The 55,377-nt window shown below is 55.3% G+C and carries 62 protein-coding genes (2 of these 62 only partly in view); 22 read left to right on the forward strand and 40 right to left on the reverse strand.

What is annotated here, in order from left to right; translation table 11 throughout:
• The 10 genes from C7476_RS13300 to lgt form a co-directional block, all read right to left on the reverse strand.
• Window positions 1-76, reverse strand: the start of a protein-coding gene (locus C7476_RS13300) for a MaoC family dehydratase (protein ID WP_114430382.1). Its footprint begins 392 nt before the window's first position; only the first 76 of its 468 coding nucleotides appear in the window; it begins with the start codon at window positions 74-76; the stop codon falls past the left edge of the window.
• 14 nt (window positions 77-90) lie between these two features.
• Window positions 91-1,194 carry a redox-regulated ATPase YchF gene (gene ychF / locus C7476_RS13305; RefSeq protein ID WP_114430383.1) on the reverse strand — a complete coding sequence of 368 codons (1,104 nt, stop codon included), beginning with the start codon at window positions 1,192-1,194 and terminating at the stop codon, window positions 91-93.
• Window positions 1,195-1,206: 12 nt separating this feature from the next.
• Entirely contained in the window at window positions 1,207-1,932 is a 726-nt protein-coding gene (pth, locus tag C7476_RS13310) for an aminoacyl-tRNA hydrolase (protein ID WP_114430384.1), read from the reverse strand.
• Between the two features lie 27 nt (window positions 1,933-1,959).
• Window positions 1,960-2,601: a 50S ribosomal protein L25/general stress protein Ctc gene (locus C7476_RS13315; RefSeq protein WP_114430385.1), complete on the reverse strand. Its 642-nt coding sequence runs from the start codon at window positions 2,599-2,601 to the stop codon at window positions 1,960-1,962.
• A 219-nt stretch (window positions 2,602-2,820) separates the two neighbouring features.
• A complete protein-coding gene (locus tag C7476_RS13320; protein WP_114430386.1) occupies window positions 2,821-3,753 on the reverse strand; it encodes a ribose-phosphate pyrophosphokinase in 933 nt (310 codons plus the stop codon).
• A 145-nt stretch (window positions 3,754-3,898) separates the two neighbouring features.
• Window positions 3,899-4,561, reverse strand: coding sequence for a hypothetical protein (locus C7476_RS13325; RefSeq protein ID WP_114430387.1), 663 nt, complete (start codon window positions 4,559-4,561; stop codon window positions 3,899-3,901).
• A gap of 62 nt (window positions 4,562-4,623) precedes the next feature.
• Window positions 4,624-5,775 (reverse strand): M24 family metallopeptidase, encoded by a 1,152-nt coding sequence (locus C7476_RS13330; protein ID WP_114430388.1) that lies wholly within the window; start codon window positions 5,773-5,775, stop codon window positions 4,624-4,626.
• A 4-nt stretch (window positions 5,776-5,779) separates the two neighbouring features.
• Entirely contained in the window at window positions 5,780-6,571 is a 792-nt protein-coding gene (gene pgeF, locus C7476_RS13335; RefSeq protein ID WP_114430389.1) for a peptidoglycan editing factor PgeF, read from the reverse strand.
• 63 nt (window positions 6,572-6,634) lie between these two features.
• Complete coding sequence (locus tag C7476_RS13340; protein WP_114430390.1) at window positions 6,635-7,717, reverse strand: class I SAM-dependent methyltransferase; 1,083 nt, start codon at window positions 7,715-7,717, stop codon at window positions 6,635-6,637.
• On the reverse strand, window positions 7,714-8,565 hold the full coding sequence (gene lgt, locus C7476_RS13345; RefSeq protein WP_114430469.1) for a prolipoprotein diacylglyceryl transferase: 852 nt from the start codon (window positions 8,563-8,565) through the stop codon (window positions 7,714-7,716). The genes C7476_RS13340 and lgt overlap by 4 nt, the downstream gene beginning before the upstream one ends.
• Window positions 8,566-8,733: 168 nt before the next feature.
• Between lgt and C7476_RS13350 the strand changes: the two genes are divergently transcribed.
• Window positions 8,734-9,051: an accessory factor UbiK family protein gene (locus tag C7476_RS13350; protein ID WP_114430391.1), complete on the forward strand. Its 318-nt coding sequence runs from the start codon at window positions 8,734-8,736 to the stop codon at window positions 9,049-9,051.
• Between the two features lie 69 nt (window positions 9,052-9,120).
• Here C7476_RS13350 and C7476_RS28145 read toward each other — a convergent pair whose 3' ends face one another.
• Entirely contained in the window at window positions 9,121-9,294 is a 174-nt protein-coding gene (locus tag C7476_RS28145; protein ID WP_181872429.1) for a hypothetical protein, read from the reverse strand.
• A 494-nt stretch (window positions 9,295-9,788) separates the two neighbouring features.
• Here C7476_RS28145 and C7476_RS13355 point away from each other — a divergent pair, with 494 nt between their 5' ends.
• Both C7476_RS13355 and C7476_RS13360 read left to right on the forward strand, forming a co-directional pair.
• The gene (locus C7476_RS13355; RefSeq protein ID WP_112530758.1) at window positions 9,789-10,289 is read left to right on the forward strand and encodes a type III secretion system chaperone family protein; all 501 of its coding nucleotides are present in this window, start codon (window positions 9,789-9,791) and stop codon (window positions 10,287-10,289) included.
• Window positions 10,286-10,651, forward strand: coding sequence for a tRNA-binding protein (locus C7476_RS13360; protein WP_425373983.1), 366 nt, complete (start codon window positions 10,286-10,288; stop codon window positions 10,649-10,651). Before C7476_RS13355 ends, C7476_RS13360 begins: the two co-directional genes overlap by 4 nt.
• Window positions 10,652-10,728: 77 nt before the next feature.
• On the opposite strand, the gene C7476_RS13365 is transcribed toward C7476_RS13360, so the two are convergent.
• The 3 genes from C7476_RS13365 to C7476_RS13375 form a co-directional block, all read right to left on the reverse strand.
• The gene (locus C7476_RS13365; protein WP_114430393.1) at window positions 10,729-12,300 is read right to left on the reverse strand and encodes a GMC family oxidoreductase; all 1,572 of its coding nucleotides are present in this window, start codon (window positions 12,298-12,300) and stop codon (window positions 10,729-10,731) included.
• Between the two features lie 42 nt (window positions 12,301-12,342).
• Window positions 12,343-12,915 carry a gluconate 2-dehydrogenase subunit 3 family protein gene (locus C7476_RS13370; RefSeq protein WP_114430394.1) on the reverse strand — a complete coding sequence of 191 codons (573 nt, stop codon included), beginning with the start codon at window positions 12,913-12,915 and terminating at the stop codon, window positions 12,343-12,345.
• A gap of 96 nt (window positions 12,916-13,011) precedes the next feature.
• Window positions 13,012-13,407, reverse strand: a complete 396-nt coding sequence (locus C7476_RS13375; protein WP_114430395.1) for a VOC family protein — start codon at window positions 13,405-13,407, stop codon at window positions 13,012-13,014.
• A gap of 221 nt (window positions 13,408-13,628) precedes the next feature.
• On the opposite strand from C7476_RS13375, the gene C7476_RS13380 reads away from it, so the two are divergent.
• Window positions 13,629-13,949 (forward strand): ribbon-helix-helix domain-containing protein, encoded by a 321-nt coding sequence (locus tag C7476_RS13380; protein ID WP_114430396.1) that lies wholly within the window; start codon window positions 13,629-13,631, stop codon window positions 13,947-13,949.
• Here C7476_RS13380 and C7476_RS13385 read toward each other — a convergent pair.
• From C7476_RS13385 to C7476_RS13395, 3 genes are all read right to left on the reverse strand, one after another.
• On the reverse strand, window positions 13,946-15,241 hold the full coding sequence (locus C7476_RS13385; protein WP_425373984.1) for an ATP-binding protein: 1,296 nt from the start codon (window positions 15,239-15,241) through the stop codon (window positions 13,946-13,948). The genes C7476_RS13380 and C7476_RS13385 overlap by 4 nt on opposite strands.
• Window positions 15,242-15,397: 156 nt before the next feature.
• Entirely contained in the window at window positions 15,398-16,096 is a 699-nt protein-coding gene (locus tag C7476_RS13390) for a response regulator (RefSeq protein ID WP_425373978.1), read from the reverse strand.
• A 55-nt stretch (window positions 16,097-16,151) separates the two neighbouring features.
• A complete protein-coding gene (locus C7476_RS13395; RefSeq protein WP_114430398.1) occupies window positions 16,152-16,655 on the reverse strand; it encodes a MarR family winged helix-turn-helix transcriptional regulator in 504 nt (167 codons plus the stop codon).
• Between the two features lie 249 nt (window positions 16,656-16,904).
• Between C7476_RS13395 and C7476_RS13400 the strand changes: the two genes are divergently transcribed.
• The 3 genes from C7476_RS13400 to C7476_RS13410 all read left to right on the forward strand — a co-directional run bounded on the left by C7476_RS13400 (window position 16,905) and on the right by C7476_RS13410 (window position 19,010).
• A complete protein-coding gene (locus C7476_RS13400) occupies window positions 16,905-17,795 on the forward strand; it encodes a branched-chain amino acid aminotransferase (protein WP_114430399.1) in 891 nt (296 codons plus the stop codon).
• Between the two features lie 134 nt (window positions 17,796-17,929).
• Entirely contained in the window at window positions 17,930-18,241 is a 312-nt protein-coding gene (locus C7476_RS13405) for a hypothetical protein (protein WP_114430400.1), read from the forward strand.
• A 121-nt stretch (window positions 18,242-18,362) separates the two neighbouring features.
• Entirely contained in the window at window positions 18,363-19,010 is a 648-nt protein-coding gene (locus C7476_RS13410; protein WP_114430471.1) for an MBL fold metallo-hydrolase, read from the forward strand.
• Between the two features lie 48 nt (window positions 19,011-19,058).
• On the opposite strand, the gene C7476_RS13415 is transcribed toward C7476_RS13410, so the two are convergent.
• From C7476_RS13415 to C7476_RS13425, 3 genes are all read right to left on the reverse strand, one after another.
• Complete coding sequence (locus tag C7476_RS13415) at window positions 19,059-19,469, reverse strand: BA14K family protein (protein ID WP_112530760.1); 411 nt, start codon at window positions 19,467-19,469, stop codon at window positions 19,059-19,061.
• A 345-nt stretch (window positions 19,470-19,814) separates the two neighbouring features.
• Complete coding sequence (locus tag C7476_RS13420) at window positions 19,815-20,030, reverse strand: cold-shock protein (protein ID WP_106718536.1); 216 nt, start codon at window positions 20,028-20,030, stop codon at window positions 19,815-19,817.
• A gap of 394 nt (window positions 20,031-20,424) precedes the next feature.
• On the reverse strand, window positions 20,425-21,294 hold the full coding sequence (locus tag C7476_RS13425) for a lytic transglycosylase domain-containing protein (RefSeq protein WP_114430401.1): 870 nt from the start codon (window positions 21,292-21,294) through the stop codon (window positions 20,425-20,427).
• A gap of 139 nt (window positions 21,295-21,433) precedes the next feature.
• Here C7476_RS13425 and C7476_RS13430 point away from each other — a divergent pair, with 139 nt between their 5' ends.
• Entirely contained in the window at window positions 21,434-22,135 is a 702-nt protein-coding gene (locus C7476_RS13430; RefSeq protein WP_114430402.1) for an HAD family hydrolase, read from the forward strand.
• Here the strand turns inward: C7476_RS13430 and C7476_RS13435 are convergent, their stop codons facing one another.
• Together C7476_RS13435 and C7476_RS13440 are read right to left on the reverse strand one after the other, a co-directional pair.
• A complete protein-coding gene (locus C7476_RS13435; RefSeq protein ID WP_114430403.1) occupies window positions 22,136-23,653 on the reverse strand; it encodes a helicase HerA domain-containing protein in 1,518 nt (505 codons plus the stop codon).
• A 124-nt stretch (window positions 23,654-23,777) separates the two neighbouring features.
• Window positions 23,778-25,082 (reverse strand): MFS transporter, encoded by a 1,305-nt coding sequence (locus tag C7476_RS13440; protein ID WP_114430404.1) that lies wholly within the window; start codon window positions 25,080-25,082, stop codon window positions 23,778-23,780.
• A 118-nt stretch (window positions 25,083-25,200) separates the two neighbouring features.
• On the opposite strand from C7476_RS13440, the gene C7476_RS13445 reads away from it, so the two are divergent.
• Window positions 25,201-25,788 (forward strand): TetR/AcrR family transcriptional regulator, encoded by a 588-nt coding sequence (locus C7476_RS13445; RefSeq protein WP_114430405.1) that lies wholly within the window; start codon window positions 25,201-25,203, stop codon window positions 25,786-25,788.
• A gap of 1 nt (window position 25,789) precedes the next feature.
• On the opposite strand, the gene uvrB is transcribed toward C7476_RS13445, so the two are convergent.
• The 4 genes from uvrB to C7476_RS13465 all read right to left on the reverse strand — a co-directional run bounded on the left by uvrB (window position 25,790) and on the right by C7476_RS13465 (window position 31,310).
• Complete coding sequence (gene uvrB, locus C7476_RS13450; protein ID WP_114430406.1) at window positions 25,790-28,603, reverse strand: excinuclease ABC subunit UvrB; 2,814 nt, start codon at window positions 28,601-28,603, stop codon at window positions 25,790-25,792.
• Between the two features lie 103 nt (window positions 28,604-28,706).
• Window positions 28,707-29,618: an HNH endonuclease gene (locus C7476_RS13455; RefSeq protein ID WP_114430407.1), complete on the reverse strand. Its 912-nt coding sequence runs from the start codon at window positions 29,616-29,618 to the stop codon at window positions 28,707-28,709.
• A 119-nt stretch (window positions 29,619-29,737) separates the two neighbouring features.
• Window positions 29,738-29,995, reverse strand: a complete 258-nt coding sequence (locus C7476_RS13460) for a SemiSWEET family sugar transporter (protein WP_112530698.1) — start codon at window positions 29,993-29,995, stop codon at window positions 29,738-29,740.
• 118 nt (window positions 29,996-30,113) lie between these two features.
• Window positions 30,114-31,310 (reverse strand): mandelate racemase/muconate lactonizing enzyme family protein, encoded by a 1,197-nt coding sequence (locus tag C7476_RS13465; RefSeq protein WP_114430408.1) that lies wholly within the window; start codon window positions 31,308-31,310, stop codon window positions 30,114-30,116.
• 216 nt (window positions 31,311-31,526) lie between these two features.
• Here C7476_RS13465 and C7476_RS13470 point away from each other — a divergent pair, with 216 nt between their 5' ends.
• On the forward strand, window positions 31,527-31,865 hold the full coding sequence (locus C7476_RS13470; RefSeq protein ID WP_112530761.1) for an acyl-CoA thioesterase: 339 nt from the start codon (window positions 31,527-31,529) through the stop codon (window positions 31,863-31,865).
• Here C7476_RS13470 and C7476_RS13475 read toward each other — a convergent pair.
• Window positions 31,862-32,278 (reverse strand): VOC family protein, encoded by a 417-nt coding sequence (locus C7476_RS13475; RefSeq protein ID WP_114430409.1) that lies wholly within the window; start codon window positions 32,276-32,278, stop codon window positions 31,862-31,864. The genes C7476_RS13470 and C7476_RS13475 overlap by 4 nt on opposite strands.
• A gap of 281 nt (window positions 32,279-32,559) precedes the next feature.
• Between C7476_RS13475 and C7476_RS13480 the strand changes: the two genes are divergently transcribed.
• Window positions 32,560-33,744 (forward strand): low temperature requirement protein A, encoded by a 1,185-nt coding sequence (locus C7476_RS13480; RefSeq protein ID WP_245426315.1) that lies wholly within the window; start codon window positions 32,560-32,562, stop codon window positions 33,742-33,744.
• A 2-nt stretch (window positions 33,745-33,746) separates the two neighbouring features.
• Here the strand turns inward: C7476_RS13480 and C7476_RS13485 are convergent, their stop codons facing one another.
• Window positions 33,747-34,736, reverse strand: coding sequence for an extensin-like domain-containing protein (locus C7476_RS13485; RefSeq protein ID WP_114430411.1), 990 nt, complete (start codon window positions 34,734-34,736; stop codon window positions 33,747-33,749).
• Between the two features lie 193 nt (window positions 34,737-34,929).
• Here C7476_RS13485 and C7476_RS13490 point away from each other — a divergent pair, with 193 nt between their 5' ends.
• The gene (locus C7476_RS13490; RefSeq protein ID WP_114430412.1) at window positions 34,930-35,280 is read left to right on the forward strand and encodes a DMT family protein; all 351 of its coding nucleotides are present in this window, start codon (window positions 34,930-34,932) and stop codon (window positions 35,278-35,280) included.
• A 279-nt stretch (window positions 35,281-35,559) separates the two neighbouring features.
• Here C7476_RS13490 and C7476_RS29380 read toward each other — a convergent pair whose 3' ends face one another.
• The 3 genes from C7476_RS29380 to C7476_RS13500 form a co-directional block, all read right to left on the reverse strand.
• Window positions 35,560-35,715 carry a hypothetical protein gene (locus C7476_RS29380; protein ID WP_425373979.1) on the reverse strand — a complete coding sequence of 52 codons (156 nt, stop codon included), beginning with the start codon at window positions 35,713-35,715 and terminating at the stop codon, window positions 35,560-35,562.
• A gap of 5 nt (window positions 35,716-35,720) precedes the next feature.
• Complete coding sequence (locus C7476_RS29385) at window positions 35,721-35,870, reverse strand: hypothetical protein (RefSeq protein ID WP_425373980.1); 150 nt, start codon at window positions 35,868-35,870, stop codon at window positions 35,721-35,723.
• A gap of 79 nt (window positions 35,871-35,949) precedes the next feature.
• On the reverse strand, window positions 35,950-37,086 hold the full coding sequence (locus C7476_RS13500; protein WP_114430413.1) for a PQQ-dependent sugar dehydrogenase: 1,137 nt from the start codon (window positions 37,084-37,086) through the stop codon (window positions 35,950-35,952).
• A gap of 290 nt (window positions 37,087-37,376) precedes the next feature.
• Between C7476_RS13500 and greA the strand changes: the two genes are divergently transcribed.
• Genes greA through C7476_RS13515 form a run of 3 tightly spaced genes read left to right on the forward strand, consistent with a single transcriptional unit; the run spans window position 37,377 to window position 39,914 of the window.
• Window positions 37,377-37,850 (forward strand): transcription elongation factor GreA, encoded by a 474-nt coding sequence (gene greA / locus C7476_RS13505; RefSeq protein ID WP_112530705.1) that lies wholly within the window; start codon window positions 37,377-37,379, stop codon window positions 37,848-37,850.
• Window positions 37,851-37,893: 43 nt separating this feature from the next.
• Window positions 37,894-39,189, forward strand: a complete 1,296-nt coding sequence (locus C7476_RS13510) for a glycosyltransferase family 4 protein (protein WP_425373981.1) — start codon at window positions 37,894-37,896, stop codon at window positions 39,187-39,189.
• The gene (locus C7476_RS13515) at window positions 39,186-39,914 is read left to right on the forward strand and encodes a glycosyltransferase family 25 protein (RefSeq protein ID WP_114430414.1); all 729 of its coding nucleotides are present in this window, start codon (window positions 39,186-39,188) and stop codon (window positions 39,912-39,914) included. The genes C7476_RS13510 and C7476_RS13515 overlap by 4 nt, the downstream gene beginning before the upstream one ends.
• Here the strand turns inward: C7476_RS13515 and C7476_RS13520 are convergent.
• Entirely contained in the window at window positions 39,911-40,381 is a 471-nt protein-coding gene (locus C7476_RS13520; RefSeq protein WP_114430473.1) for an Lrp/AsnC family transcriptional regulator, read from the reverse strand. The genes C7476_RS13515 and C7476_RS13520 overlap by 4 nt on opposite strands.
• A 260-nt stretch (window positions 40,382-40,641) precedes the next feature.
• Here C7476_RS13520 and trxB point away from each other — a divergent pair, with 260 nt between their 5' ends.
• The 4 genes from trxB (at window position 40,642) to C7476_RS13540 (ending at window position 43,555) form a co-directional block, all read left to right on the forward strand.
• Complete coding sequence (gene trxB, locus C7476_RS13525) at window positions 40,642-41,616, forward strand: thioredoxin-disulfide reductase (protein ID WP_114430415.1); 975 nt, start codon at window positions 40,642-40,644, stop codon at window positions 41,614-41,616.
• Between the two features lie 60 nt (window positions 41,617-41,676).
• A complete protein-coding gene (locus C7476_RS13530) occupies window positions 41,677-42,573 on the forward strand; it encodes a LysR family transcriptional regulator (RefSeq protein ID WP_112530710.1) in 897 nt (298 codons plus the stop codon).
• A 413-nt stretch (window positions 42,574-42,986) separates the two neighbouring features.
• Window positions 42,987-43,241, forward strand: a complete 255-nt coding sequence (locus C7476_RS13535; RefSeq protein WP_114430416.1) for an AbrB/MazE/SpoVT family DNA-binding domain-containing protein — start codon at window positions 42,987-42,989, stop codon at window positions 43,239-43,241.
• The gene (locus C7476_RS13540; RefSeq protein WP_114430417.1) at window positions 43,235-43,555 is read left to right on the forward strand and encodes a type II toxin-antitoxin system PemK/MazF family toxin; all 321 of its coding nucleotides are present in this window, start codon (window positions 43,235-43,237) and stop codon (window positions 43,553-43,555) included. Before C7476_RS13535 ends, C7476_RS13540 begins: the two co-directional genes overlap by 7 nt.
• A 102-nt stretch (window positions 43,556-43,657) precedes the next feature.
• On the opposite strand, the gene C7476_RS29390 is transcribed toward C7476_RS13540, so the two are convergent.
• From C7476_RS29390 to C7476_RS13555, 3 genes are all read right to left on the reverse strand, one after another.
• The gene (locus C7476_RS29390) at window positions 43,658-44,020 is read right to left on the reverse strand and encodes a type II toxin-antitoxin system RelE/ParE family toxin (RefSeq protein WP_114430418.1); all 363 of its coding nucleotides are present in this window, start codon (window positions 44,018-44,020) and stop codon (window positions 43,658-43,660) included.
• Entirely contained in the window at window positions 44,017-44,280 is a 264-nt protein-coding gene (locus C7476_RS13550; RefSeq protein ID WP_114430419.1) for a type II toxin-antitoxin system ParD family antitoxin, read from the reverse strand. The genes C7476_RS29390 and C7476_RS13550 overlap by 4 nt, the downstream gene beginning before the upstream one ends.
• Before the next feature lie 96 nt (window positions 44,281-44,376).
• Window positions 44,377-45,579, reverse strand: a complete 1,203-nt coding sequence (locus C7476_RS13555) for a pyridoxal phosphate-dependent aminotransferase (RefSeq protein ID WP_114430420.1) — start codon at window positions 45,577-45,579, stop codon at window positions 44,377-44,379.
• Between the two features lie 258 nt (window positions 45,580-45,837).
• Here C7476_RS13555 and C7476_RS13560 point away from each other — a divergent pair, with 258 nt between their 5' ends.
• Window positions 45,838-46,452, forward strand: a complete 615-nt coding sequence (locus tag C7476_RS13560) for a glutathione S-transferase family protein (RefSeq protein ID WP_114430421.1) — start codon at window positions 45,838-45,840, stop codon at window positions 46,450-46,452.
• A 219-nt stretch (window positions 46,453-46,671) separates the two neighbouring features.
• Here C7476_RS13560 and C7476_RS13565 read toward each other — a convergent pair whose 3' ends face one another.
• Window positions 46,672-46,884, reverse strand: coding sequence for a cold-shock protein (locus tag C7476_RS13565; protein WP_106718517.1), 213 nt, complete (start codon window positions 46,882-46,884; stop codon window positions 46,672-46,674).
• 333 nt (window positions 46,885-47,217) lie between these two features.
• Here C7476_RS13565 and C7476_RS13570 point away from each other — a divergent pair, with 333 nt between their 5' ends.
• Entirely contained in the window at window positions 47,218-49,002 is a 1,785-nt protein-coding gene (locus C7476_RS13570; protein WP_114430422.1) for an ABC transporter ATP-binding protein/permease, read from the forward strand.
• A 20-nt stretch (window positions 49,003-49,022) separates the two neighbouring features.
• Here C7476_RS13570 and vapC read toward each other — a convergent pair whose 3' ends face one another.
• The 3 genes from vapC to carB form a co-directional block, all read right to left on the reverse strand.
• Window positions 49,023-49,421, reverse strand: a complete 399-nt coding sequence (gene vapC / locus C7476_RS13575; protein ID WP_114430423.1) for a type II toxin-antitoxin system tRNA(fMet)-specific endonuclease VapC — start codon at window positions 49,419-49,421, stop codon at window positions 49,023-49,025.
• Window positions 49,421-49,654, reverse strand: coding sequence for a type II toxin-antitoxin system VapB family antitoxin (gene vapB, locus C7476_RS13580; RefSeq protein WP_114430474.1), 234 nt, complete (start codon window positions 49,652-49,654; stop codon window positions 49,421-49,423). Before vapB ends, vapC begins: the two co-directional genes overlap by 1 nt.
• Window positions 49,655-49,741: 87 nt before the next feature.
• Window positions 49,742-53,227 (reverse strand): carbamoyl-phosphate synthase large subunit, encoded by a 3,486-nt coding sequence (carB, locus tag C7476_RS13585; RefSeq protein WP_114430424.1) that lies wholly within the window; start codon window positions 53,225-53,227, stop codon window positions 49,742-49,744.
• A gap of 327 nt (window positions 53,228-53,554) precedes the next feature.
• Here carB and ypfJ point away from each other — a divergent pair, with 327 nt between their 5' ends.
• Window positions 53,555-54,484 carry a KPN_02809 family neutral zinc metallopeptidase gene (gene ypfJ, locus C7476_RS13590; RefSeq protein ID WP_114430425.1) on the forward strand — a complete coding sequence of 310 codons (930 nt, stop codon included), beginning with the start codon at window positions 53,555-53,557 and terminating at the stop codon, window positions 54,482-54,484.
• 185 nt (window positions 54,485-54,669) lie between these two features.
• Here ypfJ and C7476_RS13595 read toward each other — a convergent pair whose 3' ends face one another.
• Window positions 54,670-55,377, reverse strand: partial view of an aspartate/glutamate racemase family protein gene (locus C7476_RS13595; RefSeq protein ID WP_114430426.1) — the 3' portion only. 15 nt of this gene lie beyond the right edge of the window; 708 of the gene's 723 nt are visible here — the last part of the coding sequence; its start codon lies off the right edge, out of view; it ends in the stop codon at window positions 54,670-54,672.

Below are 55,377 nucleotides of genomic sequence, written 5' to 3' on the forward strand. Positions count from 1 at the left end.
CGATTTTTGATCCGAGTGGCCATTCGCTGCCAATCGTGAAATCCTCATATGCGTATCGCGGAGAGTATTCGCTCATCTTCTGCCTGAAGTTTACGTGTTGAACCTGAACAGCATGATGTCGCCATCCTGCACGATATACTCCTTGCCTTCATCGCGCGCCTTGCCGGCTTCCTTTGCCGGCACCTCGCCACCGAGGGAAACGAAATCATTATAGGCGATCGTCTGGGCACGAATGAAGCCCCGTTCGAAATCCGTATGGATGACACCGGCCGCTTGCGGTGCTTTCGAGCCGCGGTGAACCGTCCATGCGCGGGCTTCCTTCGGCCCAACCGTGAAATAGGTGATGAGGTGAAGGAGTTTGTAGCCGGCCTGTATGAGACGGTCGAGGCCCGGCTCATCAAGATTCATGGCGTCGAGATATTCCTTCGCTTCCTCCTCCGGCAATTGCGCTACTTCCGCTTCGATGGCTGCAGAAATAGTAACTGTTTCAGCGCCTTGGCCCGTAGCCATCTCCTCGACGGCTTCCGTATACTCATTGCCTGTGGCTGCATCTTCTTCGCCAACATTGCAGACATAGAGCACTGGCTTTGATGTCAGGAGGTTCAATCCTTGAAGGATGATCAGGTCTTCTGAGGCAATACCATTCAACATGAAGCGAACCGGCTGGCCTTCTTGCAAGAGCGCCAGTGCCTGCTCCATGACGGGCAGAACGGTCAGTGCCTCCTTGTCCTTGCTGCTCGCTCGCTTGCGGAACTGAAGGATACGACGCTCAAGGCTTTCGAGGTCCGAAAGCATCAGCTCTGTCTCAACCGTCTCGGCATCGGACACAGGGTCGATGCGTCCCTCAACGTGGGTGATATCGTCGTCCTCGAAACAGCGCAGCACATGGACGATTGCGTCGACTTCGCGAATATTGGCCAAGAACTGGTTACCGAGACCCTCGCCCTTCGACGCACCACGCACGAGGCCAGCAATGTCAACGAAGCTGATGCGAGTCGGCACGATATTTGCCGATTTACCGATCTTGGCGATTGCCTGCAGGCGCGGATCGGGTACCGCAACTTCGCCCGTGTTGGGCTCGATCGTGCAGAACGGATAGTTCGCAGCCTGGGCAGCTGCTGTCTTGGTCAGCGCGTTGAAAAGTGTCGACTTGCCGACATTAGGCAGACCAACAATGCCGCATTTGAAACCCATAATTCGCTATCCTTATTCTTTCTTGCCGAAGAGCTTGTTCAGCATATCCGCCATGGGGCCAGATTTTGGAATGTTCACAGCAGGCTTTTGCTGGCGAGCTTGCCGGATATGACTTTGGCCGACGGATTTTGCAATCGGCTTTTCTCCAGTTTCCCGCTCAATCTTGCTACCTCCGCCAAGAGCCAGAGAAACGCGGTTCATAAAACCGGCATCGTCCTTTTTGGCGAGTAAACCAGCATTCGTAGCAATCGCATCGAGCAATGGTTTGACCCATTCACCGTCTGCCTTGGCAAAGTTGCCGAGCACATGATTGCTAACCATTTCTTTAACGCCGGGATGACCAATACCGAGGCGCACGCGGCGATAATCCTTGCCACAGTGTGCATCGATGGATTTGATGCCATTGTGACCACCTGAGCCGCCACCGGTCTTCACACGTACTTTGCCGGCGGCCAGATCAAGCTCGTCGTAGATGACGACGAGATCGCTTAAAGCCAGTTTGTAGAAACGCATCGCTTCGCCAATGGCTTGGCCGGACAAGTTCATGAATGTCTGGGGTTTGATCAGGATAGTCTTTTCGCCTTCGATGATGCCATCGGCGATGAGCGCCTGAAACTTCTTGGTCCAAGGAGAAAAACCATGGCGGCGGTGTATTTCATCCGCCGCCATAAAACCAATGTTGTGCCGGTTGGCAGCATATTGGGAGCCCGGATTGCCAAGACCTGCGATGAGCAGCACGTGCCTAGCTCCCAATAAACAAGACGATTACTCGTCTTCTTTTTCTTCCGTTTCAGTGGGTTCTGCTGCTGCGGCTTCGGTCGTTTCTTCCTCAGCGGCGAGAACAGCCGGGGCTGCAATCGTTGCGATGGTGAAGTCGCGATCATGAATAACCGATGTCACTCCCTTGGGCAGGGTAACAGCAGAAATATGGATCGAGTCGCCGATCTGCGTACCAGTGAGGTCGATTTCAATCGCATCTGGAATAGCGTTGGCCGAGGCATGAAGTTCAATATCGTGACGAACGATATTGAGTACGCCGCCGCGCTTGATGCCAGGCGAGGCTTCCTCGTGAAGGAAGTGAATCGGCACATGCACGTTCACCATGGACTTGGCCGATACGCGCAGGAAGTCGACGTGTACTGGCTTGTCACTGACAGGATCAAGCTGGAAGTCCTTAGGAAGGACCTGAATCGACTTGCCATCCAGAAGGATGTTGGCAATTGTCGTCTTGAAACCGCCGCCGTGAATCTTGTAGTACAGCGTCTTGTAGTCGAGGGTAATCGAGACTGGCGCCTGCTTGTCACCATAGATGACGGCCGGCACTTTACCGTTGCGGCGAATTTCCCGGGAGGACCCCTTACCAACCCGTTCGCGCGCCTCGGCCTTGAGCTCGTATGCTTCGCTCATGGCATTTCCTTTCGAGGTTCAAATCTGGAGTGTTTTTCGAGGCCAGTGCATGGCTGTTCAAAAAACATGAAGCGGTCGCACGCTCACCCGAAACCGGATGAAATGACCGCTTCATTCCGCGTTGCCTCCAAGGGTGTCTACGCGGATGGCGGCTCTATAACGGAAAGGCGACAGATGTGCAAGTTTGTTGCTTGCGCAGCGGCAGGCAATTCTCGAGCATTAATCGAAAAGACTGGAAACGGACTCTTCCGAGGCTGTTCGCGAGACGGCTTCACCGATCAGATCGGAAATCGACAGCACCCGGATATTGGGTGCGGCTTCAATGGCCGGGGTTGGCTGAATGGAATCGGTAATGACCAATTCCTTAAGCTTGGAACTGGCGATACGGGCGGCAGCGCCGCCAGACAGTACGCCGTGAGTAATATAGGCCGTAACGCTGGTGGCACCCTTTGCAAGGAGTGCCTCGGCTGCGTTGCATAGCGTGCCGCCAGAATCGACGATATCGTCGAACAGCAGGCAATCCTTGCCGCGCACATCGCCGATGACATTCATGACTTCGGACTCGCCCGGTCGATCACGCCGCTTGTCGACGATGGCGAGCTGTGCATCGATGCGTTTTGCCAGAGACCGGGCACGTACGACACCGCCGACGTCAGGGGAAACGACCATCACATTCGACTTGCCGTAATGTGCGCGGACATCGCGGGCAAAGACCGGAACAGCGTAGAGATTGTCGGTCGGGATATCGAAGAAGCCTTGAATCTGGCCCGCGTGCAGATCAAGCGTGAGGACGCGGTTTGCACCAGCTTCGGTGATCAGATTTGCCACGAGTTTTGCAGAAATCGGCGTGCGTGGACCTGGCTTGCGATCTTGACGGGCATAGCCGAAATACGGAAGAACAGCCGTGATACGTTTTGCCGACGAGCGGCGGAATGCATCGATCATGATCAGCAATTCCATCAAATGATCGTTTGCCGGAAAAGAAGTCGACTGCATGACGAAGACGTCTTCGCCGCGGACGTTTTCCTGAATCTCGACGAAGATCTCTTGGTCGGCGAAACGGCGGACACTGGCTTTTCCAAGCGGAATATTGAGATATTTGGCAACAGATTCGGCAAGAACACGATTGGAATTGCCCGCGAAGAGTTTCATGCCGTATTTTCTCCACGTCTTTTTCAGAGCGCAGCCAAAGTAAAGGGTATGGCGGGCCTTTTACTGCCCCTGACGCACATTGCAAGCGGGCAGGCAGGATTCATACACAATTCAGCGAGAATATCGCCTTAAACGTGTAAATATGTCACGTCTTGGCACCTGATACCCATGTCATATAACCTTGGATAGCCTTGTCAGCGATGCCTTCCATAACCTTCGGGGGGACGGTACTCCACGGGTCAGTTCCTCCTCCAGGCACCTTTTCTTGACCCTGTATCCGGTGCAGGCGTGTGCCGGCTGGATCAAGTACATCCCATACGTAGATGATCGTCGTCTGGTTGCCATCAGGGAGAGCAGAAAAGTAGCCCTTCATGATTTGTGTGTTGTCTGTGTCGCCGGCCGTGCCGAGCGTGATGCCCTTTTCCTTGGCAAGTGCGGACAGACGTTGCGATAACGGCGTGGCCGCGGCGATAGGTGCGCCGACAATGGGTGCAAACCGCAACTTTGCCGTGCGCTGTGCGCCGGGCGCGGCTGGCGCACCGGTCTGGGTCGCTCCAGATGCCGTTGTGGTTGTGTTCGAGGTTGCTGGGGTCGTTACGGGGACGGCGCCCGGTGTCGTCGTTGCTGCGTTTGTGCCGACCGCCGTAGTGCTGGTTGCCGAAGTACCTGGCGTTGCTGGCTGGCTTCCTTGCGCTGGCGGTAGATCAGCTTTGGTAACGCCAATGGGGGATTCTGAACTATTACATGCTGCAAGAGTGAAACCGGTCACGACTGCGAATACACATTTCAGTGAATTGCGAGACTTCATTTACTCAAACCCCGTCATGAGTCACCAATGTGCTCATCTACAAGCAAAAACAGACAAAAGTTTTATTTTACGATCAAGTCAAGAGATTGGCGGGAAAGCGGCTCCGCCTGACCATTGGTCGTAAGATAGGTACGACCCAGCGTCATGGCCGTATTGCTCTCGGAGTCCATGATGATCATGTGAGCAAACAGGGTCATATCGGGCTGGATACGTTCGGGATTCCCGGAATAAAACATCGGCATGTCCATCCAGGAAGGTGTGAAGCGGGCACCAACCGAATAGCCGCAGGCGTTGAGACGGTGGCGGGTCAATTCATGCGCCTCCATCACCTTGGCGTGAGCATCGAATACATCGCCAAAAGTGAAATCAGGCGTCATCGCAGCTTCTACAGCCTCAAGAGCTTCGTGTGCCGCGTCATAAAGCTCCTGGTGCCGTTTCGATGCCTTGCCGGTCAATATCGTGCGCATCATGGGGGCGTGGTAGTGACGATAGACGCCGGCCCATTCCAAAGTCAGTTGATCATTTTTGGTAAGCTTGCGTCGCCCGGACTTGTAACGGCAGAGAAGCGCGTCCTCACCCGAGCCAATGATGAACTCATTGGCCGGATAATCGCCGCCGCCTGCAAAAATTGCCGATTGCATGGCAGCAAGTATAGCGCCTTCATCTGCGCCGGCTTTCACAAGTTTAAGCGCTGCGTCGAGCGCTTCGTCACTGAGTTCTGCCGCCTTGCGGCTATAGACGATTTCGGCAGGGCTCTTGAGGAGGCGCAATTTGTCGACAATGCCTGATATGTCGACGAGTTGCCCGAATGCTGTGAGTTGTTCATCAAGCTTCCGACCGTTGGCAGCGGTGAGTCCATGGGTCTGGTATTCGATACCAATACGGCAACCGAGCAGATCGAGATCATTGAGAAGTTCGCGCAAATCGGCTGCGGGATTGGCGTTGTCTCGGTCTGCCCACACGAGGATATTCTCGATGTTCGAAGTTTGCCGCGCTTGTCTCAAATCGGCGGAACGGGTCATCAACACGTTGCTGCCATCCGCCTTGACGACCAGGCATTGGAAGAAACAGAAGCCAAAGGTGTCGTAGCCGGTGAGCCAGTACGTGCTTTCTTGAGCAAACAACAAGACCGCATCGAGCTTCTGCTCGGCCATCACCATCATGAGCCGATCACGGCGCGCAGCAAATTCTTCCGGTTCGAAATGCAGGGCCATATTCTTACTCCGTGATCATAATAGCTGATATCTGCCGGCCGTAATCAGCTTCCTTGCGGTGGGTCGTCCGGCGGTAGGAGAAAAACTGTTCCTCATCCGCGTAGGTGCACTGTTGAAGCCCCGAGGCTTCTACCCCGGCACGTTCAAGCCGCGTGGTGATAAAGGCCCATAGGTCGAACATCTTGTGACCACTATTGGCCGAATCGCGAAAAAACGCCCGGTAGGAGGGGTCAGTTCCGACGAACTGCTCATAGAACTCTGCTCCCACTTCGTAATTATCGGGGCCGATTGTTGGGCCGAGAACAGCCTGGATCCGGTCGCGACGTGCGCCCAGTGCAATCATCGCGTCAACGGTATTTTCGAGAATGCCGTCGATGGCTCCGCGCCACCCGGCATGCGCTGCGGCCACTACCTTCGCCTTGGTGTCAGCAAAAAGAATAGGACCGCAATCGGCAGAAAGAGCGCCAATGACAATGCCGGGAGTGGCGGTCACAATAGCGTCGGCTTTGGGCCTCTCCCCATTTAGCGGCGCCGTAACGGTGATGACATCAGATGAATGAACCTGATGGACGGTGACAAGCTGTGACAGGGCAGCTCCGAGCGATTCAGCCACGCGCCTGCGATTTTCCTTGACGCGAGCTTGATCGTCGTTTGAACCGCTGCCCACATTCAGGCCACGATAAATGCCGTCCGACACGCCGCCTTTACGCGTAAAGAACCCATGAGCGATTCGGTCTTTTTCAGGGGATCCCAGCAAGGAGGAACGCAGCGGTGCTGGTTTGTCTGACGTTATCATGCCGAATGCCTTTCAAGGGAGCGGATGGTGGTTGAGCAATCGATTGAAGTCAATTGCCAGAATTCATTTCGCTTCGAATGGGAAAACATGCGTTGCCGGATCGCTCACACACAGCACCTTGAACAACGTTCCCATCTGTTCCGGGTCCGCCAACCGTTCGACGTCGAGGCGAATTTGTTCCTGGAGCTCCGCAGATTTGTGTTGGCCCAAGGCTCCGGCGCGATCAAGCAAGCCCATGGCCAGCAAAAAATCGCCTTGCGTCATCGCACTGGTCTTGCAACCTTCCCTGCGTGCAGCCAGCGCAAGAGCATGAAAATCCACATGGGTGGTTAGGTCGGCTGCGCCGGGAATATGCAGGACATCGACAGAGTTGTGGTGGCTGAGCGCTTGCAACGTATCGCCGAAGCCCTGTTGCAAATGTCCGTAGTCGAACAACAGCGCTGCACCTCGCTCACGATGAATGCGCGCTGCAATTTGCTGCATGAGGGCATTGCGGGCCGGAGCAATCTCGAAAATACTCCCTTCCGGTGCGATGTCGCTACCCGGCGGAAGCAGAGTTGCATCAATCGAGCCGGAACCGGCAGCAAAGACAAGGTTTTGCACTGCGTCGAGCGCGAGTACGCGTTCAACAAAACGCCCTTTCGTCTTCACATATTGACGTGAGGGAATGGCATCGAAAAGCTCGTTGGCGACGGTAATCAGCGGACCTGACGCTATATCGTCAAAGTTCTTTTTCCAGGCGATGGAACTACTGTGTTTCCCCAGCGTCTTTTGCTGAATTTCAGTCAAACGCTCGCTGATTTCAATCATATGAATTTTAGCGGCTGCAACAAAACCCGGTGCGATCTTGCCGGCCGTACGGATGAGATCGTTCATAAGCGTGCCGCGTCCAGGCCCAAATTCGCAGAGAACGAAATCGTCGGGCGACCCAAGCGCTTGCCAAGTGTCGACACACCAGACGCCGACGAGTTCACCGAACATCTGACTAACCTCGGGCGCCGTGATGAAATCGCCGTCTTTGCCGAATGGTTCGCGCGTTGTGTAGTACCCCGCGTCTCGATCGAACAGACACATGGCCATATAGTCAGCAACGCTGATCGGGCCATCGGCCTCGATTTGCCTGATAATGCGTTGCTTGAGATTCATCGTCCGGTCGCCACCTCAGGGTTGCGGGCAGACAAGATGAACACGAGCCCGACGAGGACCATGGGAACGGAAAGCACCATCCCCATCGTTAGCCAGCCGCCATAAAGGTAGCCAAGTTGCGCGTCCGGCTCCCGGAAAAACTCGACGAAAATACGCGATAGTCCGTAGAGCATCACGAACGTTCCGCCGATAAATCGTGGGCTTTTCAGCTTGCGACCGTAGAAGATCAATAGAGCCAAAATTGTGAACAATATGATTCCCTCAAGTCCTGCCTCGTATAACTGGCTCGGATGGCGCACGAACGGGCCGCCTGTCGGGAAGATCATGCCCCATGGTACGTCTGTCGGGCGCCCCCATAATTCGCTGTTGATGAAATTGGCAACGCGTACAAGGCCGAGACCAACAGGCACACCTGCGGCAATTGTATCGAGCATGCTGTAGACGTTGATCCGGCGTGAGCGGGCAAAGAGCACCATGGCGAGAATAGTGCCGAGCATGCCACCATGGAACGACATGCCGCCTTCCCAGACTTTGAACATGTCGAGCGGATGGGCGATATAACGGGCAAAATCATAGAACAATATATAGCCGATGCGCCCGCCGAGAACGACACCGAGCGCTGCCCACAGGACGAAATCGTCCAGGTCCGCAGGCTTCATCGGTGGTGTATTGTTTGCCCAAAGCCGAGGCTTGCTGATCAGCTTCTTGGCGTACCACCAGGAAAATAGAATGCCGGCCACGTAGCCGAGGCCATACCAATGCACCGATAGCGGACCCAAGGTAAATATTACGGGATCGATGTTGGGAAATGCGATCGCGGCAAATGTCGGTAGAAGTATTTCGCTCACAAGGAACTCCATAGTCGCGATTCAATTTGGCGGGACCATGCGCGAGGGCAAGAACAGCGTCAAGTTGCTCCGCCGGTAACATTTGCGCGTGGCTGATCCAATGCCAACTTGCTTGCAATCGCCCCGCGCGGCGATTATTTGATTGGGAAACGAGAAAGGTGTCCGCCGATGAACAATGGATCAAACCGGGTTCTTGATGAACTGGCAAAGCTCGTGACCGATGCGGCGGGTGCCGCTCAGGGTGTGCGGCGAGAAGTCGAGACCGCATTCCGCGGTCAAGCCGAACGGTTGCTCAACACGATGGATGTCGTTCAGCGCGAAGACTTTGAAGCTGTGCGCGAAATGGCTATCCGGGCGAGGGCAGAAAACACTGCACTGCTTGCACGCATCGAGGCCCTGGAGGCGCTTGTGGGCCAGAAGGGTAAAGCGCCGAGTGACACCCCTGAAAAGCCAGCGGCTTCCGGTAGTCGTTCGAAGAAAGCCTGATACCGAACAAGCACGGAAGCTTGTTCGGTATCCAAACGGCAATTGCCAGCCTTGTCTCGATTCCAGTGCTCAGGCGTTACCACCTTCCGCCAATTTTTGCTGGCCTGCAGCGATCGCCGCTTCCTGAGTGTCGTACGGGCCTACCTTGTTTCCCTCTTCTTGATTGACGGTAATCACATAGTACCACCGTCCATCATCATTTTTCTGAGTTGCGGTTACCTTGGTACTTGGCTCGCTTGTCATGTCCACCTCCTGTTGCGTTGCATGATACAGGTAATCTAGATGATGTGGATATCGGAGATATGACGAGCGCTTGACGCTTGGCTGGTCGCTTGCCGACGAAAAGAGATTGGGAACAGGTTGTCGGTTTCCGATATTTCGATGCTACTTGGGCCTATCCCCAAAATAAATCTTAAGTATTTATCAACAGGTGGAAATCGCCGAAAATCGTTGTCTTAGAGTCAGTTAAAGGCAGCTCGTGAATCTTTTTCCGAACTTCTGTCCACACCCATTCCACCATTCGACCAAAAGGGGACTGGCGCTCGGACTCAGCATCAATACACTGAAATTACAGCATGATTCGTTTCGGCGATCATGCAGCGGTTAACAAGGTTTGTTTGCCGCGGCCCGGCTGGCGCGTTCCGCCTGTTCATTGGGTCTATGCGTTTGGTGTCTTCTGGGTGGGTTCGCTGTGCTCCCGCAGCTTCATACGAGATTCGATTTAGCAGGTAATGGCAATGAGCCTTCTGGAAATAGAGATTGCGCGCGATTTACATCCAGTTGATGTGATCGAGCATGTGGCCCACGCCAATGAGTGGGCCTTCGAGCGCACTGGAGAGGACGAGATTGCCATAACGGTTGAGGGTAGCTGGACCGACTACCAGATTTCCTTCTCGTGGATGGAAGATTTCGAGGCGCTCCATTTGGCCTGCGCTTTCGATATTGCGATTAGCGAGCCGCGGGTCAATGAAGTGATGCGCCTGCTGTCGTTGATCAACGAACAGCTTCTTATGGGACATTTTGATCTTTGGCGGCAGGAGGGTGCCGTTATGTATCGTCAGTCACTGCTGTTGTCTGGTGGTGCAGAGCCCACGAGCAAACAGGTCGAAGTGCTGCTTTCCAGCGCGCTGGACGCTTGCGAAACCTATTTCCAGGCATTCCAGTTCGTTGTCTGGTCTGGTTCGACGGCCCGGGAATCGCTCGACAGTATACTGTTCGAGACGGTAGGCTCGGCCTGAGACAATCATTCAGGACTGCAAGCGTGGCTACAATTACCTTTGACGATTTCGAGAAAGTGGATATCCGCGTCGGTACTATCGTTCAGGCCGAAACATTTCCCGAAGCGCGCAAGCCCGCATTCAAGCTGAGGATCGATTTTGGTCCCGAGATCGGGATCAAGAAATCATCAGCTCAAATCACCAAGCACTACACATTGGAAGATCTCAACGGCCGACAGGTTATCGCCGTGATCAATTTCCCGCCGCGCCAAATCGGGCCGTTCATGTCCGAAGTGTTGACGCTGGGTTTTCCAGATGACGAAGGTGCCGTCGTCCTTGCAGCAATCAGCAAACCCGTGCCGAACGGTGGCAAGCTCTTTTAGACAATAGAGAACCATACTATCGCACAGAATGCGATGGTATGGTTCAGCGGTCATGCCGCCGGGAGAATTCTACGGGATCAGATCGTTTTCGCGGCCATCTCCTTGGCAATGTAGTCTGCTTGTCGAATTGCAAGACTGACAATCGTGAGCGTCGGGTTTTCCGCGCCACCGGTGGTGAACTGGCTGCCATCGGAGACGAACAGATTCTTGATGTCGTGGCTTTGGCCGTGCTTGTTCACTACCCCATCTTTGGCATTTTCGCTCATGCGATTTGTTCCAAGATTATGCGTTGACGGGTAAGGCGGCGTCGGGAAGATGCGGGTTGCGCCAACGGCCTCGTATAGAGCCTTGCCCTGTTCGTATGCATGATCCCGCATGGCTATATCGTTCTTATGGTCGCTGAAATTCACATTGGCGATGGGGAGGCCGTACTGATCCTTCTCACCCTTGTGCAAGGTGATCCGGTTGTCTTCCTGCGGCATGTCTTCACCAACGATCCATAGACCGGCCATATTCACATATTGGTCGAGCGCTGAAGTGAAAGAGCGTCCCCAACCACCGGGATCGAGAAAGGCTGCCATGAACGGGAGCCCGAGTGACAGCGTTTCCATTTCATAACCACCGACAAATCCCCGTGAAGGATCGTGGCGTGCCTCGTCGCGAATAATACCTGCCATTGTCGTGCCGCGATACATGTGCACCGGCTTTTCGAATATGCCGTATACCGATCCGGTCGTATGGCGCATATAGTTCCGGCCGACCTGGCCGGATGAATTGGCAAGACCATTGGGGAACGTGCTGGATTCGGAATTAAGCAATAGGCGTGGGCTTTCGATCGAATTGCCGGCAACGGCGACGATACGGGCCTTCTGCAACTGCTGCTTGCCATCTTTATCCGTGTAGAGAACGCCAGTTACCTTACCGCTCTTGTCGTGTTCGATCTTCTGGGCCATGGAGTTCGGACGAACTTCAAGCTTGCCCGTCTTTTCGCCCTTTGGAATTTCCGTATAGAGCGTCGACCACTTGGCACCCCACTTGCAGCCCTGGAAGCAGAATCCGGTCTGCTGGCAGGACATGCGATCGTCGCGCTCGGCAGAATTGATAGCCATATTGCCCGTATGGCACTCCTTGTAGCCAAGCTTGTCGGCACCAGCTTTGAGCACTTTGAAATTATTGTTGCCTGGCAGACCTGCAATCCCATTGGTGCGGGTTACGCCCATCTTGTCTTCCGCTTTGGCGTAATAAGGTTCAAGTTCTGCCAGTGTGATTGGCCAATCGAGCAGGCTTGCGCCTTTTACTTTGCCGTAGTGGGTCAGCGCCTTGAATTCATGGTCCTGAAAGCGAAGCGAAGCACCAGCCCAATGGGTCGTCGATCCGCCGACGGATTTGACGATCCAGGCGGGAAGGTTGGGGAAATCCTTGGCGACACGCCAATCGCCGGAAGTAGTCCGTTTGTCGACCCAGGCAAGCTGGCCGAAACTGTCCCATTCATTGTTGGTGAAGTCTTCATATTCGTGACGGGCGCCGGCTTCCAGAATGACGACGTCAATGCCTTTTTGTGCGAGTTCGTTGCCGAGCGTTCCGCCGCCCGCGCCAGAACCGATGATGACGACGACACTGTCGTCCTTAAGATCATAAGGTGCAGCCATGGTTTCCTCCCATTAGCTTAAAGTTCGTTGATTGCGCGCTATTCACAGCCATTCGATGTCACCGAAGCCGCGGGCGATATAGCCGCCCTTCGAATAGGACTCGCCTTCATAACCAAACAGCGGCCAGATCTGCTCCTGATTGTAGAGGCCGGTGACAAGCCCGCCGCGAACGGTTTGAAAGAAAGGCGTGTCTTCAACTTTGCGAAGGATCGCCAGCCGGTCGTCTTCCCATCCAAGACCGATATAGCCGCCCTTGCCGGCGCGGTTGTCTAGATCGGCAATGCCGTCTTCGATCATCTTCTTGGTCTTGGGGTCCTCTCCTGCCTTGGCGTCGTAGGGCTTGACTGCTATGGCATAGAAGCGGTCCGGAATATGGTCGTGTGGATAGATATCGCGCGCCAGCTGGATCAGGGTCGCCATGGTTTCTGGTTTGAGATTGGATGTCTCGAGACCCCAGGCGAATTGTGGATGGATTATCGAACTGCCGCCGATGACGAGAATGGCGCCGAGGCTGACCGTACCGCCTTTCAACAGATCACGTCGCGATAATCCTTGTTTTTCAATTGGTTCCGGCGTGTCAGGTGCCGCCGCCTTGCGGTTGAAGATGGTAACCATAGACTTCCTCCCTTGCTTGCTATCGGCATTCCGGCGGGAATTTCCGTCGGATGCCCTTGCTGGCTAATGGCGTTCCTCCAACGCCATTGGCCGGTGTTACAAATACCGGCCTTGTCGTTCCAAAACCTCGATCTTGTAGCCATCCGGATCTTCGACGAAAAAAAACCGCGCCAGCATTGTGCCCTCGCGCTTGAATTCCACGATATCGCGTATCTTGAGTTGCTGTGCCTTCATGCGAACGTGCTCGGCGTCTAGATCGTCGACGCTAAAGGCTAAATGGCCATAGCCATCGCCAAGATCGTAGGGCTCGGTGCGCCCCTTGTTGATGGTCAGCTCGAGTTCGAAATCCGTCTCGCTGTTGCGCAAATAGACCAGGGTGAAATTGTCGAAATCGAGCCTGTCCGCTACGTTCAAACCGAATGCAGACTTATAGAACGATCTCGACTTCTCTTCGTCGATAACACGGATCATGGAATGAATGGCTTTTGCCAAAAGCTCCTCCTAACGAACGATATGCCGCCCGAAAACTATTGTTGCAGTGTCAGGGCTTGTCGGCGATTATGAGCTTGGGAGAACAGAAGTGGTGGCAATCGGCTACCACACCGCGATACGAGCGGAATAATTTTTGCCCATGATGCACTGACGCGCAAAATACCACCTTTGCGTATGGGCGGCGAGCATCATTCAGGCGCTCTGGATGGGAGGTTCTTGGAATGTGTAAGGTATTTGCAGAACAGGATCCGCAAGGCTATCGGCAGATCAATCGTTCTGTGCGCATTGGCGGACATTCGACAAGCATTCAACTCGAGGCAACGTTCTGGAAACTACTTGATGAGATCGCCGAGAGCCAGAATATGACCACACCACGGTTCATCTCCACTCTCTACGACGAGGCACTGCAGGCGCAAGGAGAAATTCCGAATTTTGCCTCAATGCTTCGCACCACATGCGCGCTCTACCTGCGCGGCGTACGGGCCTGCGCGGAAACCGTGGTTGGGAAGAACCAAACCCTGATAGGCGAACATGCAGCCTAGGCAGGAATCCTGACAACTGCCCTCAAGCCGCCGGCGGGGCTTTCATCGAGGATAATGTCCCCGCCATGACTGCGGGCGATATCCAGTGCTATTGCTAGGCCCAGTCCTGTTCCGCTTGAATCCTGATTGCGTGCTTCATCCAGCCGGAAGAATGGCTTGAACACCTCATCACGCATCTCCTTCCGTATCCCTGGCCCATCGTCGTCGATCGTTATGGTCAGCCATCCGTCACGGTGATCTGCAGTAACGGACACGTTTTTCGCGTAGCGGAACGAATTCGATACCAGATTGGAAATCAGGCGGGAGAACGCATTCGGCCTAACTTGTATTTCCGGTTCACCGCGGATTTTTGACGTGAAGCCGCGTTCGTGAAGGATACCTTCTTCCCTCAGCTTGCCAAATAATCGCTCCAGATTGAAAGTGCCGGTCTCTTCCTCTGCCTCGCTGCGAGCGAAGGCGAGATAGCCCTCCAGCATCGATTGCATATCTTCGATGTCCTGCTCCATAGCTTCCGTGTCGACCCTGTTGCCGACGAGAGCGAGCTGGAGCTTGAAGCGGGTCAGGATCGTGCGCAGGTCATGGCTGACGCCACTCAACATCGTTGTGCGCTGCTCGATTTGCCGCTCAATACGCTCGCGCATGACGATAAAAGCTGCGCCGGCCCTGCGTACCTCTTCGGCACCGCGCGGTTTGAAATCTGGGGGGCCGGCACGGCCCTTGCCGAAACTATCGGCGGCGGTGGCAAGCTGTTGAATTGGCTTGATCTGGTTGCGCAGGAAAAGGATAGCGATGGCAAGCAAAACGAGGGCGGAACCCGCCATCCAGACAAGGAATATCAGCGTGTTGGATGCATAGGCCTGGCTGCGGCGTGCAAAGACCCGCAAGACTTTGTTGTCGAGCTGGATGCGGATTTCAACCAGATCGGAATCGCCGATCGTGTCGATCCAGAACGGACGGTTGATCTGCTTGGTGATCTCTTCGCTCAGAATACTATCGAGAATTGAGAAGAAGGGTTTGGGGCCAGGTGCGGGCAGGGGATCGGCGGGCAGGATCGATATATTAAGCGATAGTCTTTCGCGCGAAATGCGGATCAGGTTTTCATAGGCTGGATCTTGAGGATAGGTCTCCATGAGATCAATGATACCGGCAATGTCGCGCACAACGGCCGTCGATAGGCGCTGTGTCACGGTTTGCCAGTGCCTCTCCATGAAGACAAATGCAATCAGCGATTGCAATAAGACCATAGGAGCAATGATGATAATCAGTGAGCGTGCGTAGAGCCGCTTGGGCATCCAGTGCGCCAGCCAGCGCGTGAATTTTCGCCAAGGGCCCAGCAATGTACTTCGCCGACGCCGCCAGTGGCGCTTCCTGACTGCCAATGCGCGTTTCGCGGTATCCGTCGGTGCCATCTATCCAGTATCCGCTTGCGCATTGAAATGGGCGGATCGCTACTCCACGCTTAGTTTATAGCCGACGCCCCGCACCGTCTGCAACCAAACTGGGTTTGCCGGATCATTTTCAATCTTGCGGCGCAGGCGGTTTATCTGCACGTCGATCGTCCGCTCGCCCACATCGCCTTCCTGTCCGGTTAATTCGTGACGTGGGACGGTTTCACCGGCGCGTGCAGCGAAAATTGCCATTATATCCTGCTCACGGTCTGTCAGTCGGATCATTTCACCTGAGCGCTTGAGTTCGCGCTTCGCGATGACGAATGTGTAGGGTCCAAAGACGATCTGTTCAATCTTCGCTTGCGTTGCCGGAGCGCCACGCCGAAGGATGTTGTTGATCCGCAGGATCAGCTCGCGCGGATCAAAAGGCTTTGGCAGGTAATCATCGGCGCCTGCTTCCAGACCGGTAATACGGCTGTCGGTCTCCGAGAGCGCCGTGAGCATGAGTATTGGTACGTTCTTTTCCTCACGCAGCGACTGGGTCAGGGCGACGCCGCTTTCTCCTGGCATCATCACGTCGAGGATCAGAAGATCATAGTCGATCCCGGCCAGCTTGCGCCGAGCCTCATCGGCATTGGCAGCCACCGTAATGCGAAAACCGCTGCCAGTAAGATACTGCGACAGTAGATTTCGAATTCGGGTGTCGTCATCGACAATAAGCAGGTGTGGTGCATCGTCTGAAAGCAGTTCGTCACTCACCAATGTATTCCTCTTTTTTCGCGGACATTCGTCCTCCCTTTTCGTAAAACTTGTTTTATCCTGCCTTCGGCAGACTGTCGATCTGCTGCCATCGAGCGGGATTCACCATCGCCTTAAGGAAATGCTCGATCACCGACCGGTCGGTATCACCGATCTGCTCCAATGCACTGGTAATGCGGCGTGATTGCGGTGCAGCTAGTTCCAGCGCCAGTTCGCGACCCTTTGGTGTTGGATAGAGCTCGCGCTGGCGCCTGTCGCGAGGTCCGGTAATTTGAGCCACATGATCCGTATCGATCAGTTGCTTGAGCACGCGGGCGAGGCTTTGCTTGGTGATCTGCAAAACATCCAGCAATTCCGCGACGGTCATTCCCGGCTTACGATTGATGAAATACAGCACGCGGTGGTGCGCGCGGCCAAATTCAAGCTTTTCCAGTATCATGTCGGGATCAGCGGTGAAGTCGCGATAGGCGAAGAAAAACAGCTCGATAATATCGAGTTGGCTTGCATCTTTTTGGGTGAGGGCTGTCTCAATATGCCGCTCTGGTGTATAAGATTTCATACAGTGTTCCCGCTCTTGCTGAAAAATATGTCAGTCTTGTTGACTTAATTTTAGACTGCTGATAATTTTTGACAAGCTGTTGGCCACATTTTGAATTAACCGCAAAGCCGATAGGCGTGTCTGAGACATTTTTCTCATTCAACCGCTTATTGTGTTGGTGGGCAATGGTACACCAATTGGTAATCGGGACCAGTTGGCGGACACATCAGACCCGCAAAATTATCAGGAATCAAACGCCTGGAGGAAAACATGGCATCCGTTCCATTCGACCAGCTTGAAGGTTATATCTGGATGAACGGCGAATTCGTTCGCTGGGCGGACGCAAAGGTCCATGTGCTTACCCATGGCTTGCATTATGCCAGTTCGGTTTTTGAGGGTGAGCGGGCTTATGGCGGCGAGATATTCAAACTCAACGAGCACACCGAGCGTTTGCATGAGTCAGCACGCATTCTTGGCTTCAAAATACCTTATGCCATTGAAGAACTGAATGACGCGAGCCGCAAACTATTGGCCAAACAAGGCTTCCAGGATGCCTATATCCGGCCTGTGGCCTGGCGCGGTAGTGAGTCAATGGGCGTTTCTGCCCAAGCAAACAAGATCAACGTTGCCATCGCTATCTGGCAGTGGCCAAGTTATTTCGATCCGGCCCAGAAGCTCAAGGGCATTCGCCTGGATCTCGCGGAATATCGCCGTCCTGACCCAAAAACCGCGCCATCGAAATCCAAGGCAGCCGGTCTATATATGATATGCACGATTTCCAAGCATGCGGCGGAGGCAAAGGGGTATGCTGACGCACTAATGCTCGATTGGCGTGGACAAGTTGCTGAAGCAACTGGCGCGAACGTGTTTTTCGTCAAGGACGGAGTTATCCATACGCCGATCCCCGATTGCTTCCTTGATGGCATCACGCGCCGGACAGTCATCGATTTGGCAAAGCGCCGCGGTTATGAAGTTGTCGAGCGTGTTATCATGCCCGAAGAACTGGAGGCTTTCGAGCAATGCTTCCTGACGGGGACAGCCGCGGAAGTTACGCCGGTGGCGGAAATTGGCTCTTACCGTTTCACCGTTGGCGAGATCGCAGCTAATCTGATGAATGATTACGCAGCAGAAGTAATGCCAAAGAAAGCCGCAGCTGAGTAACAGCTGGACAAAACGAAGAAGTGAACTTGATACCTGCGCTATGAGGTATCAAGTTGTTTGACATTGATTAAAACTTAGTCATCATGATGCATGTCAGGCATGAGTCTGGCATGAAACGTTGACGGGGTACAATCATGGAAGCGCTTCTTCCTATTATTATCCAGCTTATCTCGGGTGGTGTCGGCGGAAATATTGTCGGCGGTCTTCTAAAAAACCTGAGTCTAGGTACGACCGGAAACACAGTTGCTGGTGGTATCGGCGGCCTTGTTGGTGGTTACCTGACGCAATTCCTTGGCGCCGGCGGTGCCGAGGTGGTAGCAAATGCAGCGGCGTCCTCCGGGCTTGATATCGGATCGATCATCGGTCAGATAGCCGGCGGTGGTGTCGGTGGTATCATCTTGACTGCAATCGTCGGCTTCATCAAGAATTCGATGGCAAAGGCCTGATCGATATCATCAACAACGAAATCAACTGTTTTTCTAGGGCGGCACACGGCCGCCCTTTTCATTTGAGTCGTTATTGTCCTACATATTGATCCAAGTAATGTATCGCACAGGGTTTGGTAACATGGGACAATTGCAGGCCGGTATTATTCCCGTCACGGCCTTCCAGCAGAATTGCACGATCCTTTTTGACAGCGAGGACAAGCATGGCGTGCTCGTTGATCCGGGCGGCGACAACGATCAAATATTGAATGCCATCCGTTCAAATGGCATCACGGTAGAGGCAATCTGGATTACACACGGGCATATCGATCACGCTGCCGGTGCAATGGATATGAAGGATGCGCTTGAGGTCAATATTATCGGGCCAAATGAGGCCGATCGGTTTCTGTTGGACAGCCTTGTATCCAAGGCACTGAAATATGGCATCACAGACAAGGTCCGCAATTGTGTGCCGGATCGCTGGCTGAAGGACGGTGATACCGTATCTTTCGGATCGCATATCTTCGAAGTATTACATTGTCCGGGTCATGCACCCGGCCATGTCGTTTATTTTAACAGGGCGGCGAAATTTGCACAGGTTGGGGATGTGCTCTTCAATGGTTCGGTGGGGCGAACAGACCTTGAAGGCGGCGATCATGCCGCCCTGATCAACTCCATCAAGACCAAGCTCTTGCCGCTCGGTGATGACATCGGTTTCATCTGCGGACATGGCCCCGGAGGCCGCTTTGGCGAAGAACGCCGCACCAACCCATTCTTGAATGAAGCATAAAAAAGCCGCCGGATGACCGGCGGCTCGTCAAACGCGAATGATTGCAAATCAGTTGGCGTTGCAGAAATAGTCGCGTCCATCGTAACCGCGGAATGTACCCGTCTCCGGATTGAACGAGCGATAGCGGTCGGCACAATAGCGATACCATGAAGGTGACCAGGGCTGTGCGCCGCCGTAGTAACGAGGGGCTACTTCACGATAGACCCGCACAGGGCGACGGTAGTAGCCGTCATCATAATCCCGATATATCGGCTCAGCCGGTTGGGCAAGTGCGCTGCCAAGCAAAGCGCCTGCTGCAAGGCCAACTGCGCCGGCCGCCCATGCGTCGCTGTTATTGTCATGATAGCGATGACGGTACCGATCGCCACGCCAGCTGTCGGCCGAGGCCGATGTCAGAGGAACCGCGACCGTCGCAAATGCAGCGGTTGCAAGAATGGCAATCTTCATACCCTTGTTCATTTGTGCCTCCTTTGAAGCATCCTTGGCGAGTGCTTTTCGGCGTCGCCTGATCTCGATATTGGCTGGAATCCATGGGAGCTCCAGCGGTAGTCTGTTTTATTCGCTTCAGAATGAATGCAAGCTGAACGGCACTCGTGCGAATTCGTTCCACCGCCATCCTGACGAGGGAAGAAGCACATACAATTTTAGCAAATCCGAGGCGGGAAAAAGGCACGATTGCAATCGCAAGCACCACATGGAGGTATGACGCACTCCACTCAGCGGCAGAGTGAACTCTGTCGCGGCATGCCCAAGCATAAACCCCCGACTTCTGCCGGGGATCGCTGGCGGCTCCAGCCGCTAGAACTATTCAGTGACCGCGATGTTTACGGCCTTTGGTCCCTTGCCACGACGATCAGGCTCCGTATCGAAGGAGACCTTCTGATTGTCTGCGAGACCTGTGAGTCCGGATGCCTGAACGGCGGAAATATGAACGAAAATATCCGCCGCGCCATCATCCGGTTTGATAAAGCCAAAGCCTTTTTCGCTATTGAAGAATTTGACCGTACCGGTCTGTGCCATGCTCAGTTCCTTTTCCTTACTTACCGCGTTCCCCTCCGGGTTTGCGGGATTGGTAGTGCCGTTTTCAGTAAGATACGTTCAACGGAGATCATGCAGGCAGTTCTCGAATTCAGGAAAGGAGCCGATCATTGCCGGGATTACTCCCGGCCCGGTATTCTTGCGGTTCCGGCGCGCCGTTCTTCCAGTCTTCCAGTGTTCGCAAATGCCCGAACGCTTTGAGACTGCTAGAATAAGTGTTTTTTGGCAAGCAAAAGTTTTTCTACCATTTGGACGACTATATCGAACGGCTTTGCAACCTACATACTTGGGGGTAGGAAATTTCGCTTGGCATTCGTCCACCAGCACCTATCGAGATCACGACACGCAAGTTCAAATCGCCGCTTTTCTTTTAGCTTTATCGATTACGCAGGACGATGCAGGCGCCACCCGCGCTGTGGAGTTGCGAACAGATTTGATTGGCTTCGCCGCGATTGTCGGCGCCTATACGCACGGCATAGATGCCACGGCGTCCCATGGCTGTGCGGTTTCGGCTGATAACGGCTTCATGTTTGTCGAGGATCGCCGGAAAGGCGCGACGTAGGCGCTGAAGCTGTCCCACGGCTGCGGCGCGGCGAAAGTTGCCGGCAATTTGGATTCCCCAGGGCTTTGGTTTGATTTGGGCCATCGCGACGGTTGCAAAGCGAACAATCGGCAGCTTCCGGCAAGCAGCATCGAAGGTCAATTTGGCGTTTAACGGTTGTGCCGATATTTCGGTACCGGCGGCAAAGTCGTCAGCCGACTTTCCCGTTATATCCAGAACATATTCTTCCGTTTCGAGTGGGAGGAAACCACCGCTTGATAACCATTTGGACACCCGTGTTGGTCCCGCATTATAGGCAGCAGCAGCCAGCCCCCAATTGCCAAATGCTGTCCGCAGATCCTTCAACAACGCAGCGGAAGCTGGAAGAGCCTTGGCAAAGTCGAACGGATCTTCGAGATTTCGCTCCTTTGCGGTACCGGGCATGAACTGCGCGATGCCTTGCGCGCCAACCGGACTCGTTGCCTGGGCGTCGAAACGGCTCTCTTTCCAGATGAGTCTGGCGAAGAAGTCACGCGGAACGCCATGTCCATCAGCATTGGTCGCTATGGCTGCGCAAATCTGGGCCACCGTTGGTGTTGGCGGTTTCGCGGGTACAGAAACCGACGGATTATCGGCCGCCAATGCACTTAGCGATGTCAGTAGCAGGAGTGCTGCAACGATGCCGAGTTGTCTGAACCAATACACCCTGTTGCCGATCCCCTTGATGCGTTAGCATATAGGCATAATGCACAGCCATATTTCTAACAAAAGACACCCGCCACTGATTTCATCAATCCGGTAAACATTGCATGACGATGTTGACGAAGAACAAGTGAACACGCCCATGTCTCTCTCCATCACCACAATCGGTTTCGACGCTGACGATACGCTTTGGCAAAACGAGCAGTTCTTCCGAACCTCCGAAGGTCAGTTCGCCAGTCTATTGGCGCCTCATGTAGACACGACCGACCTTTCCGACCGGTTGCTCGCCGTGGAAAAACGAAATCTTGATCTTTATGGTTTCGGCATCAAGGGGTTCACCCTTTCCTTGGTCGAAACAGCGCTTGAAGTTTCCGAAGGCAATGTGCCTGCCTCAGTTATCGCAGAAATTCTGGCGGCAGGTCGGGAAATGCTGCGTCATCCGGTAGAGACCTTGCCCCAGGTTCGGGAAACTCTTGCGCAACTAACTGAGCGATACAGGCTCGTCCTGATAACCAAAGGAGATCTGTTCGATCAGGAGCGCAAACTGGCGCAATCGGGCCTTGGTGATTTTTTCGATGCGGTTGAAATTGTAAGCAGCAAGGATACCACCACCTATGAGCGAATATTCAAGCGCCACGGAGATGGTGCGACCCGGAGTATGATGATCGGTAACTCGCTAAAATCGGATGTTGTCCCGGCAATCGAAGCAGGCAGCTGGGGCGTGTTTGTACCGCACGAGCTGACCTGGGCGCTCGAACATGTCGAAGCGCCAATTGGCGCAACTCGTTTCCGTCAGATTGAACATTTGGGGGAGTTGCCGCCGCTTCTGCGGGAGATTGGCTGATTATTCAGCGGCGTGTTGTTCCTGCACGCCTTCATCCGGACCGTTCGGATCGCCCGGGCCAGTCTCACAGCCAAGATCCGGAAACGCGACCACACGATTGCCGGTAAAATCGGTGCGCACTACAACGAGCCCTTGTTCTTCGAAATACGTGAGAAGCCGTCGTGCGCGTCGTGCCGAATGGGTGCCGTAGGCGCGGGCCAATGTTGCGTCTGAAGGGCAAGGACTGCCGGTAACCGCGGCCTGCGCGACGATAAAGAACACACCTTGAACATCATCCGGCAGGCCCTTTGAAAGTTCAAGCGCCTGCTGCCACGGCTCGCCTTGCGCAGTCTCTCCGTCAATGCCAGCTCGTGCGACCGCAAGATTGCGGCGAAACGCCGGCAGAGAAAGAGGATCACCCAGGACGCGGCGAATGCGGCAACGAACGAGAAAATCCTGGTAGAGGACCGCATCCGTGCGAAAAGATGCATCGGGGTCGTTGAGCATTTCATGCATAATCGTGTTGATCATGCCATTGCGCTCGGTCTCGTCAATCTCGGGAAACAGTGTCGGTGCTGGCGTTTCCGCCGCAGACACAAATTGGGTCTGGGTGAGCTGGCTCAAAATATCAGCTGTCGGTGTGGAGGTGGGGGGCACCACTGCGCGCCGAACAACCACCCGGCGCTCTTCGGGCGCTGGTGTGAAAATCAAGTCGCGCGCATCTTCGCCCGGCTGCGGCAACGGAGTGAGCTTCGGGCTCGCCGAACGGGCAGATGTCTCTACTGGTCCAATGGTAACAGCCAACGGGCGACGCGATAGAGCGGGGCCGAGCGCCACGAAATGGCCCCTTGCGAGATCACGGAACTGTTCAGCCTGCCGCCGCTCCATTCCAAGAAGATCTGCGGCGCGCGCCATGTCGATATCGAGGAAAGTTCGGCCCATCAGGAAATTCGATGCTTCAGCCGCAACATTCTTGGCGAGTTTTGCGAGGCGCTGTGTAGCGATGACACCGGCAAGACCACGTTTGCGGCCACGGCACATCAAGTTGGTCATGGCACCGAGCGATAGTTTGCGGGCTTCGTCTGAAACCTCTCCGGCAACCGCCGGTGCAAAAAGCTGGGCTTCGTCGACAACGACGAGCATCGGGTACCAGTAGTCGCGTTCTGCGTCGAATAGGCCACCGAGAAAGGCCGCGGCACAGCGCATCTGCTGTTCAACATCCAGTCCTTCCAGATCAAGCACGACGGAAACGCGGTGCTGGCGAATTCGCGCCGCGATGCGCGTGAGTTCACTCTCGGTCCGCGCACCATCGACAACCACATGGCCGTACTTATCGGCCAGCGTAACGAAATCGCCCTCCGGATCGACGACGCATTGCTGTACCCACTGCGCACTTTGTTCGAGCAGGCGGCGCAGCAGATGCGATTTGCCTGAACCCGAATTGCCCTGGACGAGCAGGCGGGTTGCCAGCAGCTCTTCCAGATCGAGCATGGCTTTTGCGCCGGCTGACGCCGCTCCCATGTCGATATCGACCTTCATCATCTCTCCAGCGTTCAAGTGATTCTGCGCGCGATATAATGCGCAAAATCACTTAGCATTGTTTGCCATGCCGCGTGGAGGATATGCGCTCGGTCGTTGGAAAACTCACAGGTGAATTGATCAGCTATTCGGCTGGCACCGGCTCTGGCATCATGTTTGTCTTGCTATGTTTACTCAGCGTCAGCACCAGCAGCGCTGCAATAAGGCAGAGAATCCCCGCAACGAAAAATGCAGGCATATAAGTTTGGTATTCGGTACGGGCAAAGCCGCCACCATAGGCTGCCGAGGCTGCACCCAACTGGTGTCCGGCAAAAACCCAGCCAAATATCAATCCAGCCTTTTCACGTCCGAAACGATCGGTTGCCAATTTGACAGTCGGGGGCACTGTGGCAATCCAGTCGAGACCATAGAACATGGCAAACAGGGACAGGCCGTAAAACGAAAAATTGGAGTAGGGCAAATACAGTAGTGAGAGGCCGCGCAGTCCATAGTACCAAAAAAGCAGCCAACGGTTGTCTACACGGTCCGAGAGCCAGCCTGAACCAATAGTGCCGAAGAAATCAAAGAATCCCATCATGGCCAAGACGCTGGCAGCCACTACGGGGACCATGCCGAAATCTCCGCACATGGCGACGAAGTGCGTGCCTACAAGGCCGTTGGTACTCGCACCGCAAACGAAAAACGTGGCGAAAAGCACCCAGAACGTGCTCGAGCGCGACGCTTCCTTCAGAGCGAGCAGTGGCATGGTGATGAGAGACATTAGCCCGCCGATAATGGGCGGAACGGGTGTGATCTCCTTGTCTCCATAGGCAGGCAGACCGATATCTGCAGGCCTGTCGCGCATTAGGAAGAAGACTGCCGTGACAGCAACTAACAATAGAGCACAAATCAGCATGATTGCCGTGCGCCAGCCGTAGTTTTCACTGAGAGAAGCCATGAGCGGCATGAATGCCAACTGACCCGTAGCCGAGCTTGCGGTGAGCATTCCCAAAGCCAAGCCACGGCGCTCGGTAAACCAGCGGGCGGCGACGGTGGCGCCCAGAACCATGGCGGTCAATCCGGTACCGAAGCCAACGACCACGCCCCACAAGAGAATGAGTTGCCAGATTTCCGTCATGGCCAAGGAGGCGAACAGGCCGGCTGTGATCAGCACCAGCGCCACGCAGACCACTTTCCTGACACCAAAATAATTCATGAAGGCCGCTGCAAACGGCCCCATGAAGCCAAACAACAAGAGCCTGATCGAAAATGCAGTGGCTATTTGCTCGGTTTCCCACCCGAACTCTTTCTCCAGCGGAACGATCAGTACACCAGGCGCTCCAACGGCTGCGGCAGTGACGAGCATCGTAAGAAACGTTACGGCTATGACGACCCAGCTATAATGAATATTGCGACGGGCAAGCGAAGCGGCAAGCGAGGAGGAGATCATGGATTATCTTTCGGAGAAGTGGGAATCCGCGCTAGTTAGATGACAGTCATCATCATTGTTGACTATTGATGATGACAATCATATAAATTGTCAATAGTCTTTTTCGGGGATACTGCACATGCGTGTCAGCAGAGATCAGGCAGCGGAAAACCGCGCCCGCATCATTGAAGTTGCCAGCCAGCAATTTCGTCAAAAAGGTTTTGACGGGATTGGGGTTGCCGATGTGATGAAGAATGCTGGCCTGACCCATGGCGGCTTCTATGGTCATTTTGCATCGAAAGATGATCTTATTGCTCAATCCTGCGATGCTGCAATGAAGCGGTCGGCGGAAAAATGGTCTGCAATTGCGCAGGAGGAACCTGAGGTTGCGCTCGCCGCGATCACGTCGTCCTATTTAGCCAAGAATCACAAGGGTGACTTGGCGAACAGTTGTACCATGGCGTTGCTGGCGCCGGATATTGCCCGGCAAGGAGGAGCAGTCCAGACCCGATTTACCGAGGGTACCAAAAGGCTGCTGGAAATATTGTCGGATTTGGTTCCTGGCCGATCAAAAGCCAAAAAACGCCAGAAGGCCTTGGCCACGATGGCCGGTCTCATTGGTGCGGTTGTCTTGTCGCGAGCCGTGGACGACCCGGAATTTGCCGACGAGATTCTCGACGCGGGCCAAGCTTTCTTTGGCTCCGGCAAACCTGCGGACGAAATTTGAACTATCGTCCCGGACGTCCCGTCTTACCCGGACGCCGTTTTTTACGATCGCCAGCGTCTTCATATGAACCGGCACCTGTTCGCTCGCGGCGAACAATCTTCTGGTCATTGCGGTTCGTACCGGTAAAGGCAGGCTTTTCAGGAACATTGCCGATCACCGGCTTTTCCGTACGCCCGACGGTCATCTCATCGAGCGAATTCTTGCGGAAGACGCCGGGTCCGAGGGGACGGGTCGTGTCTCCGCCCATTTCGTCGAGGTGAGGTTTGCGGAACAACGCCGAATTCTTGTCGTCCTCATCGGTAACAACACGGTGCATTGCGCGCCCGGCATTATGTCTGCCCTTGGTGCGGCCAGTGACCGGACTTTCCATCTCGACTTCCCTTGCCATTGGATCGTCCGAAATTGCCAGTTCCATCTCGCGCAGACGCTTTATCTCGTCGCGCAGGCGAGCAGCGACTTCGAAGTCGAGATCATCGGCGGCATCGCGCATCTGCTTCATCAGATGTTCGAGATGAGCCTTCAAGTTATTACCCATCATCGCGCCGGAGTCGGTGAAGTCGGAAATATCGGCGCGAACGTGGTCACGTTCGTAGACACTGTTGAGGATATCGCCGATGTTCTTCTTGATGCTGGCCGGCGTGATGCCGTGCTCGGTGTTATAAGCTTCCTGCTTCTCGCGGCGGCGATTTGTTTCCGCCATCGCCCGTTCCATCGAACCGGTGACTTGATCGGCATAGAGAATGACCTTGCCGTCAATGTTACGCGCGGCACGCCCAATCGTCTGGATCAGCGAGGTTTCCGAGCGCAAAAAGCCTTCCTTGTCCGCGTCGAGAATGGCGACAAAGCCACATTCTGGAATGTCGAGGCCCTCGCGAAGCAAGTTGATGCCAACGAGCACGTCAAATGCTCCAAGACGCAAGTCGCGCAAAATCTCGATACGCTCCAGCGTGTCGATGTCGGAGTGCATGTAGCGGACGCGGATGCCTTGTTCGTGCAGATATTCTGTCAGATCTTCGGCCATGCGCTTGGTGAGGACCGTTACGAGCGTGCGGTATCCCTTCGCTGACGTTTCACGAATTTCCCCAAGTACATCGTCAACTTGGGATTTGGCAGGACGGACCTCGACTGGCGGATCGATAAGGCCGGTGGGGCGAATGACCTGCTCAGCGAAGACGCCCCCGGATTCTTCCATCTCCCATTTGCTGGGTGTCGCGGAAACCGCAATGGTCTGTGGGCGCATGGCGTCCCATTCCTCAAACCGCAACGGGCGATTGTCCATGCAGGAGGGCAGGCGGAAGCCATACTCGGCCAGAGTCGCCTTGCGCCGAAAATCGCCTTTGTACATCGCGCCGATCTGCGGGACCGTTACATGGCTCTCATCGATGAAAACCAAGGCGTTGTCAGGAATATACTCGAACAGCGTCGGCGGTGGCTCGCCAGGCTTGCGGCCGGTCAGGTAGCGCGAATAGTTTTCAATGCCCGCGCAAGAGCCGGTTGCCTCCAACATTTCCACGTCGAAAGTGCAACGCTGTTCAAGCCGCTGCGCTTCCAGCAGGCGACCGGCGGCCTTCAACTCCACAAGACGATGCTTGAGTTCTTCCTTGATGGATTTTATCGCCTGATTGAGCGTCGGGCGCGGCGTCACATAGTGCGAGTTCGCGTAAATCTTGACCGAACGCAGATCGCCGGTCTTCTGGCCCGTCAGCGGATCAAACTCGGTAATTGCCTCGATCTCATCGCCGAACATGGAAATGCGCCAGGCGCGGTCTTCCAAGTGAGCAGGGAAAAGTTCGATCGTATCGCCGCGCACACGGAATGAGCCTCGAGTAAAATCCATGTCGCGCCGTTTGTACTGCTGCGCTACCAGATCGGCGAGCAGCGCCCGTTGGTCAAGACGGTCGCCGATCTTCATTTCGAAGGTCATGGCGGTATAAGTTTCGACCGAGCCGATACCATAGATGCACGACACCGAGGCGACGATGATCACATCGTCACGTTCGAGCAGTGAGCGGGTGGCGGAGTGGCGCATCCGGTCGATCTGTTCGTTGACCGATGATTCCTTCTCGATATAGGTGTCGGAACGCGGCACATAGGCTTCCGGCTGGTAATAGTCGTAATAGGAAACGAAATACTCGACTGCGTTGTTCGGGAAGAACGATTTGAACTCACCGTAAAGCTGAGCCGCCAATGTCTTGTTGGGGGCCAGGATCAAAGCAGGACGTTGTGTTTCCTCAATAACTTTCGCCATGGTGAAGGTCTTACCCGAACCAGTGACACCGAGCAAAACTTGGGTCTGGTCGTGGTCTTTGATTCCGGAAACCAAGTCCTTGATAGCTGTCGGCTGGTCACCGGACGGGACAAATTCTGTTTCCATCCGAATGGCGATGCCACCTTCGGATTTATCCGGGCGCGCTGGCCGGTGCGGTTGCCACGCAGTTCCATTCTTGAAAAGCGGATTGCCGCTTTCAATCAGAGCAGATAGCGCCGCGACGGTAGCCGTTGCGCCTCCGGGCATGATGCTGCCCGCGTCCTCTAGGTTAATATCCAGTCCGGCCACGGGGTTGAGGCCCGCAGCAGCGCGCGTCTTGGGATCGGTCGATCCACCAATCGAGGTCCCACGAGACGTACGCGACGCACTGGACTCTTTGCTTGCCGGCTTCTTTGCCTTGACTGCCTTCGGCGGAGCTTTCTTGGTCTCGTCGGTGATCTGCTTTGCCCAATCACTGACGGAACCGGAAAGCGGAGTGCCTTCCAGCTCAGGTTGGGACGCTTCGCCGAAACCGTCGGCGTTATATCTGTCAGGAGATTTAACCATAGGTTGAATATGGTGAGAGTCCGGCAAAATGGAAAGACCCGAGTAACGAAAACTGGATTTTCCAGACTTCTCCTGACAGCAGGCTGTCATGAGCAATGCAGATTTATGGTAGGAATATATGTTCGCGATGGTAGCGCAGAAATTCCGGATGGGGGAAATGGCAGCTATTCTTTGGAAGCGTTATCTTCCCTGATTCGTTGAGAAGACCGTCAATCTTGGGTTCGTGATAGCGAGACGATTTCAGGATCTGATACTCTGAACCGATGGCGATCAGACCGTTGTCGAACATCCAATGGATCGATTGAAGCAATGGTATCCCATTGTTGAGAGAGTCGGGACCGCCATCTTCTACGGGTTTGATATGAGCGCCTTCCATTTCAAAGCTTCCATCGGGGGCCTGCAACGATATGCCGGTCATTGCACATTTCATGTTGTAGGCTCTCACCACGAGTTGACTGAAAACCCGATCCCGGAACGCTCTGGATGTCAGTATGCGGTCGCGCTCGACGGATTCCGGCGGGTCTTCAGCAAAACCGTATGGCGGCGTCACTACCAGCAGCTGCTCTTCTGCGATCCAGTTCTTACTGAACCCAAGCCTTTCGATTTTGGTATATTCTTCGTTGGAGAGTGCGCGAACTTGCTGCTGTATGATGTGTGAATTCATCCGGCCATCGGACTGGACCATGTTCCTCTCGAAGTAGAGCCTGTTCTGGTGCAGATCAATAATGCTGAATGGCACCGTCTCTTCAAGTTCCAGATATTGTTCGAGCAACGCTTCGGAATATCCGGGGCTTCCCGCCAATGGATGTATCGAAGCGACGCGCGCGGTCGCGAAATAGCCTGTCGACCCAATGACCTTCGTACCTGCACGCGGCGCAGGCTGGTAGTATATGATCCAGTCGTCCAGTGCGTCGCGAACAATGTTCAAATACTTGTCGCGGAAACGGTAGCGGCTGTCATAGCCTCCGGGAGCAGCTTCTTTGTCTGTCAGCTTGATTTGAAATATTGCGTGCATTCAGCCGGGATTTGCCTGTTGAAACGGTGGTCTGTTCAACATGGCGATATCGTGCGGTAAGCGAAACGCACTCGAAATTGTATTTTTATTGTTTCAGCTCAATCTGAAATGGCAGTCTCTCAGCCGTAGCGGAGCTTAAGGCCGAGAATTGTGAGAATAAGCAGGAGGGTTATCCCATTTGCTGCCATGACCGGCCAGGAACTGATCATCATTCCGTAAAACAGCCAGAGAAGAACGCCGAGGGCGAGAGAAACGTTGGTGACGAGGGAAATGCTGTCCGTCTGGCGGTGCCGGACAATCTTGATGATCTGGGGGATCCAGCACAGTGTTGTGATCGCGGCAGCGAGGCTACCAACAAGCTCGATGTAGATTGGCACGGGTAAAACTTTCAGAGGAATGGATCTAGATTATAATTGGCGATATTCGCTTGAGAAATATAGCGGAATCATGTTCCGACGCGATCGCTTCACACAAATATTCGTGCCGCAGTCCCGATTATACGATCAATGGATCGCGGCCCATGTTGAGATGCAGTTCGTGGCCATCATAGGCATGGGCTGCCGCCACCTTTTCGTCCAGCTCCACGCCGAGACCCGGTTCCGACGACGGAATGATATATCCGTCTTCCCATTGAATCGGTTTCTTCAGAATATCGGCGTGGAAGCCGCCGAAAGCCTGGATACACTCGAGAATAAGAAAGTTCGGGCTGCAGGTTGATATCTGAATGTTGGCGGCACCGACGATCGGGCCGCAATAGAGGTGCGGGGCAATCTGGGCGTGGAAGGTTTCTGCCATCCCGGCAATTTTCTTTGCTTCCAATATGCCGCCGACGCGGCCAAGATTCATCTGCAGGATATTTGCAGCCTGGTTCACCAGCAGGCGCTGAAACTCATACTTCGTCGTCAGGCGCTCACCGGAAGCAATCGGGATGGACGTATGCTGTTGTACATAGCCCATATTCTCCGGCATATCAGGTGGTACTGGCTCTTCCAGCCATAGGGGATCATACGGTTCCAGACGTTTTGCCAGCCGGACAGCGCTGGTTGGGGTCATCTGACCATGCGTTCCGAATAAAAGATCCGCCTTGGAACCGACGGCTTCACGGACCAGCCGCGCGAACTTCTCGCCAAGATCAAGCTGTTCCAGCGACAGTTGACGCGGATCGAACGACGTATAAGGCGCGACTGGATCGAACTTTACCGCCGTATAGCCTTGCGCGACGTATTCTGCCGCCCGCTCGGCAGAGGCTTCGGCGTCCCAGTAAATGGCCGACGTCTCGCCCAATTCCGGCTTGGGATAGATGTAGGTGTAGCTGCGCAGCCGTTCATGCACCTTGCCACCGAGCAATTCATACACCGGCTTGTCGGCTTCCTTGCCGATGATATCCCAGCAGGCCATTTCAAGCGCCGACACCGCGCCCATGATCGTCACATCGGGCCGCTGGGTAAAGCCGCCGGAATAGGCGCGGCGAAAGAACCGCTCGATATGATGCGGATCCTCGCCGATGAGCCAGCGCTCGGCTACGTCTTCGACGACCTTTCGCATGACTTGCGGGCTGATGGTCGAATTGTAAGCCTCGCCATAGCCGACTACACCTGAATCGGTGGTGAGTTTGACGAAGAGAAACCATGTCCCACCGAAAGAAGGCGGCGGATTGCCAACCACGAAGGTTTTGACATCTGTGATTTTCATGATCCCTCCGGACGCTCACTATCGATCAGACTAGGCCACACTCCACGTCATGCCGAAACCACGCAGCGACCCGCACTGTCGGGTTTCCGACAGTTCTTGCGGTGGCCCCTTTCCAAATCTGCCGCTGCAAAGCATCATGCGCACAAACCACGATGGAGGCAGCAGTTGAGCGAACAAACCAAACCTATCGGCGAATTGACGCTGCGTACACTGGCGATGCCGGCCGATGCGAACGCAGCAGGCGACATTTTCGGCGGCTGGGTCATGGCACAGATGGATTTGTCCTGCGGTATCAGGGCTGCAGAGCGGGCAAGGGGGAGGGTGGTGACCGCCGCGGTCAAGGAAATGGCCTTCGCAAAACCGGTCAAGATCGGTGACACTTTGTGCGTCTATACTCATATCGACCGGGTCGGACGCACTTCGATTACGTTGAAGGTCGAGGCTTGGGCGCAACGCTACCTCTCGGATTTGATGGAACGCGTTACGCACGCCGATTTCGTGATGGTTGCCCTCGACAAGGAGGGTAACCCGACGCCGGTGCCGGGCGAACGCTAGCCGCCGATCATGTATTTGTCCCAGAAACCGGCTTCTGATTCGATCTGTTCGACCACGTCGATCCACAGGCCGGAGGGATCATGAAACCCGAAACGGCGTTGCCCGAAAGGCTCGTCCGTCAACGGATATTCGATTTTCAGACCGGTAACGTTCATCTTTTCAAACGTTGCTCTGGCATCCTCTACCTGCAATTCAAAGCACATGCCCGTACCGCCGAAGCTCTCGGAACCGGGCGGTGCGGAGGGATGATCAGGGGTCATGAACGCGATGGATGCGGACTGGTCTTCCGCCAAAAGCAAGCAAAACCAGGCACTATCGAAAGCACTGACGAAGCCGAGGTGCCGGATCCAGAAATCGCGGCAGGCTTCCTTTCGTGGCGTGACAATAATTGGATACCGGTCGATGAAAGCCATTTTTCTTCATCCTGTAATTTTGCGGGTCACCGCATTAAACAGGGTCAGAAAAGACATTGGCAAGGGCCGTTTGTCAGGAGTCTGAATAGGAATAAGTTCTCAGCTGAGAACTTATTGAATCGATTTTTCCAGCAGTTCAGGTCGTCCTTGGATGGTATATTCATTGGGGTGCGGTTAAGTGTCGATTGAGTTCCTGCGCCGCTTCGGGAGAAAAGCATTTCATTTTTGGCAAAAAGCATTCCATTTTGAGCAAAAAGCGTATGAAAAATTGGGGCAAAAACGTGGCTTTTTTCGGAGCAATTCAAGACTACTCCCGCAAGCGCGGCGATGCGAAAAGCGCGAAAGTCGACTTCGTCGAACTCTTTTTCGATCTCGTATTCGTCTTCGCCATCACACAGATATCGCACTTGCTCCTGCAAGATCTCAGCCTCAAGGGGCTTGTCGAAAGCGCGCTGCTCCTTTTGGCAGTCTGGTGGGTCTGGGTCTATACGATGTGGTGCACCAATTGGCTCGATCCGGCAACTTCGCCGGTGCGCACAATGTTGTTCGTACTGATGCTGGTCGGGCTTGTACTTTCGACGTCGATCCCCACTGCATTCGGGGCCCGCGGATTGGTGTTCGCCTGCGCTTTCGTCTTCATGCAGCTCGGCCGTTCGGTTTTCATGGTTTGGGTGCTCCGGCATCACAATCAGGCCAATTACCGCAATTACCTGCGGATCACGATCTGGCTCGCCGTGTCGGGCTCATTCTGGATTGCAGGTGGTTTCGCCGAACCGGAATACCGGCTTGTCTTTTGGGCAATAGCTCTGGGAATAGAAGTGGCGGGACCAGCCCTTGGTTTCTGGACGTTCGGCCTTGGGGCCTCTTCGACAGGAGAGTGGGATGTCGATGGTGAGTACATGGCGGAGCGGGCCGCGCTGTTTGTCATTATCGCACTTGGAGAGTCGATCCTCGTTTCGGGCGCGACTTTCGCCGATCAGGAATGGAATTTCATCTCCTTTTCGGCATTTCTGACGACGTTCGTTGCATCTGTTGCCATGTGGCTGGTCTATTTCAACGTCGGGCAATCGGCCGGCCACCACAAGATTGCGGCGACAGACGATCCCGGCAGGATCGCTCGCATGGCCTATACCTATGTTCACATTCTGCTTGTAGCAGGCATCATCGTCGTTGCCGTATCTGATGAGCTTATCCTTGCGCATCCGACGGGTCATTCGGACGCCGCGACGATCTGGACGTCAATTGGTGGTACGGCGCTTTATCTCGCCGGGAATCTGCTGTTCAAGTTCTATATCGCGGGAAGACCGCCACTTTCTCATATGATTGGGTTGGGATTGTGCGCGATACTTGCTTTCTTTGCCGCCGGCCTTTCGCCATTGGTGCTCGGCTCCCTCACAACCGGCATTCTGATCATCGTCACGATCTGGGAGTATTTTGGCCAGGTGGAGGCCGACAACCCTGTCTAGTACTAGCGGCAGGCGCGGCGTCCGCTCCGGCGTTGCATCAGATCGAAATGGAAATGCGTGCGATGGAACCGGTCGTAGCCGGGGCCAAGAACCGTCGAGAAATAATCGCAGGCATCGGAGCGTACCGTGTTCAGCAGCCCGCGCTGGCGGAATGAGAACCAGCCGGGCTTTTGCACCTGGATATCCTTGCCATTGTTGAGCGTGATTTTCGAGATGTCGAGCGCGTTACCCTTGGAATGTTCCGACATGCTACGCCCGCGCTGGCTGCTCATGGTGCGGCAGGAATAGCTCGATGCCTGATGAATCGTGTTGATACCGGAAAGATAACGCAGGCGTGTCGACGGTGCGAGATCGCCTTTGACCCAACGTGCGAAAGCAAGGGTCATCTGGCAATTCAGCGTGGCACTCGGCTTCAGTCTGATGCGTCCACTGGCAAATCCACTGACGGTCAGCGGGTGGTCGATCTTGCAGACGCCTCCGTCATTGATGGGTTCCCGTTCCTGGAACACAACACCAAGCTGTTTAAGCTGGGTACGACAGGCAATGTCACTACCCGACATGGCAAATGCACTTTGTCCGCGCGCGATAGGATCTCTGATCCCGCCCGCATAACCGTAGCTTTCGGCATCGTCGGAGGCCGGCTCGGATTCCGGCAGTGAGTAGGGTTTCGGCTCTGCGACTTGCGGGGCGTCCGGTACGATGATTCTGTCCGGTTGCTGTTCGGCGTCCGGCACGGAAAGGACTTCTGGCTGCTGTGTGGCGAATTCGTCCGTCTGCGGGGTGGATTGCTGCTGGGGTTCCTCGGCGGTGACCTGCGTGCTTTCTTCTCTTGCAAGCGATTGGCTGGCAACTGACGTGTCCCCGCTGCCAACATCCGCCATGGGTCGCCGCACATCGTCCATGCCGCAACTGCTCAGCGCTGTCGACGTGAAAAGGACAAGCATGATCGAAAGGTGCCTAAAACGCACGGCGGACGACAACGCAATACTCATGTCACCACATCCCCTTTGCCCCGTTACGCAGGCGGATGCAGCTAAAAATAGAGGTAAATTGTAAAGGAAAGGTCAGCGTCGCTCTTAAGGCCTGCGTCGAAAATGTGACCGGGACCCGGTTGATCCCGGCTTGATTTTGCTGCAATCACCGCGGCAACCGTTCTTCCTTCTCGTTCCCTCCCGGAATTCACTCATGACATTTCTATTTTCACCCTACGTTATGCCGATTTTGCTGCTTGCGGCGTCGAATGTATTCATGACTTTTGCCTGGTACGGCCATTTGAAATATCCGATGGCGCCGCTCACGCTGGTGGTCTTCATCAGCTGGGGTATTGCGCTTATGGAATATTGGCTGGCCATTCCCGCCAACCGCATCGGTCACACCGTCTATACGACAGCTGAGCTGAAAACGATGCAGGAAGTCATCACGCTGGTCGTGTTCAGCCTGTTTTCAGTGTTTTACCTGAAGGAATCCTTCACCTGGCAGCACGTAGCCGGCTTTGTGTTGATAGCCGGCGGCGCAACGCTGATCTTCAAGGCCTGACCCTGGACCGGCTCCGCAAAGCGGGTATCAGTTCGACGGCGATCATTGCGAAGAAGATAAGGGCGCAGCCCGCGACGCCCTGAAGCGACATGCGCTCGCCCAACAATATCGCGCCGAAACGCGCCGCAAAAAGTGGCGCAGGCTACGATCAGCAAATCTCCGGCCGTCAGCCCTTGGAGATGCCCTCCGGACAACAGATAAATACCGGCAAGCGCCGTCAAAGCGCAGGGCCAGACAACCGGATGAGGCCAACGGCATCAATGACCACGTAGAGGCCGGTCAGAAAGCCGCATTGGTGAGGGAAGTCGTCTGCATGCCGACCTGCTGCAGCGCAGCCCCGGAAAACAGCAGGACACCGATGAAAAAGAAACCGTAATAGTCAGCGCGCGTCAATTTCCCCGGCGCAGCCTTCGCTTCGCGAACGGCGAGCGGCATGATGGTCAGGGCGGCGAGGAAAAACGCAGGGTGACAAACATGAACGGTCCGACGCTGCCCATCGCGCTGGACTGGGCGACAAAGCCGAGGCCCCAGTTCGCTCCGGCAACAGCAGCAAAATATTGGCGCGTCCATGCGTCATGAGAGCCCCGCACGATTTCTGCGGTTACTCCAAGCACCGCATCGATCGCTCTCTAGCGATTGCAGTTCGTGGCGGCAAGTGTGCTGCAAACGTTATGCGCGTGTCAGCCGTATGATTTTCCCGTCGCCTTCATCGGTGAGAAGGTAGATCGAACCATCAGACGCTACGCGCACATCACGGATGCGTCCAAATTCACGCTTCAGCATCCGTTCTTCACCCTTGATGGCGCCTTTTTCGTCGCGGTCCAGGCGCACCAGCATCTGGGACTTCAGTGCGCCGGCCAGAAGGTCGCCTTTCCACTCGGGGAACATCGCTCCTTCATATACGGCGAGCCCAGAAGGCGCGATCGAAGGGTCCCAATAGTAGAGCGGTTGCTCATAACCCTTCGCATGCGTGCCCTTGCCGATTTTCGCACCGGAATAGTCCACACCATAAGTTATTACCGGCCAGCCATAGTTTTTGCCGGCCTCAGGCCGATTGACTTCATCGCCGCCTTTGGCGCCATGTTCGACTGTCAACAATGAACCGGTGACGGGATCCCAGACCAACCCTTGCGGATTGCGGTGGCCCTTGGACCAGATTTGCGGCAGGCCTTCCTTGCCGTCGGCGAATGGATTATCCGCCGGGATGGTGCCATCCGCATTGATGCGGAGTATGGAGCCGGCCTCGTCCCTGAAATCTTGCGAGCGCTTCATCGTGCCCTGATCGCCGATCGTAACGAAAAGCTTGCCATCGGGTGCAGCAAGAATACGCGAGCCGAAATGCGCCGATCCCTTGGTGCTTTGCTTTACCGAGAGCAGAACCGAGACATTTTCGAGTTCAGCCCCGTCGCCATTGCGAACGAGACGCGCGCGAGCCATGACGGTGCCAGTACCGTTCTGGCGTGGCTCGGTGTAGCTGAAATAGATGTTTCCACTTTTGGCAAAGTCCGGCGCAAGCGCGACATCAAGCAGACCACCTTCACCCTTGACGACGACCTTGGGAACATTGGCAACGGGCTTCGATACTTTACCGTCCTTGACGATGCGTATCGTACCGCCGCGTTCAGTCACCAGGAGTGCGCCATCGGGCAGGAAGGCGAGGCCCCACGGATGATCAAGGCCATCAGCAATGGTCTCGGCAGAGAGCGTCACCGTTTCAGTCTTGAAATCCTTGGCGAAAGCGGTCAGGGGCATTGATATCAAGACTGCAAACAGACCCGCTGAAGCGATTTTCGATCCTTGTTTCATTGACGGCGATCCTCTTCGTCGTTCGATAGATGATGTCATTTTGTGCACAATTCGCCCATCCGGTCGTCTCACAGTGATGTGAATTCTCACCCAGCCAACGCTGATTTGCCTGCGCAAATCCCCGACATGCGACATTTTCCACTTTCTACGTGAATTCGCCGGAATCGGTGCTATATTAAGGGCTGAACGACTGAACGGTTCCGGAGTCTTGAGCTTCGGCGACCGTTTTCTTTTTGTGTCGAGGGGCATCGATCGATCGCCGTTCGACATTGACTACGAAAGGAGAGGGCATGGAAAAGGTCCCGATGACTCAGGCTGGATTCGACAAGCTCAAGGAGGAGCTGCGCTGGCGCCAGCAGGAAGAACGTCCACGCATTATTGCGGCAATCTCGGAAGCGCGCGCCCATGGCGACCTTTCGGAAAACGCCGAATATCACGCCGCCAAGGAAGCCCAGAGCCACAATGAAGGCCGGGTCGGCGAGCTCGAGGATTATACGGCACGCGCCGAAATCATCGATATTTCCAAGCTGTCAGGCGACAAGATCAAATTTGGCGCCACGATCCAGCTGATCGATGAGGATACCGAAGAGAAAAAGGTGTATCAGATCGTCGGCGATCAGGAAGCTGATCCCAAGGCTGGCCGTATCTCCATTTCCTCGCCCATCGCACGCGCGCTGATCGGCAAGAGCGAAGGCGAGACGATCGAAGTCAACGCACCCGGTGGTGCCCGGTCTTACGAAATCATCGGCTTCAGGTTCCTCTAGAGCCTCGTGCGGCAATATTGATGCGTTCTGCCGGAGGGAATTCGTGGACAAGGTCGAGGGGTTTGGCGAGGCAGATGCCTTTCCATCGGACAAAGCCGAAGCCCGATGGATTTGGCCCGAATTCACCCGGCCCTTCGGGTTTCCGGCTGGCGGACACCCACTTTGTCAGGCGGCCTCGGACGATGGAAATGCATCGACCTCGCCACCTTCCGCGTGGATGGTCTCGCCATCCAGAAACAGAACTGCGCCAATATTATTGCAAGAGGCTCTAGACTTCGTGCAGGAGCCCCTAAGCAGCGTCGAAGTGATCGCTCCGAATTTCAAGCGAAAGCTTTCCGGAGTCACTTCGACGATCATTCAGCTCATCCCGCTACAGCGGGCCAATGGCCTGAACATTGTCACCATGGGCCCTGGATTGCCCGCGGAGCTGCCGAGCATTGGCTGGGCATCGCTCCCCGGGCTCTGGTTCAAGCCGAGGACCAGGCCATTTCGTATCTGGCACGCGCGCCGCAACAATGAAATGATTGCCGGTATTCTCATGCGCCATGTGTTGCGCATGAAATTGCGGCTGTTGTTCACTTCGGCTGCGCAACGCGACCATCAGCCTTTCACCAAATGGCTGATCCGGCGAATGAACGGAGTGATCGCCACGAGCGGCAAGTCCGGAAGTTTCCTGAAGGTGCCGCATACCGTTATCATGCACGGTGTCGATACCGAACTGTTTCATCCACCGCAGGATGATCAGGACAGGTTTGCCGCCTCGGGCCTCCCGGGGGAATTTCTGGTCGGTTGTTCGGGACGAATCCGGCCTTCGAAGGGTACGGATCTCTTCGTCGATGCGATGATCAATCTGCTGCCAAAACATCCGGGATGGACGGCGGTCATGACAGGCCGCACGACCGCGGAATACAAGGGCTTTGAACAGGCACTCCGCAACAAGATTGCGAAAGCCGGGCTTGGCGATCGTATCGTGTTTTTGGGAGAGGTGCCCGATGTGCGCCTCTGGTATCGCAGGATGACCCTCTACGTTGCGCCCTCGCGCAATGAGGGCTTTGGCCTGACGCCGCTTGAGGCGATGGCCTCACAGACCGCGGTGGTTGCGAGCGATGCCGGGGCCTATGCCGAGATGATCGAACCGGAGACCGGAACGGTGGTTGCCGCGGGTGATGGGGCAGCGCTTGAAAAGGCGATTGCGCCTTACCTCGCCGATCCGGCGATGTGTGAAGAGGCGGGGAAGCTGGCACTTGCCCATGTCCGCAAGAACTTCCCACTGCAGAAGGAGGCCGGCCGTATTGGCGAAGTCTACGAGCAGCTTTTCGCCGCCGGATCGCGGCCGTGACTGTTACTGCTTTCATCATCCATCTTGAGCGCGCGACAAAGCGCGGTGAACACGTTCGCGGACTGGTTGAGCGCTTGCCGGTGAAGGCGGAGATCGTCGATGCGGTGGACGCGCTCGAAATGGGCGAGGGTGATATTGCCGCCGTCTATGCCCGCTCGCTGCACAGTCCGTACTACCCGTTCGAGCTGCGGAAATCCGAGGTCGCCTGTTTTCTGTCGCATCGCAAAGCCTGGGCTGCAATTGTCGATCGCAAGCTCGATGCAGGTCTCATCATCGAGGACGATGTCGAGGTGGATGCCGGTTTCGCGGCGCAGTTGCAACTGGCGATCGATACGCTGCAGCCGGCCGACTACATCCGCTTCCCGCGCTGGCCGAGGGGTGAGGCCGGGGCTGAAATCGCGCGCGACGGCGCCAACAGCATCATGGAACCGGAACTGCCGGGGTTGGGGATGCAGATGCAACTCGTTGGACGCGACGCGGCGATTGCGCTGCTTGCTGCAACGGAACGATTTGACCGTCCGGTGGATACGACGATCCAGATGCGCTGGCTGCATCCCGTCCGCGTCTTGTCAGCGCGGCCAATCACCATACGCGAGATCGATTTCGATCTCGGTGGATCGGTCGTTCAGGGCAAGAACAAGACTTTTGCTGGCAGGCTGAAGCGGGAAATCCTGCGCCCCTGGTATCGCGTGACGCTTTACCTTTGCAATAAAGTCCGGCGCTAAAGTACCATCAATGGTTCGTTCTTCACCGAACGGATGGTGAGGGATGTTCGAACGGAATCGACGTTGGGCGTCGAGGTCAATTCTTCGATGACGAAATTCTGGAACGTGCTGAGATCGCTCGCGACGCAATGCAGCAGGAAGTCCGACTCGCCGGAAACCATCCAGGCGCGGCGCACCAGTGTCCAATGCTTGGTTTTTTCGGCGAAGTTCTTCAGATCGGCATCAGACTGGCGGTGCAGGCGGATCATGCAGAATGCAACGATATCCTGGCCGAGGATCGCGCCGTTCAGGATCGCGCGATAGCCCTGGATGATGCCGGCTTCTTCGAGCTTGCGAACGCGGCGCAGGCAGGGCGGTGCCGATATGCCGACGCGCTCCGCCAGTTCCACATTGGTGATGCGGCCATTGTCCTGCAATTGTTTCAGGATTTTCCAGTCGATCGCGTCGAGATCCGCCTTCAAAGGCATATTCCATCCTGTCCCAAGAGAATTGCGGTCACCATAGGCGATTCCCCATGCTGTGTAATCACATCCCGCGATGGTTGCAAACAGGTTCCACAAATCTCCTAGAAACGCCGCTCTTCCGCCACAAGCTGTGGCTAACCCGTCTATGTTGAGCGAAGACCTTGCAACAAAGGGTGCTGAACCACTACTTTATAGTCATTGAAAGAGCATGGTGGTCGTGCCATCTCTTGTATGTCGAACACATATTACTTCAAGGTCTAGTCATGTCACAGCGCCATGTGCCCGTTCTTATCATCGGTTCCGGTCCAGCGGGTTATACCGCGGCGATCTATGCGGCTCGTGCAAACCTGAAGCCCGTCATCATCGCCGGCCTGCAGCAGGGTGGCCAGCTGATGATCACGACCGACGTGGAAAATTATCCGGGCTATGCGGATACGGTGCAAGGCCCGTGGATGATGGAGCAGATGCGCATCCAGGCCGAGCATGTCGGCACCGAGATTATCCACGATATCATCACGGAAGTTGACCTTTCCGTGCGGCCGTTCCGCCTCGTCGGCGATGGCGGCACGCAATACACATGCGATGCGCTGATCATTGCGACGGGTGCACAGGCGAAGTGGCTGGGCATTCCAACAGAACAAACCTTCATGGGATTCGGCGTTTCTGCCTGTGCCACCTGCGATGGTTTCTTCTACCGCAACAAGGACGTTGTGGTCGTTGGCGGTGGCAATACCGCAGTCGAGGAAGCGCTTTATCTCGCAAACCTTGCCAAATCGGTCACGATCGTGCATCGCCGCGATCATTTCCGCGCGGAAAAAATTCTGCAGGACCGCCTGTTCGCCAAAGAAAATGTCAAAATCATCTGGGATAACGTCGTCGACGAAATTACGGGAACAGTAGCCAAGGCGCCGATGCCTGCGTCGGTATCTGGCATACGCCTGAAGAATGTGAAAACGGGTGAGACCACGGAAGTGGCAACACATGGCGTTTTCGTCGCCATTGGTCATGCTCCGGCGGTTGAGCTTTTCAAGGGGCAACTCAAACATAAGCCGAATGGCTATCTCTGGACCGCAGCCGATTCTACCGCAACGGATGTACCGGGCGTCTTCGCAGCCGGTGACGTTACGGATGACATCTATCGTCAGGCGGTCACCGCTGCGGGCATGGGCTGCATGGCAGCTCTTGAGGCCGAGCGTTGGCTGGCTGCGCAGGAACCAGTGCGTCAAGCTGCCGAATAGCAGCCGTTAGTATAGAGCCGGTCCCGATGTGCGTGGCCGGAACGGGGGAGAGACTGCGCGATGTCGCTTGATTGGGACAAATTGCGAATATTTCATGCTGCTGCGGAGGCGGGGTCCTTTACCCATGCCGCCGAGACGCTGCATCTGTCGCAATCGGCTATTTCCCGTCAAGTCAGTGCGCTTGAGCAGGATGTCGGTGTTCCGCTATTCCACCGCCATGCTCGTGGCCTTATCTTGACGGAGCAGGGCGAAGTGCTCTACCGCACCGCCCATGAAGTCCTGATGAAGCTGGAGAATGTCCGCTCTCGCCTGACAGAGAGCAAGGACAGGCCATCGGGCAAATTGCGCGTGACGACAACGGTCGGCCTCGGCTCGGGCTGGCTTATCGAGCGCGTGCAGGAGTTCATCGAGCTCTATCCGGAAGTTCAGCTGCAGTTGCTGTTTGACAACGAAGAGCTTGACCTGACGATGCGTCACGCGGATTGTGCTATTCGCCTGCGTCAGCCGCAGCAGCCGGATCTGATCCAGCGGCGGCTCTTTACCGTGCACATGCATGTCTACGCTTCACCGGCCTATATCGCCAAATATGGCAAGATCGAAAGTATCGAGGAAATCGATACCCATCGCATTGTCAGTTTCGGCGAACCCGCGCCGTCCTACCTCACCAATCTCAATTGGCTGGAGGTGATCGGCCGTACCGATGGCAATCTGAGGCCCGCTGTCCTGCAGATCAACAACCTCCTGTCGATCAAGCGCGCCATACAAAAGGGCGTCGGTATTGGCGTACTGCCCGACTATATGGTGGAAAAGGATTCGACGCTGGTCCGGCTCTTGCCGGAGATGGAATTGCCGTCGTTCGACACGTTCTTTTGCTACCCCGAAGGAATCAAAAACGCCGCTAAATTGCACGTGTTTCGAGATTTTCTTTTCTCGAAAGCGCGTACGTGGTCGTACTAGGCAAGCTATTTCGATATTTTTCGAAAAGTTTTTCTTTCCAATCTCGCGCTGCTTTGCAGCATGATTTTGCCCGCCTCGCCGGCATTCCGCGCCTGCAATTCCAACATTTTTCCTAATTTCGCCGGTATGCACCAAGCGCATGGGTGCGATGCACAATTGGATGTTGCGAGACGGCGTCAAAGGGCTCATATCCACGTCACTTGCCGGTGCGTCTCCTCCTCCCATTGCGCGCCCGCAAGTGTTCCCCTCTGGAGGTTTAGCCGGAAACGGCACCTTCAAAACTTAAGGCCGGGCAATTGTCCGGCCTCTTTTCTTTTCAGGGGTGTGTTGATTCAGTTATTCGCTCTCATTTTGGATGACGCCATCACTGAGCGGTGCTATGTTCCAACAAAGTTGTAACAGGAGATCGGCAAATGCGAAGTGCTGTCCGGAAAATGGGGAATTCCTCTGGAGTCATTATTCCCAAACCGTTCCTTATTGAAATAGGCTCGCAGCCGGGCGACGAAGTGGATTTACTTGTTGAAGATGGTCGCATCATTATTACTCCCGTCCGTGGTACGCCGCGTGCTGGCTGGGCCGAAGATGCGAAAAGGATTGCAGAAAACAATGACGACGCATTGGTGTGGCCTGAATTCCCGAATGAAGCCGACAGCGAATTGAAATGGTGAATCGCGGCGATGTGTGGCTAGTCAATCTCGACCCGACAATAGGCAGCGAAATCCAGAAAACCCGCCCTTGCCTTCTGATTTCACCGCCAGAAATGCATGATCATCTGCGCACGGTGATTGCTGCTCCAATGACAACGTGCAGCCGTCCTGCCGGCTTTAGAGTAGCTCTGCGTTTTCAGGGCAAGGACGGCCTAGTGCTTCTCGATCAAATCCGTACAATCGACAAGCAGCGTCTTGTCAAGAAGTTGGGGCAGGTTTCCGGCGCCACGCTCAACAACACCCTCGCGAAACTTAGAGCAGTGTTCGAAGAGTAGAGAAGGGGTGATCAGGTACGGTGGGCATCTCTGCCCGTTTTCTTTCCAGGTATCTAGACTAATCTCTTGGATGAGAGCGGTTTCTAGAGGGCATGAGAGGCTCTAGTCTTCGTTGCGGCGAAGTGCCCGGATCAATCTGCGTCTTGGCTCCATGTGCTCATGAAGCACACCCAGAATAACGACTTCCTTTTCACCTTTGGTCCCTTGCATCTCTTTGAAGTATATCAGGTGAGAGGCGCTGTGCCGTCGCTTGGAAACAAGTTCCAGATGTAAAGATCTGACTCCGTCTCTCAAGTCTTCGCGCGCGGTCGTCGAGGGACGGTGTGGGTCATCGGCGATAATCTTGACGCCATCACTGATGATTTTGGAGTATGTCTGAACCTGTTTGGCACCAAAGAGCTTATTTGTGCTTCTAAGTATCTCGGTTATATGAGTATCGGCCTCTCTCGTCAGACGGTACTTCACTCATCGTCCTCGGAAAGAACGTTCGCGGCAATTTCCTCTACGCTGCGGGCGGAAAAATCCCGGCGGTCCGCTTGTCCTATCCCGACATCGAGCTTACGTCGCAGAATTTCGATTTTCTCCCGCTCGATATCTCTATCTCGTCTCAGTGCCCGAAGGGCGTCACGGACGAGCTCGCTTGCTGACGCGTAGTCACCGCTGTTCAATTCGTCCGAGACAAACTCAGCCATTTCCGGCGTCAGATTTACGTTCATGGTAGGCATGGTGGCCTCCTTTACGCAAAAATCTAGGGCATTGGCAAAAATTGTCAATGCCCCGCCGTGTCAGTTGGCCACCCGATTCGACCCCCATAGAACGTGTCAGCGAAGGTTGGCGCAGAAACGCTGGATCCGTTTTCCCGCTTCTTCAAGATTGGCATCAGAGGTTGCATAGGAGATGCGGAAGTTCGGTCCGAGGCCAAATGCCGATCCATGCACGGCAGCCACGGCTTCCGTTGAAAGCAGTTCGCTGACGAAATCCTCATCGTTCTCAATGACCTTGCCGGATGGCGCCGTCTTGCCGATCGCCGCCGCGCAGGAGGGATAGACATAGAATGCACCTTCAGGCTTGGGACATTCAAGCATCTTCGTCTGGTTGAGCATCGAAACGATGAGATCGCGACGGCCTTCGAATGCCTTTTTGAATACGGGCAAATGGGCCTGTGTTCCCTCGAGGGCTTCTACGGCTGCCCATTGCGAGATTGAGCTTGTGCCGGAAGTCTGCTGGCCCTGCACCATGTCCATGGCCTTGATCAGTTCGATCGGGCCGGCCGCATAGCCGATGCGCCAGCCGGTCATGGCATAGGCTTTCGACACGCCGTTCATGGTCAGCGTGCGGTTATAGAGGTTCGGTTCAACCTGTACTGGCGTCACGAACTTGAAGTCGCCATAGGTCAAATGTTCATACATGTCGTCGGTCAAAACCCATACATGCGGATGACGTACGAGGACATCGGTAAGCTTCTTCATTTCGTCCCAGCTATAGGCTGCGCCGGACGGGTTGGAAGGCGAGTTCATGATGATCCACTTGGTCTTCGGCGTGATGGCGCGCTCCAGATCCTCGGGCTGCAACTTGAACTCGTTGGCCTGAACGGCGGAGACGATGACCGGAGTTCCGCCGCATAGCGAGACCATTTCCGGATAGCTTACCCAATAGGGCGCGACGCAGATCACCTCATCGCCAGGGTTTAGCGTGGAGAGCAATGCGTTGTAGATGACGTGCTTGCCGCCGGTGCTGACGATCGTCTGGTTTGCCTTGTAGTCGAGTTCGTTTTCACGCTTGAACTTGCGGGCAATTGCCTCGCGCAGTTGCGGAATACCGGACACAGGGGTGTACTTGGTCTCGCCGCGCCGGATGGCAGCGATAGCAGCTTCCTTGACATTGTCAGGCGTGTCGAAATCCGGCTCGCCAACGGATAGCGAAATGACGTCGCGGCCCTCGGCTTTCAGATCGCGTGCTTTCTGGGTGATCGCAATGGTTGCGGAAATCTTCACACGGGAAAGGGCGTCTGCGAGGAATGCCATGGTATCGTTCTCCTGAAACGGGTTTGCGGGCCTGCTATGTCGCAATGGCGGCCGAATCGCAAGCAAAAGCATGCTTGCGGGACTTCACATTATGCAGTTTCTGTGCAGGGTGTGGCATCGAACGTTCAATACATCAGCAATGTTTGAAGGATGCTTCAATCAAAATGATTGGACATATCGGCTCGTCGTGGGAATAGTCGCCCGCTAACCAAGCCGTCATTTGTGTGCCCGCACCGACGCTCTCAGGAGACCGCCACCATGCCAGTACTTTATTCACAGCCTGATTCAGGAAATTGCTACAAGCCGCGGCTTTTAATGGCGAAATTGGCGATGCCTTTCGAGCACATTTCGATTTCTTCAACTGATGGTTCAACGCGTAAACCTGAATTCATGGCGAAGAATCCGAACGGCAAGGTGCCGTTGCTTGAGTTGGACGACGGACGGTTTCTCGCAGAATCGAATGCCATCCTGCTTCATCTGGCGGAGGGCAGTCGCTTTGTTCCCGAGGATTCGTACGAGCGCGCATTGATGTATCAATGGCTGTTCTTCGAGCAATATACGCATGAGCCAAATATCGCCGTTCGGCGGGCGCTGCTGGTCTATCCGGAGCGAGCAAAGGATGCGACGCCCGAGCGCCTGGCAGCAACACTGGAGGGCGGCAACAAGGCATTGCTTGTAATGGAAAATCAACTGCAGAAGACGCCTTACTTCACAGGCAGCAACATCAGCGTCGCCGATATCGCACTTTATGCCTATACCCACGAAGCCAATCGCGGTGGATACGACCTCTCCGCCTATCCGTCGGTGGTAAAATGGCTGAGCCGCGTCGCAGGCGACGAGGGCCATGTTCCGATCACATGGCTGCCGGGTTAAGAGCCTGTCTGAAAGTCTACTGCGACGGTCACATAGCGCGATTTTCTGCGCTTCCGGTGCTCACGGACCAAAGTCCGCTGCGCTTCGGTTCTCGAATACCACGCCATCTGACTCGTCGCAGCGACTTTCAATACAGGCTCTAAAACGAAAAAGGCGGGATGAAATCCCGCCTTTTAAATTCATGTGCGTTCAGAAATCAGACGATTCCCGTATTTGTTATCAGCCAGCAACGCTAAGGTTGTCAGCGGACGACTTGCCCGAACGACGGTCCTGTACGATCTCGTAATTGACCTTCTGGCCATCATTGAGACCGCGCAAACCTGCGCGTTCAACAGCGGAGATATGGACGAATACGTCTGCACCGCCAGTATCAGGCTGGATGAAACCGTAGCCCTTGGTGCCGTTGAACCATTTCACTGTTCCCGTAGCCATGGGAAATTCCTTTCAGATATATAAGACAGGCAGCAAGCACATTTGCGGCCCAGGGAATCGAACCTATGCAATGGAGTTCATCAGGAAGCGCAACAGGTTACGCAGGTCGCAAAGTCACTCGACCGATAAAATCGATGCGGATTACATATGACAGAATTTGCCCCAAAACAAGCCGTATTGAAATGGGTTTATCGTCAGGGTTAAGTGCGGCGGGTTGCATAGGCAAATTTTGCCCCTACATTCCTTGTTGAATTTCAGCACAGTATCCGACGTGTTTTCATAGTAGATGCTAATGTGAACTGGCCGAATCGCGGTCGTCCACGGGGGAGACTCATGGCGGAGCAGAAACCAAGCCGATCCACAGCCACCTCGGTCGCGGGCGAAGTGGAAGCCGGACTGCTCTCCCAGTTGCGCGTGATATTGGATATCTATTGGATATCGCCGGTCCGCAACCGCCTGATTCTCATGATACTCGGCGTTGTCAGTATCATCATCGTCACATCGGCGGGCCAGGTGCTGCTGAACCGCTGGAATGTGCCTTTTTACGATTCACTGTCGCGTCGCGATTTCCCTGCTTTTGTCGACCAGCTGATGGTGTTTTTCGCAATCGCCTCGGTTCTTCTTGTTTTCAACGTCGCTCAGACCTGGCTGAATCAGATGACGCGGCTCAAGCTGCGCGAGGGACTGACCCGTGATCTGGTCGGTGAATGGCTGGAGCCGCGCAGGGCATTCAAGCTCTCGAATTCTGGACCAATCGGCGTCAACCCCGACCAGCGTCTGCATGAGGATGCGCGGCATCTTTCGGAAATGTCGACTGATCTCGGGTTTGGATTGTTGCAGGCCACGATATTGCTCGTGAGTTTCATCGGCGTCCTATGGACGTTCTCCAGCGGTTTCGTGTTCAATGTCTATGGTTATAGCTTTTCCATCCCAGGCTACATGGTCTGGGCCGCTATTCTCTATGCCGCATCTGCATCATGGCTCAGTTGGCTCGTCGGACGTAAATTGATCCGGTACAACGCGGACCGCTACCAAAAAGAGTCCGAGCTCCGTTTTTCGCTGATGCGGGTCAACGAGCATATCGATGCGATTTCGCTCTATAGAGGAGAGGCCGATGAGAATCGCCGCATCGGATTTGACATCGACAGCCTTCTCTCTGCAATCCGCTTGTTGGTCACGGCGCTGACACAGCTGACCTGGGTCACCTCCGGTTATGGCTGGATCACCATTGTCGCGCCCATTCTCGTGGCGGCACCCGTCTACTTTGCCGGAAACCTGTCTTTTGGCGGGTTGATGGCAGCAATCGGGGCCTTCAACCAGGTGCACGATGCCTTGAAATGGTTCGTCAATAATTTCGGCGCCATCGCCGACTGGCGCGCCACGCTACTGCGTGTGACCTCGTTCCGGCAGGCAGTGCAGGCGACCGATATTAAAAACAGCGTCGAACAACGGATCAAGTTCACGCAGTCGGAGACAAATGAGATCGTCCTCGACAAACTGAAGATCACTGCCCCGCGCGAGACAGTTCGCCTGAAGGAGAAGAAGGCCGTGGTCAAGGAGGGCGAGCGCGTGTTGATCACCAGCGAACCCGGGATCGACAGAACCCTGCTCTTTCGAGCCATGGCCGGTCTCTGGCCCTGGGGGGCGGGATCCGTCAGTCTGCCTGCGAATACCAACATTCTTTTTATGCCGCGCCTGCCTTATTTCCCTCCAGGCAGCTTGCGGGAGGCTATGTCCTACCCTGTCGGCAAAGACGGATTCTCCGATGAGGAACTTGTTTCGGCGCTACACGAGCTGGGCTTGACCCGGCTCGAACCGATGCTCGACTTCAGGGCGCGCTGGGACAGGGAATTGAGCGACGATGAACAGCGGTCTCTCGCTTTCGCGCGGCTCAAACTGCATAAACCGACTTGGGTCGTTATCGATGAGGCGCTCGATGGCATGGAGAAGGACGCCTACGAACGGGTTACCGCTGTGCTACGCGATGACCTCGCCAAATCGACTGTTGTCCATATCGGGCGTGAGGACAAAAACGATCATGTCTTCTCGAAGGTGCTGCATTTCGTTAGCGACCCATCCGGCCATGGATTGGAAGAAGAGGGTATTGCAGGCGTTTGAATGGTCGGATTGCGAGACGCTTAAATCCAATTCTCGGTCAAAACCCCGGGCATGCGCGTAAATTCGCGCATATTGTTGGTCACAACAACCAGTCCTTCGCTACGCGCGTGACCACCTATCTGCATATCATGCGATCCACACGGAGTTCCGGCTCGTTCAAGGTCTGCACGTATCTGTCCGTAGTGCACTGCCGCACCTGCAGCGAAAGGCAGTACTTCCAGCCGACTGACGAAGTGTTCGATCGCTCTCAAATTTTCAACGGTGCGGGCTGATTTCTCCGCTCCATAATGCATTTCGCCGAGCGTGATGCTGGATATGCATAGCTGTTCCGCGAGTGCATTGAACTTCTCTCGCAACTGAAGAGGATAGTTTTTCATTACGTAGATGCAGATATTTGTATCCAGCATATACCGTAGCATTAGAGCAATTCGCGATCTTCGACCGCAGGCTGTTCGCGTTCACTCATAAAGTCGTTGCTCAAACGCGGTCCCTGCGTAAAAAGATCATCCCAACGCTTGCCTTGAGGAACCACAAGGCGACCCTGGCCGATTTTAAGGATATCCACTTGGTGCACGTCTTCGGGAAAAGCGACTGCTTTCGGCAAGCGGACGGCCTGACTGCGATTGGTCGTAAAAACGGTGGAGCTGGTCATGGTGAATCCTATGTACATCCCATTGGGATATACATAGGATACTGCTCGGAAAATGGCAAGACGACGACGTCCTTGATTGGCAGAACGTCAGAGAAAATAATCCTGCAGCGGCCTCACTTCTAGCGATCCGGCCTTCAGCGCGGCAATAGCTTCGGCGACTGCGTCGGCTCCCGACAGCGTTGTGTAATACGGCACCTTCTGCATCAACGTCGCACGGCGGAGTGATTTCGAATCCGAGATCGCCTTGGCACTGTCGGTAGTGTTGAAGACCAATTGCACTTGACGGTTGCGGATGGCGTCCTCCACATGCGGGCGACCTTCCTGCACCTTGTTGATTTTCTGGGCTTCAACACCATTTTCGCCGAGGAAGCGAGCGGTGCCGCCGGTGGCAAGGATTTTGAACCCCAATGCCGCCAGACGTTTCACAGGCGCGAGAATGCGTTGCTTGTCTTCGTCACGCACCGATACGAACAGCGTTCCGTCGCGCGGCAGGTCGACACCGGCGCCAAGCTGTGACTTGGCGAAGGCCAAGGCATAATCGTAGTCGAGCCCCATGACTTCGCCGGTCGAGCGCATTTCCGGTCCGAGCAATGTGTCGACGCCGGGAAAACGTGCGAAAGGAAACACGGCTTCTTTTACCGCGATGTGTTTGCGCGCCGTCGTCGAAGGTTTGCCACCATAATTGGCCAGTGCTTGATCCAGCGTTTCGCCAGCCATGATACGCGCCGCAACTTTAGCAATCGGCGTACCGATGGTCTTGGCGACGAAGGGGACTGTGCGTGAGGCACGTGGATTGACTTCAAGCACATAGATCGTGCCGTTCTTGATGGCGTATTGGACGTTCATCAGGCCGACGACGTTGAGTGATTTGGCGAGCGCAGCGGTTTGCTTTTCGAGTTCGGCGACGGTTTCGGTCGATAGCGAGTGCACCGGAAGGGAACAGGCGCTGTCGCCGGAATGAATGCCGGCCTCTTCGATGTGCTCCATGATGCCGGAGATCCACGTATTCTTGCCGTCGCAGAGGCAGTCCACGTCGACCTCGATTGCTTCGCTCAGATAGCGGTCAAAGAGAAGCGGGTTTTTGCCGAGCAGCGTGTTGATCTGGCCTGTCTTGTCGTTCGGATATTTCTGCTTGATATCCTCGGGCACGAGTTCCGGCACCGTATCGAGCAGATAACTCTGCAGGCCGCGTTCATCATGGATGATCTGCATCGCCCGGCCGCCCAAAACATAGGACGGGCGAACGACGAGCGGAAAGCCAAGTTCGCCGGCTATGGTGCGAGCCTGTTCAACGGAATAGGCGATGCCGTTCTTCGGCTGGGCAAGGTCGAGTTTGATCAGGAGCTTCTGGAACCGGTCGCGATCCTCGGCAAGATCGATAGCATCGGGGGAGGTGCCGAGTATCGGGATGCCGGCTTTCTCAAGGGCATCCGCAAGCTTCAGCGGGGTCTGACCGCCAAACTGGACGATGACACCGTGCAGCGTACCGGCCGTCTGTTCGGCGCGCAGGATTTCCAACACGTCTTCGGCCGTCAGCGGTTCGAAATAGAGCCGGTCCGACGTGTCGTAGTCCGTCGAGACAGTCTCCGGATTGCAGTTGATCATGATCGCTTCGTAGCCAGCATCACGCAGGGCAAAGGCCGCATGGCAGCAGCAATAGTCGAACTCGATACCCTGGCCAATGCGGTTCGGACCGCCGCCGAGGATCACAACTTTCTTTCGATCGGAGACCTGGGCCTCGGAGGCGAGCGCTCCGGCGAATGGCACTTCATAGGTCGAGTACATGTAAGCGGTCGGCGAAGCAAATTCGGCGGCGCAGGTATCGATACGCTTGAAGACCGGATGAACATCGAGCTTGTGGCGCAGCCTGGTGACTTCGCTGGGTTCGATTCTGGCGAGGCTGGCAAGGCGCGCATCGGAAAAGCCCATGCCTTTCAACATACGCAGGTTCTGCGCATCCTGCGGCAGGCCATGCTCGCGCACGCGTTCTTCCGTCGCGATAATCTCCGCCATCTGTTCCAGGAACCATGGATCGATCTTGCAGCCTTCGTGAACTTCCTCGACAGAGAGGCCAAGACGCAGGGCCTGGCCGACCATGCGCAGACGGTCCGGTGTCGGCACACCGATGGCGGCACGGATGGCATTGTTGTCATTGCCTTCGCCAAGCCCGGGGATAGCGATTTCATCGAGACCTGTGAGACCAGTCTCAAGACCGCGCAGCGCTTTTTGCAGCGATTCCTTGAAGGTGCGGCCAATGGCCATGACTTCGCCGACCGATTTCATTGCGGTCGTCAGCGTCGGTTCGGCGCCTGGGAACTTTTCGAAAGCGAAGCGCGGGATCTTGGTGACGACATAGTCGATGGAAGGCTCGAATGAAGCGGGAGTGGCTCCGCCGGTAATGTCGTTGTCGAGCTCGTCCAGCGTGTAACCGACGGCAAGTTTCGCGGCGATCTTGGCGATCGGGAAGCCTGTTGCCTTCGAAGCGAGGGCGGAGGAACGCGACACGCGCGGGTTCATTTCGATGACGATCAGACGGCCATTTTCGGGATTGACCGCGAACTGCACATTGGAGCCGCCGGTCTCGACACCGATCTCGCGCAGCACCGCGATCGAGGCGTTGCGCATGATCTGGTATTCCTTGTCCGTCAGGGTCAAGGCAGGGGCGACGGTGATGGAGTCGCCGGTATGGACGCCCATCGGATCGATGTTTTCGATGGAACAGATGATGATGCAGTTATCCGCCTTGTCGCGGACAACCTCCATCTCGTATTCCTTCCAGCCGAGGACGGATTCTTCGATCAGGACTTCGGTCGTCGGCGACGCATCGAGACCGCTGCCAATGATCTCGTAGAACTCGGTGCGATTGTAGGCGATGCCGCCGCCGGTACCGCCCATGGTGAAGGACGGGCGAATAATAGCGGGAAGCCCGACGTGATCGAGCGCCGCACCTGCCATGCCCAGCGCATGGGAAACATAGCGCTGCTTGCGGTCGCCTTCGCCAAGTTGCCATTCGGTCTCAAGCTTGTCCAAAGCCGCGTCGAGTTCGGCGCCGGAATATCTGGCTTTTACTGCTTCGCGCTGCTCCTGGTGCAACTTGCGGTCATGGTCCTTGACTTCGGTGGCATTGGCCAACATGGATTTAGGCGTTTCGAGACCGATCTTGGCCATCGCCTCGCGGAAAAGCGCGCGGTCCTCGGCCTTATCAATAGCCTCGGCGTTGGCGCCGATCATCTCGACATTGTAGCGGTCAAGTACACCCATGCGACGAAGCGATAGCGCGGTGTTGAGCGCAGTCTGTCCGCCCATCGTCGGCAGTAGCGCGTCGGGGCGTTCCTTGGCGATGATCTTGGCAACAACTTCCGGGGTGATCGGCTCGATATAAGTGGCGTCCGCCAACTCCGGATCGGTCATGATCGTTGCCGGATTGGAATTGACGAGGATAACGCGATAACCCTCTTCCTTAAGTGCCTTGCAGGCCTGTGTGCCGGAATAATCGAATTCGCATGCCTGACCGATGATGATCGGACCTGCGCCGATAATCAGAATAGATTTGATGTCGGTGCGTTTTGGCATGTTCGGTTCCTATCAATAGCGTGCTGCACAAAAAACCGCACGGTTTTGACCGTACGGGCAGGCATATAATTCCAAATGCGAGGCTAAGGCTGCCTTATAGGCAAAGGAAGCGCATTGTGTAACCCCAAAAACGCGCGATTTTGCGGTTTTTCGCAGCAGTTTTCGGCCAGATGTATCGTGTGCATTAATCAGTCACGAAAATTGATTATCTATCGCCCGCAGCTACACGTTGAAAAATAGCATCGTGCGTGAAACAAATATCGCACTATACTGTTGGAACTACAGCGCATCGACGTCTGTGCCGATGCAAAACCCGGGAGACAGGAAATGCGTTGGCAGGGCCGCAGGCAGAGTGACAATGTTGAGGATCAACGCGGCGAGGGCGGTGGTTTTCCCGGCGGTATCGGCCGTGGTGGTGGCTTTCGACTTCCTGGTGGTTCCGGTTTTCGCACAGCGCGCGGGGGAGGCTTTTCCGGTATCGTCATACTTGCGGCGATCTTCCTGTTCCTGAAATTCTGCACGAACATCGATCCGATGCAGATACTGGTCGGTGAAGGCGGCGGCCAGTTGGTGCCCGGCCAGAGTCAAGCGCCAAGCGGCGACACATCGGTCAAGAACGACGATCAAATGACGCAGTTCGCACGTACTGTTCTTGCCGAGACCGAAGACGTCTGGAGCGGTATTTTCCAGGCCGAAGGTCAGCAATATCCGGCTCCGACCATGGTGTTGTTCAGCGGCCAGGTCCGCTCCGCCTGTGGCTTTGCAAGTGCTGCGTCGGGACCATTCTACTGCCCCGGCGACAAGAAGCTCTATATCGACTTGAGCTTCTATGATGAACTCGAACAGAAATTCGGCGCTTCCGGGGACTTTGCACAGGCCTATGTCTTGGCGCACGAAGTAGGGCACCACGTGCAGAACCTCATCGGCGTCCTGCCGAAATTCAACGCGATGCGGCAGAGCATGAGCCAAGCCGATGCGAATTCGATGTCTGTGCGTGTCGAGCTTCAGGCGGATTGCTTCGCCGGTATCTGGGGGCATTTCACCAAGCAGCAAGGCATACTTGAAGTTGGTGACCTCGAAGAGGCACTCAACGCCGCCCAGCAGATCGGCGATGACAATATCCAGCGGAGGACGCAAGGCTACGTCGTGCCGGAAAGTTTCAACCACGGCACGTCGGCTCAGCGCGCCAATTGGTTCAAACGCGGTTTCGACAGCGGCAAGCTGGAAAGCTGCGATACGTTCAGCGGGAATATTTGAGTCTCTGAAGGAATATGCTGGCAATCCGACTATGCGTGGTTCGACAGGCTCACCATGAGGGAGATAGAGGATTGCATGGATAGTCGCCGACCCTGTAGTCCTTGCAACGCAAAACGTTCCTCATGGTGAGCCTGTCGAACCACGCATAGTCAAAGGGGCCGTTCCAAGCCTGGAAATATACTGATTTATCCCGCGTCCTGCTCGCTCGTGAAATCCAAACCTAGCGCATGCGCCACGGCGGCGTTTGAGTGAATAGTCGTTGAATCGAACACTGGCAGAGCGAGATTGTCGTCGGTCAGGGACAGACAAATCTCCGTGCAACCGAGAATGACGCAGTCGGCACCGGCATCCTTGCCGCGCTGGACGATCTTTTCCAACACGTGACGGGAATCATCCTTGACGACACCGCAGCACAGTTCATCGAAAATCACCGAATGCACCTTGGCGCGGTCGATCTCATTGGGCACGATCAACTCTATATCGAAATGGTCACGCATGTAATCGGCGTAAAAACCGTGCTCCATAGTGTAGCGCGTCGCAAGAAGCAGGGGCCGCTTCTTGCCCGCTGCCTTCAGCGTGCGGCCGGTTTCATGCCTGATATCGATGAGCGGGACATTGACGGACGCGGCAACCACATCGGCCACCAGATGCATGGTATTGGTACAGATCAGGACGCAGTCCGCACCGGCGCCTTCAAGTCGCTTGGCTGCGTCGGCGAGAAGGGCTGCGGCGTCATCCCAGCGGTCGCTTTTCTGCAACGCGACGACTTCGGCGAAATCCAGCGATTGCACGGCGATTCTGGCTGATGCGAGACCGCCCACACGTGCCCGGACCATTTCGTTGATCTGGCGGTAATAGACCGCCGTACTCTCCCAGCTCATTCCACCGATCAG

This window comes from Phyllobacterium bourgognense (genome assembly GCF_003337575.1).
GTDB classification, from domain to species: Bacteria; Pseudomonadota; Alphaproteobacteria; order Rhizobiales; family Rhizobiaceae; genus Phyllobacterium; species Phyllobacterium bourgognense.

Bases quoted from the DNA above. Each gene is read 5' to 3' on its own strand.
- C7476_RS13395 (WP_114430398.1), bottom strand. From the start codon at position 16,655: ATGAAATCTTATACACCAGAGCGGCATATTGAGACAGCCCTCACCCAA.
- C7476_RS13445 (WP_114430405.1), top strand. From the start codon at position 25,201: ATGCGTGTCAGCAGAGATCAGGCAGCGGAAAACCGCGCCCGCATCATT.
- C7476_RS13540 (WP_114430417.1), top strand. From the start codon at position 43,235: ATGGTGAATCGCGGCGATGTGTGGCTAGTCAATCTCGACCCGACAATA.
- C7476_RS13315 (WP_114430385.1), bottom strand. From the start codon at position 2,601: ATGAGCGAAGCATACGAGCTCAAGGCCGAGGCGCGCGAACGGGTTGGT.
- C7476_RS13565 (WP_106718517.1), bottom strand. From the start codon at position 46,884: ATGGCTACGGGAACAGTGAAATGGTTCAACGGCACCAAGGGCTACGGT.
- vapC (WP_114430423.1), bottom strand. From the start codon at position 49,421: ATGCTACGGTATATGCTGGATACAAATATCTGCATCTACGTAATGAAA.
- C7476_RS13570 (WP_114430422.1), top strand. From the start codon at position 47,218: ATGGCGGAGCAGAAACCAAGCCGATCCACAGCCACCTCGGTCGCGGGC.
- trxB (WP_114430415.1), top strand. From the start codon at position 40,642: ATGTCACAGCGCCATGTGCCCGTTCTTATCATCGGTTCCGGTCCAGCG.
- greA (WP_112530705.1), top strand. From the start codon at position 37,377: ATGGAAAAGGTCCCGATGACTCAGGCTGGATTCGACAAGCTCAAGGAG.
- C7476_RS13560 (WP_114430421.1), top strand. From the start codon at position 45,838: ATGCCAGTACTTTATTCACAGCCTGATTCAGGAAATTGCTACAAGCCG.
- vapB (WP_114430474.1), bottom strand. From the start codon at position 49,654: ATGACCAGCTCCACCGTTTTTACGACCAATCGCAGTCAGGCCGTCCGC.
- carB (WP_114430424.1), bottom strand. From the start codon at position 53,227: ATGCCAAAACGCACCGACATCAAATCTATTCTGATTATCGGCGCAGGT.
- C7476_RS13320 (WP_114430386.1), bottom strand. From the start codon at position 3,753: ATGAAACTCTTCGCGGGCAATTCCAATCGTGTTCTTGCCGAATCTGTT.
- C7476_RS13380 (WP_114430396.1), top strand. From the start codon at position 13,629: ATGTGTAAGGTATTTGCAGAACAGGATCCGCAAGGCTATCGGCAGATC.
- C7476_RS13430 (WP_114430402.1), top strand. From the start codon at position 21,434: ATGTCTCTCTCCATCACCACAATCGGTTTCGACGCTGACGATACGCTT.
- C7476_RS13550 (WP_114430419.1), bottom strand. From the start codon at position 44,280: ATGCCTACCATGAACGTAAATCTGACGCCGGAAATGGCTGAGTTTGTC.
- C7476_RS13500 (WP_114430413.1), bottom strand. From the start codon at position 37,086: ATGAAACAAGGATCGAAAATCGCTTCAGCGGGTCTGTTTGCAGTCTTG.
- C7476_RS13415 (WP_112530760.1), bottom strand. From the start codon at position 19,469: ATGAACAAGGGTATGAAGATTGCCATTCTTGCAACCGCTGCATTTGCG.
- C7476_RS13470 (WP_112530761.1), top strand. From the start codon at position 31,527: ATGCCGGCCGATGCGAACGCAGCAGGCGACATTTTCGGCGGCTGGGTC.
- C7476_RS13420 (WP_106718536.1), bottom strand. From the start codon at position 20,030: ATGGCACAGACCGGTACGGTCAAATTCTTCAATAGCGAAAAAGGCTTT.
- C7476_RS13535 (WP_114430416.1), top strand. From the start codon at position 42,987: ATGCGAAGTGCTGTCCGGAAAATGGGGAATTCCTCTGGAGTCATTATT.
- C7476_RS13465 (WP_114430408.1), bottom strand. From the start codon at position 31,310: ATGAAAATCACAGATGTCAAAACCTTCGTGGTTGGCAATCCGCCGCCT.
- C7476_RS13370 (WP_114430394.1), bottom strand. From the start codon at position 12,915: ATGGTTACCATCTTCAACCGCAAGGCGGCGGCACCTGACACGCCGGAA.
- uvrB (WP_114430406.1), bottom strand. From the start codon at position 28,603: ATGGTTAAATCTCCTGACAGATATAACGCCGACGGTTTCGGCGAAGCG.
- C7476_RS13400 (WP_114430399.1), top strand. From the start codon at position 16,905: ATGGCATCCGTTCCATTCGACCAGCTTGAAGGTTATATCTGGATGAAC.
- C7476_RS29380 (WP_425373979.1), bottom strand. From the start codon at position 35,715: ATGCCGCTCGCCGTTCGCGAAGCGAAGGCTGCGCCGGGGAAATTGACG.
- C7476_RS13485 (WP_114430411.1), bottom strand. From the start codon at position 34,736: ATGAGTATTGCGTTGTCGTCCGCCGTGCGTTTTAGGCACCTTTCGATC.
- C7476_RS13385 (WP_425373984.1), bottom strand. From the start codon at position 15,241: ATGCCCAAGCGGCTCTACGCACGCTCACTGATTATCATCATTGCTCCT.
- C7476_RS13440 (WP_114430404.1), bottom strand. From the start codon at position 25,082: ATGATCTCCTCCTCGCTTGCCGCTTCGCTTGCCCGTCGCAATATTCAT.
- C7476_RS13520 (WP_114430473.1), bottom strand. From the start codon at position 40,381: ATGCCTTTGAAGGCGGATCTCGACGCGATCGACTGGAAAATCCTGAAA.
- C7476_RS13330 (WP_114430388.1), bottom strand. From the start codon at position 5,775: ATGGCCCTGCATTTCGAACCGGAAGAATTTGCTGCGCGCCGTGATCGG.
- C7476_RS13455 (WP_114430407.1), bottom strand. From the start codon at position 29,618: ATGCACGCAATATTTCAAATCAAGCTGACAGACAAAGAAGCTGCTCCC.
- C7476_RS13350 (WP_114430391.1), top strand. From the start codon at position 8,734: ATGAACAATGGATCAAACCGGGTTCTTGATGAACTGGCAAAGCTCGTG.
- C7476_RS13340 (WP_114430390.1), bottom strand. From the start codon at position 7,717: ATGAATCTCAAGCAACGCATTATCAGGCAAATCGAGGCCGATGGCCCG.
- C7476_RS13365 (WP_114430393.1), bottom strand. From the start codon at position 12,300: ATGGCTGCACCTTATGATCTTAAGGACGACAGTGTCGTCGTCATCATC.
- C7476_RS13410 (WP_114430471.1), top strand. From the start codon at position 18,363: ATGGGACAATTGCAGGCCGGTATTATTCCCGTCACGGCCTTCCAGCAG.
- ypfJ (WP_114430425.1), top strand. From the start codon at position 53,555: ATGCGTTGGCAGGGCCGCAGGCAGAGTGACAATGTTGAGGATCAACGC.
- ychF (WP_114430383.1), bottom strand. From the start codon at position 1,194: ATGGGTTTCAAATGCGGCATTGTTGGTCTGCCTAATGTCGGCAAGTCG.
- C7476_RS13435 (WP_114430403.1), bottom strand. From the start codon at position 23,653: ATGAAGGTCGATATCGACATGGGAGCGGCGTCAGCCGGCGCAAAAGCC.
- C7476_RS13555 (WP_114430420.1), bottom strand. From the start codon at position 45,579: ATGGCATTCCTCGCAGACGCCCTTTCCCGTGTGAAGATTTCCGCAACC.
- C7476_RS13405 (WP_114430400.1), top strand. From the start codon at position 17,930: ATGGAAGCGCTTCTTCCTATTATTATCCAGCTTATCTCGGGTGGTGTC.
- C7476_RS13325 (WP_114430387.1), bottom strand. From the start codon at position 4,561: ATGAAGTCTCGCAATTCACTGAAATGTGTATTCGCAGTCGTGACCGGT.
- C7476_RS13475 (WP_114430409.1), bottom strand. From the start codon at position 32,278: ATGGCTTTCATCGACCGGTATCCAATTATTGTCACGCCACGAAAGGAA.
- C7476_RS28145 (WP_181872429.1), bottom strand. From the start codon at position 9,294: ATGACAAGCGAGCCAAGTACCAAGGTAACCGCAACTCAGAAAAATGAT.
- C7476_RS13530 (WP_112530710.1), top strand. From the start codon at position 41,677: ATGTCGCTTGATTGGGACAAATTGCGAATATTTCATGCTGCTGCGGAG.
- pgeF (WP_114430389.1), bottom strand. From the start codon at position 6,571: ATGATAACGTCAGACAAACCAGCACCGCTGCGTTCCTCCTTGCTGGGA.
- C7476_RS13490 (WP_114430412.1), top strand. From the start codon at position 34,930: ATGACATTTCTATTTTCACCCTACGTTATGCCGATTTTGCTGCTTGCG.
- C7476_RS13355 (WP_112530758.1), top strand. From the start codon at position 9,789: ATGAGCCTTCTGGAAATAGAGATTGCGCGCGATTTACATCCAGTTGAT.